This window comes from Pseudacidovorax sp. 1753, assembly GCF_040544975.1.
In the GTDB taxonomy this organism is placed as follows: Bacteria; Pseudomonadota; Gammaproteobacteria; order Burkholderiales; family Burkholderiaceae_C; genus Xenophilus.
In genome coordinates this window covers 1-55,082 of sequence record NZ_JBEPKY010000018.1, presented here as the reverse complement: position 1 = coordinate 55,082, position 55,082 = coordinate 1, and the positions used below count along the sequence as shown (strand labels likewise).

Here is a 55,082-nt window from a genome sequence, read left to right as displayed (position 1 = left end):
CTTCGCGGTGCGGCTCGGTCACGTTCCAACCCTTGAGGGCGGAGATCGGCACGATGGCTTCCACGCGCACGCCGGCGGCGGCCGCGAAGTCGTTCAGCGCGCCCGAGATGCGCTCGAAGGCCAGCGCCGCATCGTCGATCGCGTCCAGCTTGTTGATGGCGACGACGATGGACTGCACGCGCAGCAGGTGGGCCAGCAGCATGTGGCGGCGGGTCTGCGGCAGGAGCTCGCGCACCACCACCTCGCCGTCGCCCACCTCGGCCGCCCAGGGCAGCTTGGTGGCATCGACCAGCACCACGGCGGCATCGGCGCTGGAGGCCGCCGTCACCATGTTGCGGGTGTACTGCTCATGCCCCGGCGCGTCGCCGATGATGAACTTGCGCTTGGCGGTGGAGAAATAGCGGTAGGCGACGTCGATGGTGATGCCCTGCTCGCGCTCGGCCGAGAGGCCATCGGTCAGGAGCGCCAGGTCGGTCTCGCCGCCGCGCTGCACGCCGGCCAGCTGGTCGGCCAGCACGGCGCGGCTGTCCACCAGCAGGCGTCCGATGAGGGTGCTCTTGCCGTCATCCACCGAGCCGCAGGTGATGAAGCGCAGGGCGGTGCCGGTGTCGGCGCTGTCGGTGTGAAGAGCGTCTGTGGAAGTCATGACAGTCATTAAGAGGTTCAAGCGGGCGGCGCGGTTCAGGTCGGGAACACCCGCGGAACTGGCTTTGCCAGGCCGCAGGGTGTGCCCCCTTGAGGGGGGAGGCGGTTACACGAAGTGAGCAAGCAACGGGGGTGGGTTAGAAGTACCCGTCCTTCTTGCGCTTCTCCATGGAAGCGTCGGAGGTCTTGTCGTCCATGCGGGTGGCGCCGCGCTCGCTGACCTCGGCCGACAGCGTCTCGATCACCACGTCGGCCGGGCCGGCGGCCAGGCTGGCCACGGGGCAGGTGCAGGTGATGTCGCCCACGGTGCGGAAGCGCACGTCCCGCAGCTCGACCGTTTCGCCATCCCGGGCGGGGGTCAGCTCGGTCACGGGCACCAGCAGGCCACGGCGCTCGACGATCTCGCGCTTGTGGGTGTAGTAGAGCGACGGCAGCGCGATCTGCTCGCGCTCGATGTACTGCCACACGTCCAGCTCGGTCCAGTTGCTGATCGGGAAGACGCGGAAGTGCTCGCCCGGGGCCAGGCGGGTGTTGAACAGCGTCCACAGCTCGGGGCGCTGGTCCTTGGGTTGCCACTGGCCGAAGGCGTCGCGGTGCGAAAAGATGCGTTCCTTCGCACGGGCCTTCTCTTCATCGCGGCGGGCGCCGCCGATCAGCGCGTCGAAGCGGAACTCCTCGATGGCCTCCAGCAGCGTGACCGACTGGTGCACGTTGCGCGACTCGCCGGGATGGGCCAGGCGCACCGTGCCGCGGGCCATCGAATCCTCGACGCTGCGCACGATCAGCTCGGCGCCCAGCTCCTTGGCGCGCTCGTCGCGGAAGTCCGTGACTTCGGGGAAGTTGTGCCCGGTGTCGATCATCAGCAGCGGATAGGGCAGGTGGCCGGCGCCAAAGGCCTTCTCGGCGCACTTGAGCAGCACCAGCGAATCCTTGCCGCCGGAGAACAGCAGCGCTGGCCGCTCGAAGGCCGCGGCCACTTCGCGCAGGATGAAGATGGCTTCTTCCTCCAGCGCGTCGAGGTGGGCATTGGACAGGCGCGCGGTGGCGGAGGCAGCCAGGGCGTCGGGCAGCAGCAGGTCGGCGTCGGTGCGGGCGTTCATGGGTCTGTGGGGCAAGAGGGATTCGGGAGGTGGACGGGGTGGATCAGTGCGCGATGTGAAGACCGCACTCGCGGTTGTCCTCGCCCTTCGTCGGGTCCACGTAGTCGAAGTTGTTGGGCAGGCCGTGCTGCACGCAGTAGTCGTGCAGGTCCTTGGACGACCAGTGCAGCAGCGGCGCCACCTTGATCAGGCCGTCGGGATTCACGCTGACGGGCTCCATCTGCGCGCGCACGGCCGTGTCGGTGGCGCGCAGCGCGGTGAACCAGACCTGGGGTGCCGTCTCGCGCAGGGCGCGGGCGAAGGGCTCCAGCTTGACCTCTTCGGTGAAGGCCGCGTGGCGCGGGTCGTCCAGCGCCGGCGTGGGGCCTTCGACGGCCTCGCGATGCGCGCGCGAGCGCAGCGGCAGGTAGATCTTCAGGTTCAGCTTGAGCTGCCGGGTCACCTCGTCGGCGAAGCGGTAGGTGGCCTCGGTGTTGTAGCCGTTGTCCATCCACACCACCGGCACGTCGGGCTGGGCGCGCGTCACCATGTGCAGGATCACGGCCTCGAAGGGTCGGAAGTTGGTGGTGACGATGGCCGGGCGGTGCAGGCCGATGGCCCAGTCCACCAGGCCCTGCGCATTGCGGCCCAGGCGGGCATTGACCTCGGCCAGGTCGAAGGCGGTGGAGTTCTGGACTTGGGAAGGAATGGCGTTCATGGCTCGGGCTCTTTCGATCGGCACTGCGACGACGACGACAGCAATGCCCTGGGACCGAACTTTAGGGAGAGCCCTTATGAAACCAAACGATCTTTTTGTTCGCGCTTTATGCGGATAAGCATATTCACCGCTGTGGATGCGGGTTCTCGCGCGATGGGCGGCGAGACCTGGATAAGGCGCTGCCGGCTCGCTGGACGCCTGCATCGACCGACGCAGCCAAGAAAAAGCCGACCAGCGCCTGCAGGCGGTGGTCGGCTGTTCGGCGCGGTGAGGCTGAGGGGATCAGGCCTCGGCGCGCACGAAATGCGGCGCCGGCTGCACCGCGTCGCCCTGGTAGAAGTCGACGAAGCGCTCGAACTGGCGCTGCGCCTCGGCCACGTCCTTGCCTTCCTTGAGAACGGCGCTGGTGAAGCCGGTGCGCTGCATCTGCACCAGCTGGTCGATCAGCACGTCGCCGGTGGCGCGGATGTCGCCGGTGAAACCCAGGCGGCGGCGCAGCAGGAAGGCCTGGCTGTAGGCCCGGCCGTCGGTGAACTTGGGAAAGTGCAGCTCGATGCGGGTCACACCGGTCAGATCGGCTTCCCGCGGATCGGCGTCATTGGGCAACTGCAGCACACGGCCGGTGGCGGCGTCGGCCTCGTGCTGGCCGGCCGAGAGGATGTTCAGGGTCTTGTTCATGCGTCTGTTCTCCCTCGGACTCAGGCGACTTCCTCGACCTTGAAGCGGGCGCCGTTGGCCGCCGCCTTGAAAGGCTCGTGGCCGACGCGGCGCAGCGTGTCGATGAAGGTTTCGCCCGCGTTGCGGGTGTCGCGGTAGGTGCCGAGCACGGCCTCGATCACGCCCGGCACTTCGGCCGCCGAGAAGGAGGGGCCGACCACCTTGCCGGCCTGGGCCGGGCCGCTCAGGTCCGAGCCGTCCGAGCCGGCCAGCGTCACTTGGTACCACTCCTTGCCGTCCTTGTCGACGCCGAGGATGCCGATGTGGCCGCTGTGGTGGTGGCCGCAGCTGTTGATGCAGCCGCTGATGTGCAGATCGATCTCGCCCAGGTCGTCCAGCTCGTCCAGGTCCTGGTAGCGCTCGGTGATGGCCTCGGCGATGGGGATGGAGCGCGCATTGGCCAGCGCGCAGAAGTCGCCGCCGGGGCAGGCGATCATGTCCGTCAGCAGGTGCACGTTGGCGCTGGCGAAGCCGGCGGCGCGGGCGGCCTGCCAGAGTTCGAACAGGTCTTCGGCATGCACCCAGGGCAGCAGCACGTTCTGGTCGTGCGTCACGCGCAGTTCGCCGGCCGAGAAGCGATCGGCCAGTTCGGCCACGGTGTCGAGCTGGTCGGCCGAGGCATCGCCCGGCGCCTGGCCACGGCGCTTGAAGGAGAGGGTGACTGCGCGCAGCTGTGGGTTCTGGTGCGCGGCCACGTTGCGCTGCAGCCAGCGCGCGAACATCGGCTCGCGGTCCGCGGCCTGGCGCAGGGCGGCGTCGGCCTGCTCTGCCGGGACACCGGCACGGGCGGCCAGCGCGGGCGGCACGAAGGAGGCGGCCACGCGGTCGAACTCGGCCTGGCTGATGGTGTGGGGGGCGCCGTCGCGCTCCAGCACGTCGCGGTACTCGGCCTCCACGTCGTCGATGTAGGCCTGGCCCTCGGACTTGACCAGGATCTTGATGCGCGCCTTGTACAGGTTGTCGCGGCGGCCGTAGCGGTTGTAGACCCGGATCACCGCTTCGAGGTAATTCATGATCTGGTTCCAGGGCAGGAACTCGCGCAGCACCGTGCCCACGATGGGCGTGCGGCCCATGCCGCCGCCCACGCGCACCTGGAAGCCGATTTCGCCGGCCTCGTTCTTCACCAGCTTGAGGCCCACGTCATGCCAGCCGGTGGCGGCGCGGTCTTCGGCAGCGCCGGTGATGGCGATCTTGAACTTGCGCGGCAGGAAGGCGAACTCGGGGTGCAGCGTGCTCCACTGCCGCATGATCTCGGCGTAGGGCCGCGGGTCGGCCACCTCGTCTACGGCCACGCCGGCGCGCTCGTCGGTCGTGATGTTGCGGATGCAGTTGCCGCTGGTCTGGATGCCGTGCATGTCCACGGTGGCCAGCAGCTCCATCACCTCGGCGCTCTTCGCCAGCGGAATCCAGTTGTACTGGACGTTCTGGCGCGTGGTGAAGTGGGCGTAGTGCGTGGGCAGCGACGTGGTGCCCAGGGCGCCCTGCGTTTCCAGGGCATGCCGATAGACCTCGGCCTCGGGCTCGTCGTATTCGCGGGCGATGCGGGCCAGGACGCGCACCTGGCGGCTGGAGAGTTCGCCATAGGGCACGGCGACGCGCAGCATGGGCGCATAACGCTGCACGTACCAGCCGTTCTGCAGGCGCAGCGGACGGAACTCGTCCTCGCTGAGGCTGCCCGCCTGCCAGCGCTCGAGCTGGTCGCGGTACTGTGCGGCGCGCTGGCGCACGAACTGGCGGTCGAAGTCTGTGTATTGGTACATCGTGTGTGGGAGGCAGTCGGCCACGCGGCACGGAGACACCGCGCGCGAAGGCGGCACTTTAGGGGCCGTCCTTATGAATGCAAACGATTTTCTGGTTCGCGCCTTATGCGCATAAGCTTATGCAGCCGCTCTGGTGCGGCCTGCAGCGTGGAAAACCGCCATGGCCGGATAAGGCGCCTCGGGCGAAACAGCCGCCGATTCTAGGAGGGCCTGCGCAGCCACGCGGGCCGCGTGGCCGGGCCGGCTTAGGCCATCCTGCATATGGTCGGTCCACGCAGCGGGCGGCATCATCCCGCCCCTCATGGGGCTGCGCCGAACGTCGATCACCGTGCCGAAGCTGATGCGGGCGTTTGCCGCGGCCGTTCTTCTGGTTTTTTCTGCGATCCCTGCGCTGGCGGCGGGGCCGGTGGCCATCGCGACGCTGGTCGAGGGCGAGGCCCATCTGCTGCGGGAGAGCGGTCGTTTCGTGCTGACGCCCGGCGTGGCGCTGCAACCCGGCGATCTGGTGGAAACGGCCGCCAATGCCCGCCTGCTGCGGCTCGAATACGCGGACGGCCCGGTGGTCGACCTGGGGCCGGCCAGCCAGGCGATGGTTGAAGCACGGCTCGGCCCCGGCAACCGCGGACCGGCGGCGCGGCTCTATCTCCGGCAAGGCTGGGCCAAGCTGGGCCGGGCGCCAGCCGCCCGCGGTGCGGTCAGCCTGCTGACGCCCGATGCGATCCTGACGGGAGAGGGCGGCAGCCAGGTGGTCCAGGCCATGGACTCCCGCACCCAGGTCTTCGCCGAGTCGGGCAAGGCCAGGGTCGAGACGCGGGGCAAGCGCGATCAGGAGGCCATCGAGCTGGGGTCCGGACGGTTGTTCGACAGTGCGGACTGGACCGAGCGCCCGCGGCCGGCCGCCGCCTTCGTCCGCGCGGTACCGCCCAGCTTCCTCGACCCGCTGCCGTTGCGCGCTGCGCGGTTCAAGGACCGCCCGGTCGACGCCGAGCGCGTGGGCGACCTGCGCTACGAGGACGTGGCCAGCTGGCTGCAGGCCGAGCCGGCGCTGCGAGCACGCCTGGCCGAGCGCTGGCGTGGCCTGGCGAAGAAGCCGGAGTTCCGCGCCGCGCTGGCCGCCAACATCAGGCGCCATCCCGAGTGGGACCGGATCGTGTTTCCAGAGAAATATGTCAAGCCTCGTCCGCCGCCGGGGCCTTCCCCGCCGCCGGCCGCGCCTGCCCGTTCCGCCTACTGACCGGGCCCCTCCGGCCGGTCTCCAACGATGCCATCCCCATGAAACTGCTGCTCAAGTTCAACCTGGTCTTCCTGCTCGTGTTCGCGGTCGGGCTGGGAGCGTCGGCCTACCTGGCGCGCGACCTGCTCCAGCGCGGCGCGCACGACGAGGTGGTGGAACAGGCGCGCCTCATCATGGAGAGCGCGGCGGCCGTCAGCACCTACACGGCCACGCAGGTGCAGCCGCTGCTGCAGAACCAGATGAAGTACACCTTCCTGCCGCAGTCGGTGCCCGCCTATTCGGCCACCGAGATGGTCAACGCGCTGCGGGAGATGCATCCCGAGTACGGCTACAAGCCCGCCATGCTCAATCCCACCAATCCGCGCGACCGGGCGCAGGACTGGGAAGAGGACGTCATCGCCCGCTTTGCCAAGGACAAGCAGCTGACCGAGTTCATCGGCCAACGTGAGACGGCCTCTGGCCGGGCGCTTTTCGTGGCGCGGCCCATCCGCATCAGCAACCCGGCCTGCCTGAGCTGCCACAGCACGCCGGCAGCGGCGCCCGCCACCATGATCGAGAAGTACGGGCCGGCCAACGGCTTTGGCTGGACACTGGGCGAGACGCTGGGCGCGCAGGTGGTCTCGGTGCCGATGTCGGTGCCCTTCGAGCGCGCATCGCAGGCCTTTGCGGTCGTGATGGGATCGCTGGCGGCGGTGTTCCTGCTGATCGGCGGCGCGCTCAACCTGATGCTGTGGAAGCTGGTCATCCAGCCCGTGACCCGTCTGTCGGCCCTGGCCGACCGCGTGAGCATGGGCGAGCTGGAAGCGCCCGAGTTCGCCGTGCGCAGCCGCGACGAGATCGGCACGCTGGCCGAATCCTTCGCCCGCATGCGGGCGAGCCTGGTGCAGGCCATGAAGATGCTGGACGTCTAGTGGCGGTGGGTTGGCTTTCGCCGTTGTGCGCGTCCGCTTGCCGCGGACCGCTGCGTCTGCATCGAGGCTGAGCCATGCAGCATCCACGCCGCCTCGGCAAGTACGACATCGTGGGCGTCCTGGGGGAGGGCGCCATGGGCGTCGTCTACAAGGCCCACGACCCGTTCATCGACCGGCAGGTCGCCATCAAGACGGTGCGCAAGGCACTGCTCGACTCCAGCGTCGCCGAGGACATGGCCGCGCGCTTCCGCAATGAAGCGCGCGCGGCGGGCCGGCTGTCGCACCCGGGCATCGTGCCCATCTACGAATACGGCGAGGACGACACCACCGCCTTCATCGCGATGGAGTTCGTCGAGGGCCGCGACCTGGCGCAGATCCTCGGCGCCACGCCGACGCTGCCCGAGGGCATGGCGATCCGCTTCATGCAGCAGCTGCTCGATGCACTCGGCAGCGCGCACCGCGCCGGCGTCTGGCACCGAGACATCAAGCCGGCCAACCTGATCGTGACCACCGACGGGCTGCTGAAGGTGATGGACTTCGGCGTGGCCCGCATCGCCAGCGCCGCGCTCACCCAGGCGGCGTCCACCATCGGCACGCCCGGCTACATGGCGCCCGAGCAGTACATCGGCGAGACCATCGATCACCGGGTGGACCTGTTCGCTGCCGGCGTGCTGCTGTACCGCATGCTCAGCGGCCGCTCGCCCTTCGCCGCCGAGACGCCCGAGGCGGTCATGTACAAGGTGCTGCACCAGGACCCGGCGCCGCTGTCGACCCTGGAAGGCCTGAGCATCGCGCCCTCGCTGGACGCGGTGATCGCCCGCGCGCTGGCCAAGACGCCGCAGGCGCGCTTCTCCAGCGCGGCCGAGTTCCGTGACGCGCTGGCCGAGCGCAGCGCCGTCGCGGGGGGCACCACGGCCGACGACGCAACCGTCATCGCGGCCATGCCGCTGCGCGTGCGGCCGGCCAGCCCGGGTACCTCGCGGGGTCCCACTGGCTCGGCCATGCCTTCGCAGTGGGACGCGAGCAGCCTCGCGGCCGTGGAGGCAGCGCTGACCCGCTTCATGGGCCCCGTCGCCCGCGTGCTGGTGCGCGAGGCGGCCCGCACCAGCGCCGACCTCCGGCAACTGCAGGACAGCGTCAGCCAGCACCTCCGCGATCCGCGGGAGCGTCAGCGCTTCGAGGCCTTGCTGAGCACAGGCATGGCGGGGGGCACCTCGGCAGGGACGCGCGCCGGGTCGTCCGCATCCGCCACGGGTGCGGTGTCATCGGCGGGCGCGTCCACCGCGGGTACCACCGCCGGCATCTCGGCCGGACTGAGCGACTACGCGAGCCGCGCGCTGGCCCGGCAGCTCGGCCCCATCGCCAAGGTGGTGGTCCGCAAGGCTGCCGCCTCGGCAAGCTCGCGCCAGGTCTTCTTCGACGTGCTGTGCCGGTCGGTCGAAGATCCTGCGCGGCGGGCGCAGCTGCAGACCGAGCTGGGCCGGGCACCGGACGGACTCTGAGGCGCTTCGACGACGCGCCTACCTGACCTGCTGCTTGCCCAGCTTGCGCGCCAGGGTGCGGCGGTGCATGCCCAGGCGGCGCGCGGTCTCGGAGATGTTGAAGCCGGTCTCGGCCAGGGTCTCGTGGATGCGCTCCCATTCGAGCGTCTTGATCGAGCTGGCCCGCTGCGTGAGCTCGACCTCGGTGCTGCCTTCGGCGCGGCCGAAGGCCTCCTCGATGTCGTCGGTGTTCGACGGCTTGGCCAGGTAATGGCAGGCGCCCAGCTTGATCGCCTCCACAGCCGTCGCAATGCTGGCGAAGCCGGTGAGCACGACGATCAGCATTTCCGGATCATGCGCATGCAGGGCCTGCACACAGGCCAAGCCCGAGGCCTCGCCCTGCAGCTTGAGGTCGACCACCGCGTGCGTGGGCGACTCGGCCTCCAGCAGCGCATTCACCTCCTCGAGGCCGCCAGCGCGCAGCACCTCGTAGCCACGTCGCTCGAAGGACCGTGCGAGCGTGCGTGCAAAGGCATCGTCGTCTTCCACGATCAGCAGTTGCCGGGCGTCGGCGTCGGCATCGGACAGCAGCAGGTCGGTCATTCGGTCGGATCTCTGGTGGCAAGCGTGACGGCGGCCAGCGGCAGCGTGATGCGCACCAGCGCACCGCCCTCGGCACGGTTGGCGGCCTCCACCTGTCCGCCCAGGGTGCGCGCGACATTCACGACGAGGAAGAGGCCAAGGCCACTGCCTGGACGCCCCTTGGTCGACTGGTAGGGCGTGCCCAGGCGCGTGAGCATGTCGGCGCGAAAGCCCGGGCCTTCGTCGAAGACTTCGAGCACCAGCGTGTCGTCATCGCGGCCCACATGGAGATGGATACGTTGGGGCGAGGCCTCGCGGGCATTGTCCAGCACGTTGCAGATCATCTGCGCGATGGCGGAGTCCGAGACCATGGGCAGATCGTGCCCAAAGCGGTTGCTGTAGAGCAGCACCGTGCCCGAGCGTGTGGAGCGCCAGTCGGCCACCAGGTCGTCGAGGAAGCGGCAGACGGTGGTCATGGCCGAGGACTCGCCCCGCGTCTCGCCGGCCGACAGCAGGATGCCGCTCACGATGGACTTGCAGCGCAGCACCTGCGTCTGCATCTCCGTCACGTCCTGCAGCAGTTCGGGGTCGGAATTGAAGTGCGGCAGGTGCTGCCAGTCGCCCAGGATCACGGCCAGCGTGGCCAGGGGGGTACCCAGTTCATGCGCCGCGCCCGAGGCCAGCAGGCCCATGCGAACGATGTGTTCCTCTTCGGCCGCGCGCTGGCGCAGGGCGGCCAGGCGGGCGTCGCGCTCGCGCAGGTTCTGGCCGATGCGGGTGATGAACACCACCAGCAGTACGGCGTTGAGGGCGAAGCAGATCAGCAAGCCCGCCAGGTAGGGGCTGGCCAGGCCACGGTGCGCCTCCAGCGCCACCGGCAGCGGCCGGCTGAAGATCGCCAGGCCGGCGACGCAGCCGATGGCCACGGCCACCATGGTCCACACGGCCCAGGCCCGCAGCAGCACGGCACCCAGGGTGACCTGCAGGAGGTAGAGGTAGACGAAAGGGTTGCTGATGCCGCCGCTCAGGTGCAGCTGCGCCGTGAGCGTGCCCACGTCCACCATCAGGCCCAGGAACAGCTCGCCGTTGGTGACGCGGCGCCCGGTGCGCCAGCGCAGCAGGCTCAGCACGTTGAAGGCCAGCAGGCCCGCCAGCACGGCCAGCATGGGCTCCAGCGGAATGGGCAGCCGCAGGCCGTAGTGCGCGACCTCGATGGTCACAATCTGGCCAAAGGCGGCGATCCAGCGCAACTGGATCAGCTGGTGCAGGTTCTTGCGGCCAGTGGCCGAGTCGAGGCCGCGTGCGGCCTGGGCCCGCACCTGCGCGCGCGCGGCAAGCAGGGCAGGGGAGTCGGGAGGGCTGGCGCTCATCGCGCCGGATTGTCGTCGTCCGGCCCCAGGGCACCGCGGCGCCAGGCATAGGCCAGGCCCACCACCAGAAGCAGGGCCATCCCGTACCAGGTGATGGCGTACATCAGGTGGTTGTTGGGAAAGCGGATGACGGTCAGGCCGCCCACGGGCCAGGTGCCCTCCGCCTGCTGCGGGTCGCGGGCGGCATCGACGAAGTAGGGGGCAGTGTCGGCGGCCGGCAGCCCGCGGGCCACCGTGAGCGCGGTGATGTCGCGCGAATACCAGCGGTCGGCCGCGGGATCGTTGTGGCGCAGGAAGGCGCCCTTGGGCTCGGTGATGCGCAGCAGGCCCACCACGTCGACGGTGCCGGTCGGCTCGGCCCGGCCGCGGGCCGAGGGCTCACGCGCCTGTGGGGGCAGGAAGCCGCGGTTGACCCACACGAAGCTGCCGTCCGGCCGCGCGAGGGGCGTCAGCAGCCAGAAGCCTGCGCCCAGATCGGTGGTGGCCTGCACCAGTGCCGCCTTGTCCGTCAGGAAGCGGCCCTGCAGCGTCACGTGCTGGTATTCCGCGCTGTCGGCCGTGACGGACGGCCAAGCGGCGCGCGCCGGTGCGTCGATCGGCGTTGCCGTCACTCGGGCATCGACCCGTGCGATCAGCTCGCGCTTCCACGCCAGGCGCTGGACCTGCCAGGTGCCCAGGGCCAACAGGAGCACAAAAAAAAGTGCCGCGGCAGGCACGAGGACCCGACCGCGGCGCCGCTGCGTCATTGCGCGCGCTGGATGTGCTGCTGCATCTCGTGCGCCGGCATCATGTTCGTGTTCATGTGGAACATGACCCACAGCGTGCCCGCGATGGCAATGGCCACGAACACGACGGTGAAGATGGTGGACAGCAGGGTCCAGCCGCCTTCGACCTTGCCGTTCATGTGCAGGAAGAAGACCATGTGCACGAGGATCTGGACGACCGCGAAGGCGCCCAGCACGATGACGGCCGTGTTGCGGCTGCTGATCACGTCGTTCATCACCAGCCAGAAGGGGATGGCGGTGAGCACGATGGACAGCACGAAACCGATCATGTAGCCCGAGAAGGTGCTGTGCGGCCCCACGTCGCCGTGGTGGTCGTCATGATGGTGATCGTCGTGGGCATGGCCGGCGTGCGCGGCGTGGGTGGCATGGGTACTCATCACAGCACTCCCATCAGGTAGACGAAGGTGAAGACGCCGATCCACACGACGTCCAGAAAGTGCCAGAACATCGACAGGCACATCAGGCGGCGCTTGTTCTCGTGGATCAGGCCGTGCTTGGAGATCTGGATCATCAGCACCACCATCCAGATCGAGCCGAAGGTCACGTGCAGGCCGTGGGTGCCGACCAGCGCAAAGAAGGCCGACAGGAAGGCGCTGCTCTGCGGCGTGGCGCCTTCATGGATCAGGTGGTGGAACTCGTAGAGCTCCACGCCCAGGAAGCACAGGCCGAAGACGCCGGTGATGGCCAGCCAGCCCAGCGTGCCGCCCACCTTGTTCTGCTGCTTCTGCAGCATGGCAAAGCCGAAGGTGATCGACGACAGCAGCAGGAAGGCCGTGTTGATGGCCACCAGCTTCAGGTCGAACAGTTCGGCGCCGCTCGGGCCGCCCGCATAGCTGCGGCCGAGCACGCCATAGGTCGCGAAGAGCGCCGCGAAGATCAGGCAGTCGCTCATCAGGTAGAGCCAGAAGCCCAGCGAGGTGCCGTTCTCCGGATGCGGCTCGTCCGCCAGGTGATAGGCGCGGTCGGTGGTGTCGCCGGCGGTGCCGGTGGCGTAGGCGAGATCAGACATGACGGGCCAGCAGTTGGGTGCGCGCGTTCTCGGCGGCCGAGACTTCCTCGGCCGGGATGTGGTAGTCGCGCTTGTAGTTGAAGGTGTGGATGATCGACGCCAGGATCGTCGCCGCGAACGACGCGGCAGCCAGCGGCCACATGTGCCAGATGAGTGCGAAGCCGCAGATCACCGAGAACACCGAGATCACCACGCCGGCGCCGGTGTTGGCGGGCATGTGGATCGGCTTGAAGCCACCCAGCGGACGCTTGTAGCCATGCTGCTTCATGTCCCACCAGGCGTCGACCTCGTGCACCACGGGCGTGAAGGCGAAGTTGTACTGGGGCGGGGGTGAGGAGGTGGCCCACTCCAGCGTGCGGCCGTTCCACGGGTCGCCCGTGTGGTCACGCAGCTGCTCGCGGCGCAGGTAGCTCACTCCCAGCTGGATCAGGAAGCAGGCGATGCCGCAGGCGATCAGCACGGCGCCCAGAGCCGCGACCTGGAACCAGATCTGCAGCGACGGGTCCTCGAAATGGTTGACGCGTCGTGTCACGCCCATCAGGCCGAGCACGTACAGCGGCATGAACGCCACGTAGAAGCCTACCAGCCAGAACCAGAACGAGCACTTGCCCCAGAAGGCGTCGAGCTTGTAGCCGAAGGCCTTGGGGAACCAGTAGTTGATGCCGGCGAACATGGCGAACACCACGCCGCCGATGATCACGTTGTGGAAGTGGGCGATCAGGAACAGGCTGTTGTGCAGCACGAAGTCGGCCGGGGGCACGGCCAGCAGGACGCCGGTCATGCCACCAATGGCGAAGGTGCACATGAAGCCGACGGTCCACAGCATGGGCGGCTCGAAGCGGATGCGGCCGCGGTACATGGTGAAGAGCCAGTTGAAGATCTTCGCGCCGGTCGGAATCGAGATGATCATCGTCGTGATGCCGAAGAAGGCGTTCACGCTCGCGCCCGAGCCCATCGTGAAGAAGTGGTGCAGCCACACGATGTACGACAGGATGGTGATACAGACCGTGGCATAGACCATGGACGTGTAGCCGAATAGACGCTTGCCCGAGAAGGTGGCCACCACCTCGGAGAACACGCCGAAGGCCGGCAGCACCAGGATGTAGACCTCGGGGTGGCCCCAGATCCAGATCAGGTTAACGTACAGCATCGGGTTGCCGCCCGACACGTTGGTGAAGAAGTTCGTGCCGACATAACGGTCGAGCGACATCAGCACCAGGGCGGCCGTCAGCACCGGGAAGGAGGCCACGATCAGCGCGTTGGTGCACAGCGAGGTCCAGGTGAAGACGGGCATCTTCATCAGGCCCATGCCGGGGGCGCGCATCTTGACGATGGTCACCAGCAGGTTGATGCCCGAGAGCGTGGTGCCCACCCCCGCGATCTGCAGCGCCCAGATGTAGTAGTCCAGGCCCACCCCCGGGTTCTGGTTGCCCAGCGTCGACAGGGCCAGCCAGCCGGCGGTGGAGAACTCGCCCAGGAACAGCGACAGCATCACCAGCACGGCGCCGCCGGTGGTCATCCAGAAGCTGAAGTTGTTCAGGAAGGGGAAGGCCACGTCGCGCGCGCCGATCTGCAGCGGCACGAGGTAGTTCATCAGGCCCGTGACCAGCGGCATCGCCACGAAGAAGATCATGATGACGCCGTGCGCCGTGAAGATCTGGTCGTAATGGTGTGGCGGCAGATAGCCCATGTTGTCGCCGAAGGCCACGGCCTGCTGCAGACGCATCATCAGCGCATCGGCAAAGCCGCGCAGCAGCATCACGATGCCCAGGATCATGTACATGATCCCGATCTTCTTGTGGTCGATGCTGCAGAACCAGTCGCGCCACAGCGGACCCCAAAGCCGGAACTTGGTGAGCAGCGCGAGCACGCCGAGGCCGCCGAGCGCGACGGCGATGAAGGTCCACAGCACGATCGGCTCGTGCGCCATGGGAACGGATTCCCAGGTCAGCCGCCCCAGCAGCCAGTGGGGCGCGGCGGTAGAAGGTTCAGTCATAGGGCTTCGTTTCTTCGAATGGGTGCCGGGAGGCGGGCCGGGGAGGGCGGCGTCCTCAGTTGAGCAGGTCGACCGGTTGGTTGGGCGTGCAGATCTGCTGCGGCATGAGCGCAGCGACCGCGGCCTCGCCAGCCTTGGTGCGGCCACGCAGCGCATCCTGGGCCATCACCTGGTGCATGCAGCGCTGACCATCCACGGTGCACAGGTTGAGCACGCGCGAGTACAGGTCGGGGTCAACGGAAGCGAAGCGCTGCACGGGATTGCGCTCGCTGGGCTTGGCCAGGTCGTTGTAGACGGCGCGCGTCAGGCTCTGGCTGCCGGACTTGGCATCGGCCACCCACTTGGCGAAGTCCTCGTTGGAGACACCGTGGAACTTGAAGGTCATGCCCGAGAAGCCCGCGCCGCTGTAGTGCGAGGACAGGCCGTGGTAAACGCCGGGCTTGTTGATGACGGCATTGAGCTCGGTCTGCATGCCGGGCATGGTGTAGATCATGCCGGCCAGGTCGGGCACGTAGAAGGCGTTCATCGTCGTGCTGGAGGTCAGCTTGAAGAGGATGGGCCGGTCCACCGGCGCCGCCACCTCATTGACCGTGGCGATGCCCTGCTCGGGATAGATGAAGAGCCATTTCCAGTCCAGCGAAACGACCTGGATCTCCAGCGGCTCGACGTCCGCCGGCATCGGCTTGCCCGCCGCGATGCGGTCGAGCGGGCGGTACGGATCCAGCGTATGGGTGCTGATCCACGTCAACGCGCCCAGGGCGATGATGATCAACAGTGGAGCCGACCAGATGACCAGCTCCAGGCGGGTGGAGTGGTGCCAGTCGGGCTGGTAGTCGGCCTCCTTGTTCGCCGCACGGTAACGCCAGGCGAACAGCAGGGTGAGCACGATCACCGGGATGATGATCAGCAGCATCAGCCCGGTCGCGATCATCACGAGGCGGCCCTGCTGCGAGGCGATGTCCCCCGAGGGACTGAGCACCACCGTGTTGCAACCGGCCAGGAGCGCCGTGGCGGCCAGGAGGGCTGGCGCGCGGAAGGTCTTGAGTGAAGGCATACGCTGGAATCTGAAAGGAACGAGCAGGCCGGCACCTCGCGCACCGGCGGCAGGAGTCCGCACTTTAGAGGTGCACGCCCGCGTAGGCGATTGGACAATTTGTCCTATCGACACTGTCCGACGGCTCTGCGAATCTCGCGTGGTAATCTGGGCGCTCCTCGAATACAAGGGAGACTTCGATGAGCAGCCTGAGCCCGGCACACCCCGGAATCCACTCTGGAGATCTCGAGCGCGACGCTCGCCAGGTCAATGCGGACGATCACGATGTGGCCCCGGGCGACATCGCCGTCGGCGTGGTGATCGGGCGATCCTCCGAGTACTTCGACTTCTTCGTCTTCGGCATCGCCTGCGCGCTGGTGTTTCCCCAGCTGTTCTTTCCCTTCGTCGAGCGTCTCGAAGGCACGCTCTACGCGTTCGCCATTTTCTCGCTGGCCTTCATCGCGCGGCCCATTGGCACCGTCGTCTCGATGGGCATCCAGAAGCGCTACGGCCGCGCCACCAAGCTGACCATCGCGCTCTTCCTGCTCGGTACGTCCACGGCGGGCATTGCCTTCCTGCCGGGCTATGACGTCGTCGGCGGCTGGGCGATCCTGCTGCTGGCCTTGTTCCGGATCGGGCAGGGGCTGGGCACCGGCGGCTCCTGGGACGGCCTGCCGTCGCTGCTGTCGATGAACGCGCCGCCGCACCGCCGCGGCTGGTACGCCATGCTGGGACAGCTGGGCGCGCCGCTCGGCTTCGTGGTTGCCAGCGCGCTGTTCATGTACCTGTACGGCAGCCTGTCCCAGGAAGATTTCATGAACTGGGGCTGGCGCTATCCCTTCTATGTGGCCTTTGCCATCAACGTGGTGGCGCTGTTCGCCCGGCTGCGCCTGGTGGTCACGCATGAGTATGAGAGGGCGCTCGAACAGCGGGAACTCGAACCCACGCCCGCCGGCGAACTGCTTCGCACCCAGGGTTACAACATCTTCATCGGCGCCTTCGCCGCGCTGGCCAGCTATGCGCTGTTCCACCTGGTGACGGTGTTTCCGCTGTCGTGGATTCAGCTCTATTCGGACCAGTCCATTGCCGACTTCCTGGGCGTGCAGGTGATCGGCGGCCTGCTGTGTGCTGCGGCCGTTCTGGCTTCTGGCTGGATTGCCGACCGCTTTGGTCGTCGCAACACCCTGGGCACCCTGGCTGCCTTGATCGGCTTGTTCAGCCTCGTGGCACCGGTGCTGCTCAAGTCGAGCGAAGGACAGAACGTCTTCATCCTGATCGGCTTCGTGCTCCTGGGCCTGTCGTATGGCCAAGCCTCCGGGACGGTGACCTCGAACTTCAGTGCACGCTACCGCTACACCGGCGCCGCGCTGACCTCCGATTTCGCCTGGCTGGTGGGGGCCGCATTTGCGCCGCTGGTCGCGCTCGGACTGTCGGCCCATTTTGGGCTGGCGTTCCTGGGCGTCTATTTGGCCTCCGGCGCGATCTGCACGTTGGTGGCGCTGTACATCAACAAGACGCTGGAGTCGTCCCGCGACTGAGGGATCATGGCTGGCGCTTCGGCGCCCGGCTTGAATCGTCAGAGACCCAAAGCGCCTCACAGAGGCGCTTTTTTCTTGCGCCGCTCGGCTGGGCCGAGGGCAGCCGAAGATGAGGGTGAAGGTTGGCTAGGAGGGGAGCGAGGGCCAGCGCGCTGGGGCACGCAATCGCTGCCCATCAGGCATCAACGTTATTTGACATAACGCACATTGCATATCTAATGGACGGATAGACCGCCGAGTTCCCAGCCCTCGACCTGGGCCGGGCCGTCGCTGCGACCGCCTCGGCAACGGCTGGCTCTCGCACACAGATGCTGGGCCGCGCGCCTCATCCTTCCACCGGCGCGGCCCGCTGAAGCCGGTCCGCCAGCACTTCCAGGGCCCTGCGACCGCGCTCGAAATCGAAATTGGCAATGGCGCCGTTGGCATCCTCCAGCATTTCGGCAGGCAGCAAGGCAGAGAGCGCTCCAAATGGAACCTCCGGCCATTCCCCTGCACGCAGCAGCGTGATGGTGCGCGCGATCAGGTCCAGCACGCACGCCAGGTTCAGTTGCACATCGGTGCCGTTCGCGGCGTTGAGCCACACCGCGTCCGGCGATTGCAGGCGCTGGGCGCGCAGCGCCTGTTCCGCATGCAGCAGTTCGCCCGGCAGCGCCACGATGCACTGGCTGCACCCCGTGGGATCCTGGGCCAGGGCCGCAGTCTCCAGTCGACCCGCCAATCCTTGCAGGGTATTGAGACCGAAATGCCCCGCCGCCCCGACCAGCCGGTGCGCCAGCGCGGCCAGGCCCTTCCAGTCCTGGTCGTCCGCCAGCTGCATCAGCCTCCCCGGCGTCGCGCGCTGCTCGGCCAGGAAGCGTTCGAGCGCGTCGTGCAGCAGTCCCGGCCGGTGCCACAGCGACAGTGCGCGATGCCAGTCGATGGCCAGCGACTCGGGATGGCCGGCCTCGGGCAGATCCGGGGCCAGGACGAGTCCCAGCACGCGGGCCATCTCGCGCATGAGCTGCGCCGGCGCCAGGGGCTTGCCTGCAAAGCCCTCCATGCCTGCGGACTCGGCCGCGAGGCGGTCGGCCTCGAGCACGCTCGCAGACATGGCGATGATCGGCGTGTGCCGGTCGGCCGCCGCCTGCTCGGCACGGCGGATGGCACGCGCCGCCTCCAGGCCGTCCATGCCGGGCATCTGCAGGTCCATGAGGATGAGGTCGAAACGCTCGCGCGCGGCGATCTGCACCGCCTGTTCGCCGCCCCCGGCCAGTGCCACCTGGTGGCCCTCGCGGCCCAGCAGGATCTCCAGCAGCTCCAGGTTGCTCGGCGCGTCGTCCACGGCCAGCACGCGCAGCGCGGGCAGTTGCAGCGGCGTGTCTGCGCCTCCAGCCGCATCCGGCGATCCGGCGGGACTGCCCAGCGGCAATGGCAGCCGCACGGTGAACACACTGCCGCGCCCCGGCGTGCTGGCTACCCGGATGGTGCCGCCCATCAGGTGCGCCAGCTGTCGCGAGATGGTGGTGCCCAACCCCGTGCCACCGAAGCGCCGCGACGTCGAGGCGTCGGCCTGGGCAAAGGGTTCGAAGATGCGCTCCAGCATGTCCTGCTCGATGCCGATGCCGGTGTCCTCCACTTCGAGGCTGAGCTGGCCACCGTGATGGCGCACGCGCAGCACCACCCTGCCCTGTTCGGTGAACTTCACGGCATTGCCCAGCAGGTTGAGCAGCACCTGCTGCACCCGCAGCGCGTCGCCGCGGAAGTGCAGCGGAACGCTCGGGTGGTAGTCGAGGACCAGGTCAAGGCCCTTGCGGATCGCGCTGATGCGCATCGATGCGACCACCTGGTCGCACAGCGCGCGCAGGGAGAAGTCCTCCTCCATCAGCGTCATCGCGCCCTTCTCCAGCTTGGCCGTGTCGAGCACCTCGTTGAGCAGCCGCAGCATCGAATGCGAGGCCTGGTGGATGGTGCTCAGGTGGCGGCGCTGGCTGGCGTCGAGCGGCGAATCGAGCAGCACCTCCGAGAAGCCGATGATGGCGTTCATCGGCGTGCGGATCTCGTGGCTCATGTTGGCCAGGAAGCTGCTGCGCGCCGCCGCGGCGGATTCGGCGCGTTCCTTGGCGTCGCGCAGGGCCTGCTCCATCAGGCGCCGCTCGCTCAGGTCCGCCGCCAGCTTGAGGATCTTGAAGGGCCGCCCCTCGGCATCGAGGATCGGGTTGTAGAAGCTGTGCAGCCACACCTCCCGTCCGTCCCGGGTGATGCGGGCATATTCGCCGCTTTGCTGCTCGCCGGCGCGCAGCCGCCGCCAGCGCTCGGCATAGTCGGCGCTCTGGACCTCTTCGGGCCGGCACAGCACCGCATGGGGCTGGCCGCGCAGCTCTTCCATGGTGTAGCCGACCAGGCGCAGGAACAGGTCGTTGGCACGCAGGATGCGTCCATCCAGGTCCAGCTCGACCATGCCCTGGGCGCGCCCGATGGCGTTGACGATGCCCTCGTACTCGGCGTTGCGCGCGCGCAGCGCGGTGTTGTCGACCATCACCCCGTCGATCCACTGGATCTCACCATCATTGCCGCGCACGCCCCGGCCGGTTTCCGACACCCAGCGCAACCGGCCGCTGCGGTGCCGCAGGCGATATTCGACGTGGTAGGAGCGGTCATGGGCGAGCGCCTGGCCGACCTGCTGCCAGATGCGCTCGACATCGTCCGGGTGCATCAGGTCCGCATAGCTGATGCGCCCGGCCAGGAAGTCCTCCGCCGGGAAGCCGCACAGGCCCTCCACGGCGTCGCTGATGAACAGCATGCGCCAGTCGCGGGCAAAGCGGCAGCGGAAGGTCACGCCGGGAATGTTGGCGATGAGCGAGCGGAACTGTTCTTCGCTGCGGCGAAGCGACAGCTCCATGTCCCGCCGCTCGCGGATGTCGGTGAGAAAGCCGACGAACAGCGCCTCGTCCTGGAGCTCTGCCCGGCCCACGGCCAGGCGGACCGGCAGCAGCCGCCCTTGCTTGTCGCGCGCTTCCACCTCGCGGCCCACGCCGATGATGTTGGCCAGGCCCGTCTTCATGTAGCGGTCCAGGTAGCCGTCATGGCCCCCGCGATGCGGTTCGGGCATCAGCATCGCGATGTTGCGGCCGACCACCTCGTCGGCCCGCCAGCCCAGCAGGCGCTCGGCGGCGCCATTGAACGACTGGATGGTGCCGTGTGCATCGATCATCACGATGCCGTCCACCGCCGTGTCCACCAGGGCGCGCAGGCGCGACTCGCTGCGGCGCACCTGCTCCAGCAGATGACGCTGGCGCAACCCCACGTGCAGCGCCACCGCCAGCAGGCCGATCAGGGCCACGAACCCGGCAATGGCCACCACCAGCAGCGTGTGCCGCCCCTCAGGGACGCCGTCGATGGCGACGCCGTCGAAGTGCAGCGCCGCCATCGCCGTGTAATGCATGGCGAGGATGGCCAGGCCCAGCACCGACCCCGCGACGGCCGCCACCCGCCAGGGCCGGTCCTGCGCCTGCATGCGCAGGCGGGCATAGACCCACAGCGCCAGCGTGGCCAGCAGCACAGCCAGCACCAAGGAGAAGGCGGTCAAGCCGGGATCGTGGCGCATGCCCACCATGGCCGCCGAGGCGGCCATGCCGGCATGGTGCATGGCGCCGATGCCCGCGCCCACCGCCACCCCGCCCCAGGCAATGGCCGCCCGGCCCAGATGCGCGCGCGTAAGCAGCAGCATGGCCACCCAGCAGGCGCCCAGCGCCGGCAGCAGCGACAGCGCCGTCATGCCCAGCCCGATCGGGGCCGCGGCGCACAAGGCAAAGGCCAGCATGCCGATGAAATGCATCGCCCAGATGCCGCAGGCCATGGCCAGCGCGCCACCGGCCGCGCTCAGATGGCGGATGCCGGCATGTCGCGCGCGCCAGCCCAGCGATGCCATGTGCACCGCCAGGATGGAAGACAGGATGGCCAGGACCACCGACAGGCCGACCAGCCGCGCATCGTGAAGGCGCCAGAGCAGAGGCTCGGCAGCAAAGCCGGCAGAGGAGAACCACGACATGGCTTTTTCACTATATTGCAGAAAGTAACCCAAGCCTGTCCGCCCTCCTGCGTCTCGGCTATTTGGGGGAGGACGCGGCGCATGCCCTCTTTTCTTGCCAGCGGTCCGACCCCTCGCTACATTGACATTTTTGAGGGCCTGCAATGTCTGTAGACAGCACCACGTCTCCCCCTGCCACCTCACCCTCCTCCCGCCAGCACATCCGCCTGACCTCGCATGCCGGCGGCCTGGGCTCGCTGCCCATCCACTGGGACGCGGCCACCCCGGCCGAACGCGGACCGGTCGTGGGCACTACGACCAAGCGCGCCCACCGCAACGTGATCGGCACCCACAGCGGCAGCTACAGCGTCTACCGCGCGCTGGCCGTGGCCGCGGGGGCGCTCAAGCGCGAGCACCGTGCCGACCTCACCAACACGTCGCCGACCGACGCGATCGGGCCCTATCCGCAATGGAGCGAGCCGGGCAAGATCGTGTCGATGGACCCCTGGGGCGCCGTCGTCTCCGACGTGTTCGCGCAGGAGCTGGCTGCGGGCTACGACATCCGGCCCACCATCGCCGTGACCAAGGCACATGTGATCCTGCCCGAGGTGATCGACGCGCTGCAGAAAGGCCGCCTGAAGGCCGACGGCAAGTTCCTGACTGCCGGTGGCGCGGCCCTCGTCACCAAGGCGGCCATCGAGCCGGTCTGGTGGCTGCCGGGCGTGGCCCGACGATTCGGCTGCTCCGAGACCGACCTGCGGCGCGTGCTCTTCGAGGAGACGGGCGGCATGTATCCCGAGCTCGTCACGCGCTCCGACCTCGAAGTCTTCCTGCCACCCATCGGCGGGCAGACGATCTACATCTTCGGCAACCCGCGCGACCTGGCCAACCCCGAGGTCGAGCTCACCGCCCGCGTGCACGACGAATGCAATGGCTCGGACGTGTTCGGCTCCGACATCTGCACCTGCCGACCCTATCTCACGCACGCCATCGAGGAATGCATCCAAGGCGCGCAACGCGGCGGCGTGGGCCTGATCTCCTATGCGCGCAAGGAAGGCCGGGCGCTGGGCGAGGTCACCAAGTTCCTGGTCTACAACGCCCGCAAGCGCCAGGTGGGCGGCGACACCGCCGACCAGTACTTCGCCCGCACCGAATGCGTGGCCGGCGTGCAGGACATGCGCTTCCAGGAGCTGATGCCCGACGTGCTGCACTGGCTGGGCATCCGCAAGATCCACCGGCTGGTCTCCATGAGCAACATGAAATACGACGCCATCACCGGCTCGGGCATCGAAGTGGGCGAGCGCGTCAACATCCCCGACGACCTCATCCCGGCGGATGCCCGGGTCGAGATCGACGCCAAGATGGCGGCCGGCTATTTCACACCCGGCAAGGTGCCTGGTGCCGATGAACTCAAGGCCACCCGCGGGCGGGGGCTGGGCGAATGACGGACAGCCAACACGTGCTTCCCGCCACCGACCTCAACCAACCCGAGGCCGCCGTCGCCTGGCTGCGCACGACGGTCGCCGTGCGCGAGCGCGCGGCCGAACTGCTGGCCCGCGCGCGCCGCGGCGAATCGGCCTTCTTCACCATCGGCGACGAGACGAGCCTGGACGATGCGGCGCGTGAAGTGGCCCAGGTCACCCAGGCGCGCTACGCGTGGCGGCCGATCCCGTACCACAGCCGCTGGCGGCATTTCGAGGCGGGCGGCGTCGACCGGGCGGCCGAACTCGATCATCTGCTGGGCGAACATGCGACGCCCCGCGAGAAGGCCAAGGCGCGCATCGATCTCGCCGTGGTGAGCGTGCTGCTGGATGCGGGCGCCGGTGCCGACTGGGCCTACCACGAGTCGGCGTCCGACCAGCGCTTCACCCGTTCCGAGGGCCTGGGCGTGGCCAGCTTCCATGCCTTCAAGGCCGGACTGTTTTCTTCTGACCCGGATCGCCCTTTGCAGGCCGATGCCGCCGGCCTGCGTGCCCTGGTGACCGACCGTCTGGCGCAAGCCTTCCAGGTGCGCAGCGACAACCCGCTGGTCGGCCTGGACGGCCGGGTCACGCTGCTGCGCCGCCTGGGTGAGGTGCTGGCCGAGCAGCCGGCCGTCTTCGGCACCGAGGTGCAGCGGCCCGGCGGGTTGTTCGACATGCTCATCGCGCCCGAAGGCGTGGCGGTCCCGCCCACCGCGACGGTGCAGGTGCACGCCATCCTCACGCTGCTGCTGGATTCGCTCTCGGCCATCTGGCCCTCGGCCAACTACCTGCATCGCCACCCCACCGCCCTGCCCGGCCCGGGCGAGCCGGCGCTGGCCCTGGGCGACTGCTGGGCGCACAGCGCGGTCGGCGGCGAGGGCCGCACCCACGGCTGGGTACCCTTCCACAAGCTGTCGCAGTGGCTCACCTATTCGCTGATCGAGCCCTTCGAGTGGGCGGGCGTGAAGGTCGAAGGACTGGACGCCCTCACCGCCCTGCCCGAGTACCGCAATGGCGGCCTGCTGCTGGACACCGGCGTGATCGTGCCGCGCGATGCGGCCCTGCTCGAACGCGCCTGGCAGGTCGGCGACGAATTCATCGTCGAATGGCGCGCCCTGACCGTGGCACTGCTCGATGAGCTGGCACCCATCGTGCGTCGCCACGTCGGCCGCAGCGCCGAGGAGATGCCGCTGGCCTGCATCCTCGAAGGCGGCACCTGGGCGGCCGGCCGGGCCGTGGCCCAGCGCCTGCGCCATGGCCTGCCCCCGCTGCGCATCGAGAGCGACGGCACGGTGTTCTGAGCCCGCCTCCTCTACCATCGCACGCCTTCTGTTTTTGACAAGAACGATTCATGACGACGCCCAACGCTCACCTGATCACCCATCCGCTCGTCCAGCACAAGCTCACGCTCATGCGTCGCAAGGACGCCTCGACCAACAGCTTCCGCCGCCTGCTCAACGAACTGGCCTCGCTGATGGCCTATGAGGTGACGCGGGACATCCCGACGTCGGAGATCGAGATCGAGACGCCGCTCGAAGTGACACGCGGCCAGGTGATCGACGGCAAGAAGCTGGTGTTCGTGTCGATCCTGCGGGCCGGCACGGGCATCCTGGACGGCATGCTCAGCGTGGTGCCCGGGGCGCGCGTCGGCCACATCGGCCTGTACCGCGACCCCAAGACGCTCACGGCCGTCGAGTACTACTTCAAGATGCCCAGCGGCATGGACGAGCGCGACATCGTGGTGGTCGACCCGATGCTGGCCACCGGCAATTCGGCCGTGGCGGCGGTGGAGCGCCTGAAGGAGCTGTTGCCCAAGTCCATCAAGTTCGTCTGCCTGCTGACCTGCCCCGAAGGCCTGAAGACCATGTACGAGGCGCATCCGGATGTGCCGGTGTACACCGCGGCCATCGACCGGCAACTCAATGAGCATGGCTACATCCTGCCGGGTCTGGGCGACGCGGGCGACCGGATCTTCGGTACGAAGTAGAGCTCGCCCCCAGGCTGCGCGGGCTAGGGCCCGCTCCGCCAACCCCCTCCGGGGGCACACGCAGCGGCCCGGCAAAGCCGGTTCCGCGCGTGTTGCTGGCGTGGCCTGCTCCGCGGCCTTCTGTCTAAGTGCGGGGCGGCGTGTCGGGCGAAGCTGGTGTTCCTTGCCGCATGGGCGCCGGGTGGCCCGGTTGTCCTGGTCGTGCGAATCGCCCGCCGTGCCTGGCTGCAGCCCCGGCACCAATCCTGCTTGTCCAACACCCATCAACGAGGAGTGAGAAAGATGATCCAGCGCCGTCCCCTGATCCTGAGTGCCGCCGCCCTGGCGGGGCTTGTCGCGGTCGGGTTGCCGCAGTTCGCGTTCGCCCAGTCCAAGCTCAAGGTGGCCGCGGTCTACACCGTGCCCTTCGAGCAGCAATGGGTGGGCCGCATCCACAAGGCACTCAAGGCGGCCGAGGCCCGCGGCGAGATCGAGTACAAGGCCACCGAGAACGTGGCCAATGCCGACTATGAGCGCGTGATGCGCGAGTACGCCACGGCCGGCAACCAGCTGATCGTGGGCGAGGCCTTCGCGGTCGAGGCTGCGGCCCGCAAGGTGGCCAAGGACTTCCCCAAGACCATGTTCCTGATGGGCTCCTCCGGCAAGCCGCAGGCGCCCAACTTCAGCGTCTTCGACAACTACATCCAGGAGCCCGCCTACCTCACCGGCATGATCGCCGGCGGCATGACCAAGTCGAACAAGATCGGCATGGTCGGCGGCTTTCCGATTCCCGAGGTCAACCGGCTGATGAACGCCTTCATGGCCGGCGCGAAGGAAGTGAATCCCAAGGTGGAGTTCAGCGTGAGCTTCATCAACAGCTGGTTCGATCCGCCCAAGGCCAAGGAGGCCGCCTTCGCCATGATCGACAAGGGCGCGGACATCATGTACGCCGAGCGCTTCGGCGTGAGCGACGCGGCCAAGGAGCGCAAGGTGCTGGCCATCGGCAACGTGATCAACACGCAGCCCCAGTACCCCGACACGGTGGTGGTGTCGGCGCTGTGGAACATGGAGCCCTCCGTCGACCGCGCCATCAAGCTGGTCAAGGACGCCCAGTTCAAGGCCGAGGACTACGGCCCCTACTCGCAGATGCAATACAAGGGTTCCGAGCTCTCCCCGCTGGGCACCTTCGAAAAGAAGGTGCCGGCCGATCTGGTCGCCAAGGTCAAGGCGCGCGAGGCGGAGATCCTGTCGGGCAAGTACAGCGTCAAGATCGACGACCGCCAGCCCAAGTCGTCCAAGTGAGGCCCCTGGCCGCATGAACAGCTTCCGCCGATTCCTGCTGGCCCTGGCGGCCAGCGCCGCCCTCGCCGGCTGTGCCGGCATGGGGCCGCCCCCTGTTGCCGACACCCCGCGCATCGCGGTCATGTCGGCCTTCGAGCCTGAGCTGGTGCTGCTGCGCCAGAAGCTGCAGGACGCGCGCACCACGCGCATCAACGGTGTGGAGTTCCACACCGGCACGCTGCAAGGGCGGCCGGTGGTGCTGTTCCTGTCGGGCATCAGCATGACCAACGCCACCATGAACACCCAGCTGGCGCTGGACCGCTTCAAGGTCAGCCATGTGGTGTTCAGCGGCATCGCCGGGGGCGTCAATCCCAACCTGTCCATCGGGGACGTCACGGTGCCGGCCCAGTGGGGCCAGTACCTTGAAGTGCTGATGGCCAAGGAAGCCGCGCCCGGCCGCTACGAGAAGCCGCCCTTCATCCAGGACGCCACGCTGCCCAACTTCGGCATGATGTTTCCGCGGCCGGTGGAATTCCGCTCCGCGGCGCAGCCGCAGGTCACGCGGCGCTTCTGGTTCGAGGTGGACCCGGGCATGCTGGCCGCGGCGCGCACCATGAAGGTGGACCTGGCGGCCTGTGCGGCCGGCACCTGCCTCCGGCATGCGCCGCGCCTGGTGGTCGGCGGCAACGGCGTGTCGGGCCAGGCCTTCATGGACAACAAGGCCTTCCGCGAATACACCTTCGCCACCTTCCAGGCCAACGTGCTGGACATGGAGACGGCCGCGGTGGGCATGGTGGCCCATGCCAATGGCGTGCCCTACCTCGCCTTCCGCTCGCTCAGCGACCTGGCCGGCGGGGGCGGGGGTGCCAACGAGATGGGCACCTTCATGCGCCTGGCCGCCGACAACTCGGCCCAGGTGCTGCTGGCCTTCCTGGCGCAATGGAAGCCCTGAGCCCGGCGGGCGACGCGGCCGGCGGCGTGCCGGTGCTGCGGCTGGCGGGCATCACCAAGCGCTTCGGCCCGCTGGTGGCCAACGACGCCATTTCGCTCACCCTGCACGCCGGCGAGGTGCTGGCGCTGCTGGGCGAGAACGGTGCCGGCAAGTCCACGCTGATGTCCATCCTGTTCGGCCATTACGTGGCCGACGAGGGGCGGATCGAGGCCTTCGGCCAGCCCCTGCCGCCCGGCCATCCGCAGGCGGCGCTGGCGGCGGGCATCGGCATGGTGCACCAGCACTTCACGCTGGCCGACAACCTCAGCGTGCTCGACAACATCGTGATGGGCAGCGAGCCGCTGTGGCAGCCTTTCACCCGCCGCGTGGCGGCGCGCGAGCGGCTGGAGGCGGTGGCACGGCGATTCGGCCTGCCGGTGTCGCCCGATGCGCGCGTGGCCACGCTGTCGGTCGGCGAACGCCAGCGGGTGGAGATCCTCAAGGCGCTGTACCGCGGCGCCCGCATCCTGATCCTGGACGAGCCCACCGCCGTGCTCACGCCGCAGGAGAGCGAGGCGCTGTTCGACACGCTGGGCCAGATGGTGGCGCAGGGGCTGTCGATCATCTTCATCAGCCACAAGCTGGGCGAGGTGCTGCGCGTCTCGCGCCGCGTCGCCGTGCTGCGCCAGGGCCGCCTGGTGGCCGAGGCCCGCGCAGCCGACACCACGCAGGCGCAGCTCGCGCAATGGATGGTGGGCCATGCGGTGGAAGCGCCGGTGCGGCAGCCCGCCTCCGGCGCTGGCGCCGAGGTGTGCGTGCTCGACGGCGTGAGCACCGAAGGTGGCGCCGGCGCGCTGCACGAGGTGTCTCTGACACTGCGCGCGGGGCAGATCACGGCGATTGCCGGCGTCTCCGGCAACGGACAGGTCGCGCTGGCCGAGTTGCTGTGCGGCACGCGCAAGGCGCGATCCGGATGGCTGAAGCTCCTCGGTGCGCCGCTCTCTGCACAGCCTGCGTGGCTGGTGGCGCAGGGGGTGGCGCGCATCCCCGAAGACCGCCATGCCGTGGGCATGGTGGGCGACCTGCCGGTGTGGGAGAACGCCGTGGCCGAACGCCTGCGCACCCCCGCCTTCTCGCGCCGGCTGCTGCCCGGCCTTCGCTGGGTGCGCCGCGCGGCGGCACGCGCCCATGCGGCGCGCATCCAGCAGGCCTTCGACGTGCGCGGCGGCGGGCTGGACGTGCCGGCCCGCTCGCTCTCGGGCGGCAACATGCAGAAGCTCATCCTCGGCCGGGCGCTGACGGCGCCCGATGCCTCGTCGACCGAAGTCCCGCGCCTGATCGTCGCGCACCAGCCGACCTGGGGCCTGGACATCGGCGCCGTGGCCTATGTGCAGCGGCAGCTGATCGCGGCGCGCGACGCGGGCGCGGCGGTGCTGCTGATCTCGGACGATCTCGACGAGGTGCTGGCCCTGGGTGATCAGGTCGCCGTGATGCACGGCGGCCACCTCACGCCGACGCGACCGGCCGAGGCCTGGACGCGCGAGGCCATCGGCCTGGCGATGGCCGGCGAAACGGAAAGGACGCCCGCATGACGATGCGGCTCGAACGACGCACGCAACCCTCACGCACGGCGCTGGTGCTCGCGCCCGTGGGCGCGGTCGCTTTCACGCTGCTGGTCAGCGCCCTGCTGGTGCTGTGGGCCGGGGCACCGGTGGGCCGCACCTACGGGCTGCTGCTCTCGGGCGGCTTCGGCTCGGTCTTCGCGCTGAGCGAGACGCTGACGCGGGCCATCCCGCTGATCCTCACCGGCCTGTCGGCGGCGGTGGCCTTCCGGGCGCGGCTGTTCAACATCGGCGCCGAAGGCCAACTCTATGCCGGCGCCTTGGCCGCCGTCGCCATCGGTGGGATGCATGACGGCACGGGCCTGGAATGGCCGGTGGCCGTGCTGCTGCCTCTGATGTTCCTGGCGGCCGCGCTGGCGGGCGCGCTGCTGCTCCTGGGCCCGGCGCTGATGAAGAGCCGACTGGGCGTGGACGAGGTGGTGACCACGCTGCTGCTCAACTTCATCGTGCTGCTGGCCGTTGGCGCGCTGCTCGACGGCCCGATGAAGGACCCGACGGCCATGGGCTGGCCGCAGAGCGTGGCGTTGCAGTCGGACCTGGAGCTGTCCAAGCTGATCCCGCAGACGCGGGTGCACAGCGGCCTGCTCGGCGCGCTGGTGCTGGCGGTGGGCGTATGGCTGCTGTTCAAGCACACGGTGCTGGGCTTCGATATCCGCGCCCTGGGCGCCAATCCGCGTGCCGCCGCCTTCGCCGGCGTGCCGGTCACGCGCACCGTGGTGCTCACCGCCCTGCTCTCGGGTGCACTGGCCGGCTTGGCCGGTGCGGTCGAAGTGGCGGGCCGCACCAGCTATGTCACGCTCGACATGTCGCCCGGCTATGGCTACACCGGCATCGTGATCGCCATGCTCGCGGGCCTGCATCCGCTGGGCGTGGTGGCGGCTGCCGTGTTCGTGGCCGGCGTGCTGGTCGGCGCCGATTCGATGAGCCGCGCCGTGGGCGTGCCGACCTACATCGCCGATGTGATCGTGGCCGCCTCGCTGCTGTCGGTGCTGGTGGCGGCGCTGTTCACGCAGTTCCGGCTGAGGTGGTCGCGATGAGCGAGGTGTTCGACATCGTGGCGCAGGCTTCCTTCTGGGTGGCCCTGCTGCGCATCGCGACGCCACTCATCCTGGGCACGCTGGGCGTGCTGCTGTGCGAGCGGGCCGGCGTGCTCAACCTGGGGATCGAAGGGATCATGGTGGCCGGCGCCTTTGGGGGCTGGCTGGCGGTGTACGCCGGCGCGCCGCTGTGGATGGGCGTCGTGGTCGCCGCTCTGGTGGGCGCTGCCTTCGGCCTGCTGCATGCCTGGCTCACCGTGGGCCTGGCGCTGTCGCAGCATGTGTGCGGGCTGGGCATCACGCTGCTGGCGACCTCGCTGTCCTACTACGGCTACCGGGTGAGTTTTCCCAAGGTGAGCACGCCGCCGACCGTCACGCCCTTCGCGCCCATGGACTGGCTGCCGATCCCGGTGCTGAATGCGCAGACGCCGATGACGCTGCTGGCCCTGCTGCTCGTGCCGCTGGTCGGCTGGCTGCTCTACCGCACGCCGGCAGGCCTCGCGCTGCGCATGGTGGGCGAGAACCCGCAGGCTGCAGAAAGCCAGGGCGTGTCGGTGGCGGCCACGCGCACCGCCGCCATCGTGGCCGGTTCTGCCCTGATGGGTGTGGCGGGCAGCTTCCTCACGCTGTCGGCCTTCAACGCCTTCTTCTTCAACATGGTCAACGGCCGCGGCTGGATCTGCGTGGCGCTGGTGGTCTTCGCCTCGTGGCGGCCGGGCAAGGCGCTGCTGGGTGCGTTGCTCTTCGCCTTCTTCGATGCCCTGCAACTGCGGCTGCAGCAGGCCGGCGATGCCGCCCTGCCCTATCAGGTCTATCTGATGCTGCCCTATGTGCTGTCGATCCTGGCGCTGGTGCTCGTGGCGCGAAAGGCCAGCTACCCGCAGGCCCTGATGAAGCCCTATCGCAAGGGCGAGCGTTGATGAGTCCTTCGCCGCATGGGCGAGCGGCGGCGCGCCGTATGCTCGCTCCATGACCACGGCTGACGCACGGCGCACCGCCATCGACCCTGCCAGGCTCCAGGGCCCCCGCGTGCGCCTGCGGCCCTGGCGGCCCGACGACCTGGCGCCCTTCGCCACGATGAGCGCCGACGCGCAGACGATGGCCTGGTTCCTCTCGGCCATGGACCGCGCCGCGAGCGATGCCATGGCGCAGCGCTGCCAGGCCCTGATCGATGCCCAGGGCTGGGGCTTCTGGGCCGTGGAGCTGGCGAGTGCCGGCGCCGACGGCCCCTTCATCGGCCTGTGCGGCCTGAACCGGCCGGCATGGCCCCTGCCCTTCGCGCCCTGCGTCGAGATCGGCTGGCGGCTCGCACGGCCGTGGTGGGGCCGTGGCCTGGCCGCCGAGGCCGCTGCCCTGGCACTGCAGGTCGGCTTCGACGAACTGGGCCTGGACGAGATCGTCGCCTTCACGGCGGTCGCCAACCAGCGCAGCCGTACGCTGATGGCACGCCTGGGCATGACGCACGACGAGGCGGACGACTTCGACCATCCGGCCGTTCCGGCTGGCCATCCGCTGCAGCGGCACGTGCTCTACCGGCTCGCGCGGGACGACAGGCCAGGGCAGCGGACGTGAGCCGGCTCGCCCAGCCGGAGGTGGTCCTGGAGGCGTGGTCTTCCCAGGGTGCGCTGCCCGGGCGCTTCCTGATCCTGCCCGACGGCTGCCGCGACCTGGTGTTGCACCTGGGCGAAGGGCCCGCGGCCGCGAACTGGCAGGTGTCGCCGCTCGACGACTGCGCACGCCGCGTGGACAGCCCCGGTGGCGGCCGCTGGTTCGGCTGGCGGCTGCGCCCCGGGACGCAGGTGAGGCAGTCCCTGCTGCTGCAGGCGGTGGCCCGTCTGAACGTCGACCCCCACATCGACGCCGAAACGCTGGCCCGGCAGGTCGCGCCGAAACTTGCCGACTTCTGTCTCAACAATCCACGCGTCGACGAGGCCCTGGCCGTGATCGCCGAGGCGACGAGTACGGCCGCCGCCGTCCGGGCACTGGGCGTCGGCGAACGCAGCCTGCAGCGCTTGCTGGCGCATGCCACTGGACGTCCTCCGGCATTCTGGCGTTCGCTGGCGCGCATCCGCCAGGCCATGCGCTCGCTGGAAGGCCCGACCCCTCTGGCGGAAGTGGCCGCCGATCACGGCTTCACCGACCAAGCGCACCTGAGCCGCGAATGCCGGCGATGGATGGGAGTGCCGCCGGCGCAGTTGCGGCACGAGGCCCAGATGCTGCGCACCGCCACCGCGTCCGGCTACGGCTGATCCGGCGACGGCGGCGCCACGGGCGTGCACAACTCCACCAACACACCGTCGGCGTCGTGCACATAGGCGATGGTCTGGCCCCAGGGCATGGTCTGCGGCGCACGCACCAGCGACGCGCCAGCGGCCACGGCGCGCTCGACGGCCGCCGGAACGTCCGTCGTCGTGAAGGCGATTTCTCCACTCGGTGCGGAAGGCTCGGCTGGCCGCGGCGACTTGCCCAGGCTGCGCATCAGCCCGAGCGAGGCGAAGGCCAGGGCCGTGCCGCCGGTGTCGAGCTCGCCGTAGTCGCCCTGGGGGCTGAGGAAGCGGCGGCGCTGAGCGAAAGCCCGCTCGTAGAAGTCGAGCGTGGCGGCCACGTCCTGGACGTAGAAGATGGCGTAGGCAAACTGCATGGTCGAATGCTCCGGGTGAATGAGGGCAGGAAAGCCCGGCCAGAATAGGCAGCCCGCGCCGCGCTGTCTTGCATGAATCCGACAGCCGGGCCCACGCTGGCAAGTCGCTTGCGTCGCTTGTCCCGCCCCGTCTTCCGATCGTCCCATGCTCGACCTGCTCATCACCCACGCCACCCTGCCCGACGGCCGCACCGGCCAGTCCATCGCCGTCCAGGACGGCCGCATCGTCGAGGTGGCAACCGGCCTCGCTTCGCCGGCCCACGAGACGCTGGACGCCGGCGGCCTGCTGGTGGCGCCGCCCTTCTGCGATCCGCACTTCCACATGGACGCCACGCTCAGCTACGGCCTGCCGCGTGTCAACCAGAGCGGCACGCTGCTCGAAGGCATCGCGCTGTGGGGCGAGCTCAAGCCGCTGCTGACGGCCGAGGCGCTGATCGAACGCGCCCTCGCCTACTGCGACTGGGCCGTGGCCCGGGGCCTGCTGGCCATCCGCAGCCATGTGGACACCAGCGACCCCAGCCTGCTCGCCGTCGATGCGCTGCTGGAGGTCAGGCGCCGCGTGGCGCCCTACATCGACCTGCAGCTGGTGGCCTTTCCGCAGGACGGCGTGCTGCGCACCGCCGGCGGCGTCGACAGCCTGCGCCGCGCGCTGCGCAAGGGCGTGGACATCGTGGGCGGCATTCCGCATTTCGAGCGCACCATGGCCGACGGTGCGGAGAGCGTGCGCCTGCTGTGCGAGATCGCCGCCGAAGAAGGCAAGCTGGTCGACATGCACTGCGACGAGTCCGACGACCCGCTGTCGCGCCACATCGAGACGCTGGCCTTCCACGCGCACCGCCTGGGGCTGCAGGGCCGCGTGACGGGCTCGCACTGCACCTCCCTGCACAGCATGGACAACTACTACGTGAGCAAGCTGCTGCCACTGATCGCCGAGGCGGGCGTCAGCGTCATCGCCAACCCGCTGATCAACATCACGCTGCAGGGCCGGCACGACAGCTACCCCAAGCGCCGCGGCATGACCCGCGTGCCCGAGCTGATGGCGGCTGGCGTGAACGTCGCCTTCGGCCACGACTGCGTGATGGACCCGTGGTACGGCATGGGCTCGGGCGACATGCTGGAGGTGGCCCACATGGGCCTGCATGTGGCGCAGATGACCAGTCAAGCCGGCATCCAGCAGTGCTTCGAGGCCGTGACCGCGAATGCGGCGCGCCTCATGCACCTGCCGGGCTACGGCATCGCGGCAGGCTGCGATGCCAGCTTCGTGCTGCTGCAGGCGCGCGATCCGGTGGAGGCGATCCGGCTGCGCGCCACGCGGCTGGCGGTCTACCGCAAGGGCCGGCTGCTGGCGAAGTCGGCAGCGGCGACGTCCCAGCTGTTCGTCGAAGGACGCCCGGACACCACGGCCTTCATGCCCGCGCGAAGCTGAGCCGCGGCGCCGGGCCGGTACCGCGCGCGCGACGCCAGCGCCTCAGCGCTGGCCGTCGTTCACAGCCACGTTCTCCTTGAGCAACCCGCCCAGGCGCGAATGCACGCGCCCGCCGGTGCCCATCACCAGTGCGAACAGGATCTCTCGCGGGCGCGGGGCGTCCTGCATGCCGACCTCGATGCTGTTGAAGTGGCTGCGGACGTAGGAGGCGTGGATGTAGTGCACCGGCACCATCAGGCGGTAGCCCGCCACGGCCACCGCCTTGTTGGCCGGCACCATGGCCTTGGGCTGGCCCAGCACTTCGCGCATCGCCCAGCCGCCGGCCTCGTGCCAGACGGCGCCATGCTCCATCTCGCCGTCGATGCCGACGATGGCGGCCTTGCTGTAGACCTCGACCTTGTCCTTGCCGCCCAGGGCATCCACAAGCTCCGTGGCCAGCTCGGTGCCCAGGGCGCGCAGCTCGGCCATGAAGGGCATCAGGTCGGCTTCGTAGCGGCCGGCATAGGGGTTCTGGATCACCGCGCAGGCGGCCGCCAGCTTCAGCGGCTGCGCGGGCGCCGGGCCGCCCTCGTGGTAGGTGGTCTCGATGGTGAGGCCGCGCTTGCGGATCTGGATGAGGGACATGGGAGTGCGCCCGAAGGCGAGGGAAAGACGTGACGCGGGCGCGGAGACGCCCCGCAGGAAGCTCGCCATGCTGCCACGGCGTGTGCCGCCACGCCACAGCTGTGCCATTGCGGCACACCGGGCGAACAGGGGCACGGCTGCGCGCCGGCGGGCGCCTTGCAGCCAAGTGACTGTCTTTGAAGGGGTTTTTCCAGAAACGCCCGCGCCGTCCGCGCTGGCACATGGCTTGCCCCACAAGCACACCGCCCACCCCGGCGCGGCAACCCAACCGGAGACAAGCACCATGGACATGGCAGACATCGCCCACCTCGGCGTGGCCAACCCCTTCAAGAAGCAGTACGGCAACTACATCGGCGGCCGCTGGGCGGCGCCGGTGGACGGGCAGTACTTCGAGAACGTCTCGCCCATCGACGGCCAGGTGTTCTGCGCCATCCCGCGCTCCAACGACAAGGACATCGAGGCCGCCCTGGACGCCGCCCATGCCGCCAAGAAGGCCTGGGGCCGCACCTCGGCCACCGATCGCGCCAACGTGCTGCTCAGGATCGCCGACCGCATGGAGGCCAACCTGCTGACCCTGGCCGTGGCCGAGACCATCGACAACGGCAAGCCGCTGCGCGAGACGTTGGCGGCCGACCTGCCGCTGGCCGTGGACCATTTCCGCTACTTCGCCAGCTGCGTGCGCGCCCAGGAAGGCAGCATCGCCGAGGTGGACCACGACACGATGGCCTACCACTTCCACGAGCCGCTGGGCGTCGTCGGCCAGATCATTCCGTGGAACTTCCCGCTGCTGATGGCCGCCTGGAAGCTGGCCCCGGCGCTGGCCGCCGGCAACTGCATCGTGCTCAAGCCCGCCGAGCAGACGCCCGCCTCGATCCTGGTGCTGATGGAACTCGTTGGCGACCTGCTGCCGCCGGGCGTGCTGAACGTGGTCAACGGCTTCGGCACCGAGGCCGGCAAGGCCCTGGCCACCAGCAAGCGCATCGCCAAGATCGCCTTCACCGGTTCGACGCCGGTGGGCAAGCTGATCATGCAGTACGCCAGCCAGAACCTGATCCCGGTCACGCTGGAGCTGGGCGGCAAGAGCCCCAACATCTTCTTCGAGGACGTGATGTCGGCCGACGACGGCTACTTCGACAAGGCGCTCGAAGGCTTTGCGATGTTCGCCCTCAACCAGGGCGAGGTCTGCACCTGCCCCAGCCGTGCGCTCATCCAGGAGTCGATCTACGACGCCTTCATGGAGCGAGCCCTCCAACGCGTCAAGGCCATCAAGCAGGGCAACCCGCTGGACAAGGCCACCATGATCGGCGCCCAGGCCTCGCAGGAGCAGCTGGACAAGATCCTGTCGTACATCGAGATCGGCCTGCAGGAAGGCGCGCAATGCCTGACCGGCGGCACGCGCAAGGCCTTCGATGGGGGCCTTGCCGGCGGGTACTACGTAGAGCCCACGGTCTTCAAGGGCCACAACAAGATGCGCATCTTCCAGGAGGAGATCTTCGGCCCGGTGCTGTCGGTCACCACCTTCAAGACCGAGGAAGAGGCGCTGGAGATCGCCAACGACACGCTCTTCGGCCTGGGCGCCGGTGTGTGGACGCGCGATGGCGCACGCGCCTTCCGCATGGGCCGCGGCATCGAGGCCGGCCGCGTGTGGACCAACTGCTACCACGCCTATCCCGCGCACGCGGCCTTCGGCGGCTACAAGCAGTCGGGCATCGGCCGCGAGACGCACAAGATGATGCTGGACCACTACCAGCAGACCAAGAACCTGCTGGTCAGCTACAGCCAGCAGCCCTTGGGCTTCTTTTGACATGGGTCATCCTGCCCCGCCCGGGGCAGGCCTAAGGTGACACCTGTCCACGCGGACGCCCCGTCCGCGTTCCCGGCCGCCCGTCGCCCGTCTACCGGGCCGATGCGGGCGGCTTCTTCTCTTCTTGTTGTGGAAGGAATCGAGCATGTCCCAGAAGACCATGAAAGCCGCGGTGGTCCGCGCCTTCGGCCAGCCGCTGACCATCGAGGAAGTCCCAATCCCCACGCCCGCCGACGATCAGATCCTGGTCAAGATCGAGGCTTCCGGCGTGTGCCACACCGACCTGCATGCCGCCGAGGGCGACTGGCCGGTCAAACCCAATCCGCCCTTCATCCCGGGGCATGAAGGCGTGGGCTTCGTCGCCGCCATCGGCCGCAACGTCAAGCATGTGAAGGAAGGCGACCGCGTGGGCGTGCCCTGGCTGCATTCGGCCTGCGGCTGCTGCACCCACTGCCTGGGTGGCTGGGAGACGCTGTGCGAATCGCAGAGCAACACCGGCTATTCGGTCAACGGCGGCTTTGCCGACTACGCGCTGGCCGATCCCAACTACGTCGGCCACCTGCCGAAGGAGGTCGGCTTCGTGGAGATCGCGCCCGTGCTCTGCGCGGGCGTGACCGTCTACAAGGGCCTGAAGGTGACCGACACGCGCCCGGGCGACTGGGTGGTCATCTCCGGCATCGGCGGCCTGGGCCACATGGCGGTGCAGTACGCCCGCGCGATGGGCCTGAACGTGGCGGCCGTGGACGTGGACGACGACAAGCTGGCCCTGGCCCGCACGCTGGGCGCCACGGTCACCGTCAATGCCTTGACCACCGACCCGGCAGCCTACCTGCAGAAGGAGATCGGCGGCGCACACGGGGCACTGGTGACGGCCGTCTCGCCCAAGGCCTTCGAGCAGGCCCTCGGCATGGTGCGGCGCGGCGGCACCGTTTCGCTAAACGGCCTGCCGCCGGGCGACTTTCCGCTGCCCATCTTCGACATGGTGCTGCGCGGCGTGACGGTGCGCGGCTCCATCGTCGGCACGCGGCTGGACCTGCAGGAGGCGCTGGACTTTGCCGCGCGCGGCCAGGTGCATGCCACCGTGGCCACCGACAAGCTGGAGAACATCAATGACGTGTTCGCGCGCATGCACAAGGGCCAGATCCAGGGTCGCATCGTGCTCGACATGAACGCGTGATCCCCGCAGGCGCGCGGCGCCCCGACGCCGTGCGACTGCGGCCGATTCTTGATCAATCAATATTCGTAAATAAACACAAATTAATTGCTCGCGGAATTTGACCAAATTTCTGGCAGAAAATAATCTCTTATCCATTCGCACCGATGGATGACGAATATCCCGCTGATATCCTGTTGAGCGCCGCTCCAAGAATCAGAAGCGGAATTTCAAAGGGAGTTGATCTGTCATGGATATTCGTCATTCGCGCCCACGCTCGCAGGGCTTCACCCTCATCGAGCTGATGATCGTCATTGCCGTCCTGGGCATCCTCGCGTCGATCGCCATTCCCCAATACACCGACTATTCCTCGCGCGCCCGCGCCGCGGCGGCATTGTCGGAATTGACGCCATTGAAAGGTTCGGTGGTCGCTTGTGCCACCGACCTGGGGACATTCACCGGCTGCAATGCCGGAACCAACGGAATTCCGTCGACTTTCACCGCCACCAAGAATGTCACCAGCAACTTCGGCGTTACCAATGGCGTCATCACCGCCACGACCGGCGCCACCACCAAGGGGGGCGTGGCGCTCACGGTCACGCTGACGCCGAGCCAGGCCGACGGCGCTGCGAACCTGGTCTGGACCACCTCGGGCACCATCTGCAATGACACGCGCGGGCTGCGCGCGGGCCAAGGCGGCTGTGCCGACGCGGCCGCGACGCCTCCGGCATCGGGCGGCTGACGCCGGCGGTACCTCGGACCTTCGGTGGGCGCCTCTGGCGCCCTTTTCTTTTTGACCCGTGCCTACGCCACTGGCGTCGTGGGGGCAGCCGCCTCACCGACCGTGGCCGGCTGGCTCACGCGAGCCCGGAACTCCCGCGGCGAGCAGCCGCAGGTGCGCGCGAAGACGCGGCTGAAATGCGCCGGATCGTCGAAGCCCAAGGCCTCTCCCACGGCGGTCACGCTGGCCGTGGTGTAGGCCAGGTGGCGCCGGGCTTCGCGCATGCGCCGGGCGTCGACCAGACGGGAGATGGGCAGGCCCGTGGCAGCGCGGGCCACGCGGCTCAGATGGGTCGGCGTGACGGCCAGCGCGGCCGCGTAGTCACTCACCCGCCAACCAGAGGCGAAATGCCGTTCGAGCAAGGATTCGAAGCGCCGCAGCAGGCGCGATCCAGCCAAGTCCACCGCCTCGGCCTGCGCCACGCCCAGCGCCTGGGCCGCCAGACCGAGCACGGCGGTACCCAGGCCCCGCAGCACCAGGGCGCGCGCGGGATGCATGGGCGCCACGAAGGCCTCGGTGAGCGCGGCCAGCAGCGTGCCGAGCGTGGCTGTGCTGGCCTCGTCCACGGTCTGGGCCGAGGCGCGCGAGAGCAACGAACGCGCCTCGGGAATCGCAGCCAGTTGGGCGTCCACCAGTTCGTCCGGCAGGCTCACAACCCAGCCCTGCGTGCCTGGAGAGAAGGCAAAGGCGTGGACCTCGCCGGTCGGCACGTTCACCAGCGTGTGGCGGCCCAGCGGCGCCGGGCCGGCTTCCAGCCAGGCCGTGCCCTGCCCTTCCTGCAACCACAGCAGCTGGTGCAGCCGATGGTGGCGATGGCGGGCCAGTTCCCAGTCGTGCAGGACGGAGCGGGCGGCGATGGTCTCGCAGTGCAGCACGTCGGGCAGGTCGCCCGCCTCGCCGAAGAGCGCATAGGAACGGATGGCGGGAGCCTTGGCGCCGGGGGCATGCATGATGTTCGAATCGTACAAGTCCGGACGCGTTCGATCCATTCCGGCGGGGGCGATGCAGCGCCAAGATTCGGACCAGCCGGCGAGGGCTGGCGACCGTTCCAACCAGGAGACTGCATCCATGAAAACCCAGGTCTGCATCATTGGCGGTGGCCCTTCCGGCCTGCTGCTGTCCCAACTGCTCGATCTCAAGGGCATCCGCAACGTGGTGCTCGAAAAGCACAGCCGCGACTACGTGCTGGCGCGCATCCGCGCTGGCGTGCTGGAGCATGGCTTTGCCGAGTTGATGCGCGAAGCCCAGTGCGGCGAACGCATGGACCGCGAGGGCGAGATCCACCACGGCTTCTTCATCTCCCACGACGGCCAGCTGGATCGCATCGACCTGCACAAGTATTCGGGCGGTCAGTCGGTGGTGGTCTATGGCCAGACCGAACTGACACGCGACCTGTACGAAGCGCGCGACCGCGCGAAGGGCCAGGTGGTGCATGACGCGCAGGACGTCCAGCCGCACGATCTGGACACCGACGCCCCCTGGGTCAGCTACCGCAAGGGCGACGAGGTGACCCGCATCGACTGCGACTTCGTCATCGGCGCGGACGGTTTCCACGGCGTCAGCCGCAAGTCGATCCCGGCGGATGTGCTGCGCGAGTACGAGAAGGTCTACCCCTTCGGCTGGCTGGGCGTGCTCTCGCGCACCAAGCCCGTTTCGCCGGAGCTGATCTATGCGCGGCACGAGCGCGGCTTCGCGCTGTGCTCCATGCGCTCGCAGGTGCTGAGCCGCTACTACATCCAGGTGCCGCTGACCGACACGGTCGAGACCTGGAGCGACGAACTCTTCTGGGCGGAGCTGCAGCGCCGCCTGCCGGCCGAGGTGGCGGGGCGCCTGCAGACCGGGCCCTCCATCGAGAAGTCCATCGCCCCGCTGCGCTCCTTCGTGGCCGAGCCGATGCGCTGGGGCCGGCTCTTCCTGGCCGGCGACGCCGCCCACATCGTGCCGCCCACGGGCGCACGCGGCCTGAACACCGCCGCGTCCGACATCCACTACCTCTATCACGCGATGGTGGACCACTACCTCAAGGGCGACTCCAGCGGCCTCGACCAGTATTCGGCCAAGGCCCTGGCGCGCGTGTGGAAGGCGCAGCGCTTCTCGTGGTGGATGACGACGATGCTTCACACCTTCCCGCAGAACAGCGGCTACGACATCGCGCTGCAGCGCACGGAGCTGGACTACCTGCTCTCCTCGGAGCGCGCCAAGGGCGTGCTGGCGGAGAACTACGTCGGCCTGCCTTTCTAGCGCGCAGCTTCGACGTCCGGCTTCACCCAGCTTGGTGCGCCGCGCGACCCACGGCGGGGCATCCAAGCCCGCCGCAAGCGCCAAGCCCCCGTCATCGGGGGCTTTTTCTTTGGCACGGAGCTTGCGTGAACTGAGCCGGAGCCCCGGCAATGCCGCCGTTGCGGCTCCAGCGCCCCCGCCAATGTCGGCGGAACCCCGCGCAAGCGGTGCCACTGTCGGCGCCTGCTGCACGGTTGTTCCCACACGATCTGCACCTCGCTCTGGCGGCGGCGCCTCGTCCGGCACTTCGGTGGCTGGCCAGGGCGATCCTCCCGCCCCCGCAGGGTGCGCGCAGGACCCCCTCATGAAAATCATCGTTGTTGGCCACGGCATGGTCGGCCACAAGTTCCTCGAAGAGCTCGCCAGCTCACCCCTCGCCGAGGCCGAAGTCACCGTGCTGTGCGAAGAGCCGCGACCGGCCTACGACCGCGTGCACCTGTCCGAGTTCTTCAGCGGCAAGACGGCTGAGCAGCTGTCACTGGTCGAAGCCGGCTTCTTCGAGCGCAGCGGCTTCTCGTTGCGCCTGGGCACCCGCGCGGTGGCCATCGAGCGGCGCAACAACACGGTCACCACCGCCGATGGCGAAGTGCTGCCCTACGACAAGCTGGTGCTGGCCACCGGCTCGGTGCCCTTCGTGCCGCCGGTGCCGGGCCGCGAACGGCCACACTGCCATGTCTACCGCACCATCGAGGACCTGGAGGGCATGAAGGCCTCCGGCGCCAAGTCGAAGACCGGCGTGGTGGTGGGCGGCGGCCTGCTGGGCCTGGAATGCGCCAAGGCGCTGCGCGACCTCGGCCTGGAAACCCATGTCGTCGAGTTCGCCCCGCGACTGATGGCGGTGCAGGTGGACGAAGGCGGGGGCCGCGTGCTGCGCAGCAAGATCGAGGCGTTGGGCGTGCAGGTGCACACCGGCCGCAACACGGTGGAGATCACCGACGGCGCTACCGCCCGGCACCGCATGGTCTTTTCGGATGGCACCTGGCTGGAGACCGACATGATCGTGTTCTCTGCCGGCATCCGGCCACAGGACGCCCTCGCCCGCCAAAGCGCGCTGGCCGTCGGGCCGCGCGGCGGCGTCGCCGTGGACGCCCACTGCCGCAGCGCCGACCGAAACATCTACGCCATCGGCGAATGCGCCTCCTGGAACGAGCAGCTCTATGGCCTGGTCGCGCCCGGCTACGAGATGGCCCGCGTCGCCGCGCGCCATCTGGCCGGCGAGGCCGAGGCCGCCTTCGCTGGTGCCGACATGAGCACCAAGCTCAAGCTGATGGGCGTGGACGTGGCCAGCATCGGCGATGCCCACGGTCGCACGCCGGGCGCGCGCAGCTTCCAGTACGTGGACGAGATCAAGCAGGTCTACAAGAAGATCGTGGTGAGCGCCGACGGCACCAAGCTGCTGGGCGCCGTGCTCGTGGGCAATGCCGACGAGTACGGCACGCTGCTGCAGATGGCGCTCAATGGCATCGCCCTGCCCGAATCGCCCGAGTTCCTGATCCTGCCCTCCAGCGACGGCCAGGCCAAGCCGGGGCTGGGCGTAGACGCACTGCCGGACACGGCGCAGATCTGCTCCTGCAACAACGTGAGCAAGGGCCAGATCTGCGCCGCGGTGGGCGAAGGCGCCTGCACCATCGGCCAGCTCAAGGCCTGCACCAAGGCCGGCGCCACCTGCGGCGGCTGCGTGCCGCTGGTCACGCAGGTGATGAAGGCCGAGATGAGCCGCCGCGGCCTGGCCGTCAACAATCACCTGTGCGAGCACTTCCCGCATTCGCGGCAGGAGCTGTACCACCTGGTGCGCGTGGGCGGCATCAAGACCTTCGACGAACTGCTGGCCAAGCACGGCAACGGCCTGGGCTGCGACATCTGCAAGCCGACCGCGGCCAGCATCCTGGCCTCGTGCTGGAACGACTTCGTGCTCAAGCCCGAGCTCGCCAAGCTGCAGGACAGCAACGACTACTTCCTGGGCAACATCCAGAAGGACGGCACCTATTCCGTCGTGCCCCGCATGCCCGGTGGCGAGGTCACGCCCGACGGCCTGATCGCCGTCGGCCAGGTGGCCAAGAAGTACGGGCTGTACACCAAGGTCACGGGCGGCGCGCGCGTCGACATGTTCGGCGCCCGGCTGGAGCAGTTGCCGCTGATCTGGGAAGAGCTGATCGCCGCCGGCTTCGAGAGCGGCCATGCCTACGGCAAGTCCCTGCGCACCGTGAAGAGCTGCGTGGGCAGCACCTGGTGTCGCTACGGCGTGCAGGATTCGGTGGGCCTGGCCGTCGAGTTGGAGAACCGCTACAAGGGCCTGCGCGCGCCACACAAGATCAAGTTCGGCGTCTCCGGCTGCACCCGCGAATGCGCCGAGGCGCAGGGCAAGGACGTGGGCGTGATCGCCACCGACAAGGGCTGGAACCTCTACGTCTGCGGCAACGGCGGCATGAAGCCGCGCCATGCCGAACTGATCGCCAGCGACCTCTCCAAGCCGCAGCTCATCGCGCTCATCGACCGCTTCCTGATGTTCTACGTGCGCACGGCCGACCGGCTGCAGCGCACCAGCACCTGGCGCGACAACCTCGAAGGCGGGCTCGACTACCTGAAGAAGGTGCTGATCGAGGACAGCCTGAGCCTGGCCGCCGAGCTGGAGACGCAGATGCAGGCCGTGGTCGACACCTACCAGTGCGAGTGGAAGACCGCAGTGACCGACCCCGCCGTGCGCAGCCGCTTCCGCAGCTTCGTCAACAGCGAGCTGCCGGACGAGCGCATCGTCTTCGTGAAGGAGCGCGGGCAGATCCGCCCGGCCCGCGCCGAGGAGCGCACGGCCGATGCTGCGCCCGCCGCCCGGGAAGCGGACGCCACCGCCACCGAAGCCACGCCCGCCTGAGGAACCCCGCCATGACCACGACCCTCACGCCCGCATGGACGGCCGTCTGCGCCGTCTCCGACATCCTGCCCGACACGGGCGTCTGCGCCCGCATCGACGACCGGCATGTCGCCATCTTCCGCATCGGCGACGACCGCTTCCATGCCATCGACAACATCGACCCGCAGTCGGGCGCCAGCGTGCTCTCGCGCGGCCTCACCGGCACCCTGGGCGGCCGCACCGTCGTCGCATCGCCGCTCTACAAGAACCACTTCGACCTGGCGACCGGCGAGTGCCTGGAAGCCCCCCAGCACTCGGTGCGCGCCCATGCGGTGCGCGTGGAGGGCGGCCGCGTGCTCGTCGCCCTCGCCTGACTCCCTTTCCCCTTCAAGATCCCCAAAGGAATCCCATGGCCTACCTTGCCCCTGCCGAGTTCGTCACCAAGATGGTCGACGCTGGTGAATCCAAGCTGTTGATGTCCACGCGCGACACGCTGATCCGCTCCTACATGGCCGGCGCCATCCTGGCGCTGGCGGCCGCCTTCGCCGTCACCATCACCGTCAACACCGGCAACGCCCTCGTCGGCGCCATGCTCTTCCCGGTCGGCTTCATCATGCTGTACCTGATGGGCTTCGACCTGCTGACCGGCGTGTTCACGCTGGCACCGCTGGCCGTCTTCGACAAGCGCCCCGGCGCCACCTGGGGCGGCGTGATGCGCAACTGGTCGCTGGTCTTCGTGGGCAACTTCGCCGGGGCGCTCACGGTGGCCGTGTTCATGGCCATCATCTTCACCTTCGGCTGGTCCGAAGCGCCCAACGCCATCGGGCAGCGCATCGGCCACATCGGCGAGGGCCGCACGGTGGGCTACGCGGCCCATGGCGCCGCCGGCATGCTGACGCTGTTCATCCGCGGCGTGATGTGCAACTGGATGGTCTCGACCGGCGTGGTGGCGGCCATGATGTCCACCTCGGTGTCGGGCAAGGCCATCGGCATGTGGATGCCGATCACGGTGTTCTTCTACATGGGCTTCGAACACAGCGTGGTCAACATGTTCCTGTTCCCGTCGGGCCTGCTGCTGGGCGGCCACTTCACGCTGATGGACTACCTCATCTGGAACGAGATCCCCACCGTGCTGGGCAACCTGGTCGGCGGTCTGACCTTCGTCGGTGCCACGCTCTACTCCACGCACTACAAGACGGCGCCCAAGCGCGCCCAGGCTTGAGCGCGATGGCAGCCCGGAAGGACGCTTGGCCGTCGTGACGGGACCTTCGGAAGCGCTGCCGCGCATCACCCTCGGCCAGCATTCGCTGGCCGCGCCCGGCGGGCACAACCAGGACTTCCATGGCGCAATGCTGCCCACCGGCCACCTGCTGGCCGGAAAGGGCATCGCACTGGCCATTGCCGACGGCATCAGCAGCAGCCCGGTGAGCCGGGAGGCGGCGCAGACCGCCGTCGGTGCCTTCCTGTCCGACTACTACGCCACCAGCGAAGCCTGGTCGGTGCGGCGCGCGGGTCAGCGCGTCATCGCCGCCACCAATGCGTGGCTGCATGCCCAGACGATGCGCAGCGACGCCCGCTTCGACAAGGACCGCGGGCATGTCTGCACCTTCACGGCGCTGGTGCTCAAGGGGCGCGAACTGCACCTGCTGCACGTGGGCGACGCACGGCTGTGCCGGCTGCATGCGACGACGCTGGAGCCGCTCTCCGAGGACCATCGCGTGCAGGTGTCCTCCGCCGAGTCCTACCTGGCGCGTGCCCTCGGGGCCGGCGCCCAGGTCGAGATCGACTACCGCCGCTGGGAAGCCGAGCCCGGCGAGGTCTACCTGCTGGCCACCGATGGCGCGCATGCCCATCTCACGGCGGCGGACGTGCACGAGGCGCTGCGCCTGCATGCCGACGACTTCGACGCCGCTGCCGCCACGCTGACCCGGCGTGCCCGCGAGCGCGGCAGCGAGGACGACGCGACCGTGCTGCTGCTGCGCATCGACGCCCTGCCCGCGCCCGGCCAGCCCCTGCCCCAGCTCAGCCGCGAAGGACTGGCCCTGCCGCCGCCGCTTGCGCCGGGCATGGCCTTCGAAGGATTCACGCTCGTGCGCGAACTCAAGGTCGGCCCGCGCAGCCATGTCTGGCTGGCGACCGACGACGAAAGCGGCGCGCAGGTGGCGCTGAAGGTGCCCGCGCTGGACCTGCGCGAGAACGCCGAGGCGCTCGACCGCTTCGTGCTGGAGGAATGGGTGGCCCGGCGCATCGACCATCCGCACGTGCTCAAGGCCTGGCCGGGCCGGCGCGCGCGGCGCCACCTCTTCGTGGCGATGGCGTACGTGGAAGGCCAGACCCTGGCCCAGTGGATGATCGACCATCCGCGCCCCTCGCTCGACGAGGTGCGTGCCCTGCTCGACCAGATCGGCCGCGGCCTGCAGGCCCTGCACGGCCGCGAGATGCTGCACCAGGACCTGCGGCCCGAGAACGTGATGATCGACCGCGCCGGCACCGCGCGGCTGATCGACCTGGCCTCGGCCCATGTGGCCGGCCTGGCGGAGGGCCGGGGCCCGCTCGCGGCGGATGTGCAGGGCACGCTGCAGTACATCGCACCGGAATACCTGCTCGGCCAGGGCGGCAGCGCCCGCTCCGATCTCTTCTCGCTGGCGGCGCTGGGCTATCAGATGCTCACCGGCCAGTTGCCCTACGGGCTGGACGCGGCACGCGTGCGGCAGCCCCAGGACCTGCGGCGGCTGCGCTACGTGCCGCTGCGCCATCACCGCCCCGAGCTGCCGGCCTGGCTGGACGCCGTGCTCCAGAAGGCGCTGAGCCCCCAGCCGGCCCGGCGGCAGGAGGCGGTGTCGGAGCTGCTGCACGAACTGCGCGCGCCCACACCCGCTCAGCGACGCGCCCGCCCGCTGCCGCTGGCCGAGCGCGATCCGGTGCGCTTCTGGCAGGCGCTGTCGCTGGTGCTGGCCGTGCTGATGCTGGTGCTGGCCGGCCTGCTGGTCCATCGCGGCCCTTTTTCTTGATCCATATCTAAGGATCGCGCTGCGGCGCAGCATGGTGCGGCCGATTCGCCGCATGATGCCTCCATCGGCGCCATGTTCCCCGGCTCCTTCGAGGGCATGGCCGAACTGAATCGCGCCGCCCATGAACGATCGCCTGCTTCACGACACCGAGCCTTCCGGGCGCTGGGCGCAGGTCCTGGCCGTGCGTGGCCCAGTGGTCGATCTGCACTGCGACGATGGCCTGCCCGGCATCCATGAGGCGCTGGTCGTCGATCCGGAGGGTGCCGGCGTGGTGTGCGAGGTGCAGTCGCACCTGGACGCCCGGCGCTTTCGCGCCATCGCCCTGCAACCGACCCAGGGCCTTTCGCGACTGATGCGGGCACGGCTCACGGGCGCGCCGCTGACGGTGCCGGTCGGGCCGGCCATCCTGGGGCGACTGCTCGACGTGCTCGGCCAGCCGGGGGACGGCGGCCTGGCGTTGCCCGCCGATACCCCCCGACGCGCCATCCACCAACCGGCGCCGCCGCTGGCGGGCCAGCGGCCGGACGTTCAGCTCTTTGCCACCGGCATCAAGGTGCTGGACCTGCTGGCGCCGCTGGCCCAGGGCGGCAAGGCGGCCATGTTCGGCGGGGCAGGCGTGGGCAAGACGGTGCTGGTCACTGAGCTCATCCATGCCATGGTGGCCGGCTACGACGGCGTCTCGGTCTTCGCCGGCGTGGGCGAGCGCTCGCGGGAGGGCCACGAGATGCTGCACGACATGCGCAACTACGGCGTGCTCGACCGCACGGTGCTGGTCTACGGCCAGATGAACGAGCCGCCGGGCGCACGCTGGCGGGTGCCGCTGGCGGCTCTGACCATGGCCGAGCATGTGCGCGATGAAGAGGGCCGCAACGTGCTGCTGCTCATGGACAACGTGTTCCGCTTCGTCCAGGCCGGGGCCGAGGTGTCGGGCCTGCTGGGCCGCATGCCCTCGCGCGTGGGCTACCAGCCCACCCTGGCCACCGAGATCGCGGCCCTGCAGGAGCGCATCGCCTCCGGTCCGCGGGCCGCCGTCACCGCCATCGAAGCCGTGTACGTGCCCGCCGACGACTTCACCGACCCCGCCGTGGCGGCCCTGAGCGCGCACATGGATTCGACCGTCGTGCTCTCGCGCGAGCTGGCCGCCCAGGGCATCTACCCGGCCATCGACCCGCTGCGCACCACGTCCGTGCTGCTGGACCCGGCCATCGTGGGTACCGCCCATGCACAGACCGCGGCCGCGGTGCGCGAACTCATCGAGCACTACGACGAAATGCGCGACGTGATCGCCCTGCTCGGCGTGGAAGAGCTGGGCCAGGAGGAGCAGCGCCTCGTCGGCCGCGCGCGGCGCCTGCAGCGCTTCCTGACGCAGCCCTTCTTCGTGGCCGCCGCCTTCACCGGCATGGCCGGCCGCAGCGTCACCGTGGCCGAGACCATTGCAGGCTGCCAGGCCATCCTGGCCGGCGACTGCGACGACTGGGACGAGCGCTCGCTCTACATGATCGGCACGCTGGACGAGGCCCGCGCCCGCGAGGACGAGCGCAGGCGCGGCACGGCGCCCACCGCCGCCTCGACCGGCGCGAAGGAAGCGGCATGAACAGACGCACCGCTTCGCGGCCGGATGCACCCGACGCAGGTGCCACCGGCACGCCCTCGGCGACTGCGGCCCTGCACCTGACCATCACCACGCCGCTGGCCATCGTGCTGGACGAGCCCGAGGTCGCCTCGCTGCGCGCCGAGGACGCCAGCGGCGACTTCGGCATCCGGCCCGGCCATGCCGACTTCCTGACGGTGATCGAGGCCGGCGTGCTGCGCTGGCGCGCTGCCGAGGGCCCGTGGCGGTACTGCGCGCTGCGCGGCGGCGTGTTCAGCGTGGAAGGCGGACGCAGCGTGCGCGTGGCCTGCCGGGAGGCGACGGTGGGCGATGACCTGGGCGCCTTGCAGGCCCGCATCGCGCACGAACGCGCCGAGGCGCGCGAGGCGCTGCTGCGTGCGCGCAGCCAGGACACGCGCCTGCACGCCCGCGCCATCCGGCAACTCATGCGCGAGCTGCGTGCTGGCGGCGACACGCTGGGCCTGTCGACGGAGGCCGAAGGATGAGCGAAGGTCCTGTCCACGCGAATGACCGCGCCTCTCCCCTCACGGGAGAGGCCTCGGGAAGCGGAGCTGCGCGCGACACCTCACCATCGCGTGCTGCCTGGGGCGTTGCCCCCTCTCCCCGGCCCTCTCCCGCGAGGGGAGAGGGTGTTCATGCACAGCCGACGCCCGAGGACCCCCAGCAGGCCGCGGCCCGACGTGCCCAGGCCCGCGAGCAGGCGGGGCAGCGCGACCCGGAGCCCTCGCTGGCCCGGCGCTTCGGCCAGATCGGCGTGCTGGGCTGGCTGATCGTGCTGCCCACCCTGGCCGGCCTGTGGCTGGGTCACCGGCTGGACCGCTGGCTGGGCTCCGGCATCACGCTGGCGGCCGCGCTGCTGATGGCGGGGGCCGGCCTCGGCCTGTGGCTGGCACTGCGTTGGATGCACGAGCAATGACCCTCTTCCCCTTCGATCCGTCCGCCGGCATGGGCTGGCTGCTTGCCGCAACGGCTGGCATGGCCCTGGGCTGGCTTCACTTCCGCAGTCTTGCGCAGGTGACGCGGCTGGTGCTCGCTGGCCGGGCCGTCGGCATCGCGCTGCACGTGGGGCGATGGCTGATCCTGGTCACCCTGCTGGTGCTGTGCGCGCGGGCTGGCGCGGCGGCGTTGCTCGCTGCCGCGGCCGGAGTGATGGGCGGACGCGCCATTGCGCTGAGGTGCACCGCATGAACATCGACAACCCGCTCACCGCCGCCGCGGCCCTTCGTGTCGGGCCGGTGGAGATCACCTGGCCGGTGATCGCCACCTGGGGCGTCATGGCCGTGCTGGGCGTGGGTGCCTTCCTCGCCACCCGGCGCCTGTCCCTGCGGCCCGGCCGCGTGCAGGCGGCATTGGAGATGCTGGTGGAGGTGCTCGATGGCGAGATCGCCGCCGCCATCCCGGGCGACCCGGGTCGCTTCCGCGGGCTCATCGGTACGCTGCTGCTGTTCATCGCCTGCGCGAACGCGTCCTCGCTGCTGCCGGGCGTGGAGCCGCCCACCGCCCACCTGGAAACCGACGCTGCCCTGGCGGCCGTGGTGCTGGTGGCCGGCCTGGTGTGGGGCATCCGCATCCTGGGCCTGCGCGGGTGGCTCGCCACCTTCACCCATCCCACATGGGTGATGCTGCCGCTGAACCTCGTCGAGCAGGTCACGCGGCACTTCTCGCTCATGGTCCGCCTGTTCGGCAATGTGATGAGCGGCGTCTTCGTCGTCGGCATCGTCAGTGCGCTGGCCGGGCTGCTGGTGCCGATTCCGCTGATCGCGCTCGACCTGCTGACCGGCGCCGTGCAGGCCTACATCTTTGCCACGCTGGCGCTGGTCTTCATCGGCTCGGCCGTCAACGAAGCCGGCGCCCCAACCCCCAAGGACACTCCGGAGACTCCCCATGGATAACCTCGTCCAGATCGTCAGCATCGTCGCCGCCGCCTTCGCGGTCGGCCTGGGCGCCATCGGCCCTGCCCTCGCCGAAGGCCAGGCCGTGGCCGCCGCGCTCGACGCCATCGCCCGCCAGCCAGAGTCGGCCGGCGCCATCTCGCGCACGCTGTTCGTGGGCCTGGCCATGATCGAGACCATGGCCATCTACTGCCTGGTCGTGGCGCTGCTGCTGCTGTTCGCCAACCCCTTCGTGCGATGAACTTCCACTGGACCACCTTCGCGTTCCAGCTGGTGAACGTGGTGGTGCTGCTGGCGATCCTTCAGCGCTTCCTGTTCCGGCCGCTGGCCGACGTGATCGCGCGCCGCCAGGCGCAGACCGCCGCCGCCGTGCAGGCCACCGGCGAGGCAAAGGCGCAGGCCGAAACCGCGGCACTGCAGGCCCGGGCCGAGACGCAGGCCACGCTCGACGCGCGGCAGCAGCTGCTGGCCACGGCGCAGGCCGAGGCCCAGGCGCGGCGCACGGAACTGCTGACGCAGGCCCGGGCCGAGGCGGCCCGCGTCGTGGCCGAAGGCCGTGCCCTGGCCGGGCAGGAGGCCGCCGGCCGCGAGCGTCACAGCTGGGAGCACGCGCGCACCCTGGCCGTGGGCATCGCCACGCGTGCCCTGGTCGCGCAGCCGGCATCGGCCGAGGGCTACGCGCGGCGGCTGGCCGAGGCGCTGCAGTCCCTGCCCGGTGCCGAGCGGCAGGCCCTGCTGGCTGGCGGGCACCTGCACCTGGTGGCGCCGCGGCCCTTGGCCGACGCCGAATGGCAGGCAGCCAGACAGGCGCTCGCGCCCTGGCTCGGCGAGGCGCTGCCAGCCCCGGCCATGGACCCGACGCTCATCGCGGGCCTGGAGCTGTACTCAGACACCGGCGCCGTGCGCAACTCGCTGGCCCATGACCTGGAACGGATCGCCGAGGCGATGCGCGATGACTCCGTCACCGATTGACCCGCAACTGGCCGCGCTGCAGTCGCGCATCGACGCCGCCGTGCTCGGCCCCGGCGTGGAAGAGCACGGCACCGTCAGCACCATCGCCGATGGCCTGGCCACGGTGACCGGCCTGCCCGGCGCGCAGCTCAACGAGGTGGTGCTGTTCGACAACGGCGCCCGCGGCTTCGTGCTCACGCTCGAAGAAGACCAGCTGCACGTCGCCTTCATGGATCCGACGGACGGCATCGCGGCCGGCGCGCGCGTGACCCGCAGCGGCCAGCTCGCGTCGGTGCCGGTCGGCCCCGCGCTGCTGAGCCGGGTGCTCGACCCGCTGGGGCGCCCGCTCGATGGCCTGCCGGCCCCGCAGTGCGACGAGCACCTGCCCGCCGAGCGGCCGGCGCCGGCCATCATCGACCGTGATTTCGTCAGCGAGCCCGTCGCCACCGGCCTGCTGGTGGTCGATGCGCTCTTCGCCATCGGCCGGGGCCAGCGCGAGCTGATCATCGGCGAGCGGCAGACGGGCAAGACCTCCATCGCCGTCGACGCCCTGATCGCACAGGCGGGCGGCGACGTCATCTCGGTCTACGTGGCCATCGGCCAACGTATGTCCTCGGTGCGGCGGGTGATCGAGGCGGTGCGGGCGCGCGGCGCGCTGGCGCGCACGCTTTTCGTCGTCGCCGAAGCCACGGCCCAGCCCGGGCTGCAGTGGCTGGCGCCCTTCGCTGCGACGTCCATGGCCGAGTGGTTCCGTGACCGCGGGCAGCATGTGCTCATCGTCTACGACGACCTCACGCGCCATGCCGCCACCCACCGCGAGCTCGCCCTGCTCTCGCACCAGCCGCCGGGCCGCGAGGCCTACCCGGGCGATATCTTCTACCTGCATGCGCGCCTGCTGGAGCGCTCGGCCAAGCTCTCGGCAGCGCGCGGCGGCGGCTCGCTCACGGCGTTGCCGATCGCAGAGATCGAGTCGGGCAACCTCTCCGCCTACATCCCCACCAACCTGATCTCCATCGCCGATGGGCAGATCGTGACCTCGGAAGTGCTCTTCGCCGCCAACCAGCGGCCGGCCGTGGACATCGGGCTGTCGGTCAGCCGCGTCGGCGGCAAGGCGCAATGGGGCGCGCTCAAGGCCGTGGCGGGACGGCTGCGCCTGGACTATGCCCAGTACCTGGAGATGAAGATGTTCGCCCGCTTCGGCGGCTTCGGCGACGATGCGATGAAGGCCCGCATGATGCGCGGCGAGCGCATCGCAGCGCTGCTCGCGCAGGACCGCTTCGCGCCTCTGCCGGTGGTCGCGCAGATCGCCCTGCTGGCGGCCCTGGACGCTGGCGTGCTGGACGCCGTGGAGCCGGGACGATTGCAGACCCTCAAGGCCGCACTCCCGGCCCGCGTGGACGCGGAACCCCGGCTGCAGGCGCTGCGCGCCCAACCCGACGCGTTGGATACCACCACGCGTACGCTGCTCGTCGAACTGGTGCACCAGGCCTTGCGATGACCGCTCGCCCCGAGGAACTGCGGCGGCGACTGGCCGGCCTGGACCAGATCGACGACGTGGTGGGCGCCCTGCGCGCCATCGCCTCGGGACAGTCGGCCGCCGCTCGCAGTGCGCTGCCCGCCATCGAGGCCCATGCGCTCACGACACGCCGCGCCATGGCGCGCCTGGCGGCGCCACAAGTGGCGGCCACGACGCCGGCTGGGCCAGGCCTGCTGCTGGTGATCGGCGCGTCGCAGGGCTTTGCGGGCGCGTATCCGCAGCGTGTGGCCGCGGCGACGCTGCAGGCGCTGGCACCGGACACGGGTCTGCTGGTGGTGGGCCGCCGGACCGTGCAGGCACTCCTTGACCGTGGACGACGGCCGCTGTGGTCCACGGACCTGCCCGCACATCCGGCGGCAATTCCCGCCCTGGCCAGCGAGGTGACCGCTGCCCTGATCTCGCAGGCCGTCAACCATCCAGGGCCCATCCATGCCATCGCCGGCCTGCCCGCAGCCGGCCACGCGCCAGCGGCTGTGCGGCTCTTCCCGCCCGAACCCGTGCCCCCGGCGCAAGGCATGGAACCACCTCTGATGACCCTGGCCCCGGCCGTGCTGATGGCCTCGCTGCTGCAGGAGGCGCTCTTCGCCGCCGTGGCGCGTGCCCTGATGCGCGGCCTGGAGGCCGAGGCCGCCGCGCGCATGCAGGCCATGGCCCAGGCCCGCAGCAACCTGCAGCGCCGCAGGAACGAGGTCGAGGCCGCCTATCGGCAAGCGCGGCAGGAGCAGATGACGACGGAGATGATCGAGTTGGCGGCGGGGCGGTAGGGGCTGGATCTGCGCTGTGGCGGTCGGGCCGGGTGCTTCCTACCGCGCTCTACGCCATCGCCGACGTGCAGATACAGGTGGGCCTGTAGAAACGGTGGCCGTCAAGGAATTCACCGAGCCCTGCGGCCGACGCCGGCTCGACGTGCGCCATGTGCCCGAGCCATACCACCCCGCCCCCTACGCGACGGGCGATTACGCCCTGTACCTGGGCGAGCAGATCGGCGCCGAGTGGCACGTGGCCGAGGAGATCCGCTGATGGCCGCCCACCCGCTCGACGCCCTGGCCGGCTGGGCCGGGCCGCTGCTGGCCCGCCTGACGCCGCAGCGGCGCCGCCAGCTGATGGCGGAGATCAGCACCACGCTGCGCCAGAGCCAGGCCGCGCGCATCGCCGCCCAGCGCAACCCGGACGGCAGCGCCTACGAGGCGCGCAAGCCCCGCACCATCCGCCGCGGCATGTTCGAGCGGCTGCGCACCGCCCGTTTCCTCAAGAAGGCCGCCACCGCGGAGCGTGCCACCGTCGCCATCGACCCGCGGGCCGCGCGCATCGCCCGCGTCCACCAGTACGGCCTGCGCGACAGCGTGGACTGGCGCCGGGCCGGCAGCCCCACCGTGCGCTACGCGCGGCGGGAGTTGCTGGGCCTGAGCGATGCGGACGTGCAGGCCATCGAGGCCCAGTTGGCGGAAGGCCTAACCGCGTAGCATCGATGCCGCAGAAGGCGGGAGAATCCGTTGGCGTGCAAGGCAGGGGAGAAACATGGCATCGAAGTACAGCAAGGAGCAGAAGGAAGGCTTGGCCCGCTTTCTCGACACCATCGCGGCGTCCGCTTTCATCGGCGGCGTCGTGGGCCTGACAGGTCATAGCCCGCTCAGCCCCTTGGAGATCGGCATGCTCTTTGTCGTCTGCCCTATAATTTTGGTATTGTCATGGACATTGAGGAAGCCAGCATGATCATCACCGCGCTTGTCGTCTTCGTGCTCACTGCCGCCGCTGTCACGTGGTACGTCACTACGCACTGACCGACGCTGCACGTCCACAACCTGACCAACAAGGGCGCCTCTCGGTGCCCTTTTGCTTTTGAGCCCCGCCGCGTTGCGCCGGGGCTTTTTGTCAGGCTCCACGCTCCGCCTCGATGGGCGCAAGCCAGCGCGAGGCGGCAACGCCAGGAGCCAGTGCGCGCAGCTGCGTGTCGTGCGCAATCTCGCGTGCCGTTGCCTCCAGCTCGATGGGATCGACCGTGCGCCAGTGCAGCTGGAGGCGGTGCGCGCAGGCCGCAATCCAGGTGTCGTCGTCTTGGGTGTTCATGCGGCCAGCCCAGCCAAACACTGTACATTTATACAGTATTCGCAAGACGAGATCGTGTTGCCGCTCCCGCCCGAAGAGTACGACATCGAGCCCGGCGAGGGCATCAATGGGCGATGGGTGGTGACCAGTTCCAGTGGCGCGGTGGTCTACAACGGGATTGGGCCGGTGGAGGTGGTGCGTTCACCGGCGCCGTTTTGAACATCCGAAAGAATTTGAGCGGCCCGTAGCCCAATTGGACGTTGCGGTAACTGCCCAGGGATGCTAAATGAGAGCTTCCATGCGGCAATTGAGTCCTTAAGGCCCGTCGGTCTCCGCCAAGAAGTCTCAACGCCATGCCGACCGCCAATCTGGCAAACTCTTCATCCAGAGTGAAGGAGTAAACATGGAGAACGCATTGTCAAAAGCAGCTGACGAGAAATTCTGTTCCGAATGCGGATCGATCATCAAGCTGAAGGCCGAAATTTGTCCCAAGTGCGGCGTGCGGCAATTGCCCGCGCCTCACGCAAGCGCACTTGGCAACACAACAGCGTCGGGTCGCAACAAGAATGTTGCGGGCTTGATCGCCTTGTTCCTTGGCGGTCTAGGTATTCACAAGTTCTACCTGGGGCGGACCGGCCAAGGGATTCTCTACATCTTGTTCTTCTGGACCTTCATTCCAGCGATCATCGCGTTCGTCGAGGCAATCCGGTACTTTTTGATGTCGGAGCAAGCTTTCGAAGCCCAGTACGGCGGCGCCTAAAGAGCGTAAAGGCGGGTCTAGGCGAGGGCTGCCCACCAACTGGCGCTTGGCGCCATTGCTTTGTCGCGTTACTTGAGCGTGAATCAGATAGGTTCTCGCAGAGACGTTCAAGATGTCGATAGGGGTGCAGGGCACTGCACTCCCCCCTTGGAGAACATCTCTACCGGCCTCTGGCATTTCATGCGCTGCTCGCGCATAGCCTACTCCCCCGGCAAATTGGTCGCATGGACATCGACCTGTTGCTGCCGGACGTGCTGCGCAAACTGGAGAACCTCGTGCGCACCGGCACCATAGCCGAGGTGCGCCACGAGCTGCCCGGCGCTCTGGTGCGCGTGCAGATTGGGAAGAACCTCACCGACTGGCGCCCCTACCACGATCTGCGCGCCGGCAACACTCGCACCTGGAACCCGCCCACGGTCGGCGAGCAGGTCACGCTGCTCTCCCCCGACGGTGACCTTGACCTGCAACCCGTCGCCCGTACCACGGCAATAGAGAAGAATCCGCGCAACCGAGAGGACGCGCGATGCGCAAAAGCAGATTCACAGACGAGCA

At 69.1% G+C, this 55,082-nt stretch carries 55 protein-coding genes (1 of these 55 running past the window's edge); 38 read left to right on the top strand and 17 right to left on the bottom strand.

Annotated features, from left to right (window positions below; all coding sequences use genetic code 11):
- The 5 genes from ABIC63_RS21530 to ABIC63_RS21510 form a co-directional block, all read right to left on the bottom strand.
- Positions 1-646, bottom strand: partial view of a sulfate adenylyltransferase subunit 1 gene (locus ABIC63_RS21530; RefSeq protein WP_502935900.1) — the 5' portion only. 677 nt of this gene lie to the left of the window's left edge; the window shows 646 of its 1,323 coding nt (coding positions 1-646); its start codon is at positions 644-646; the stop codon falls past the left edge of the window.
- A 136-nt stretch (positions 647-782) separates the two neighbouring features.
- Positions 783-1,745 (bottom strand): sulfate adenylyltransferase subunit CysD, encoded by a 963-nt coding sequence (cysD, locus tag ABIC63_RS21525; protein WP_354321308.1) that lies wholly within the window; start codon positions 1,743-1,745, stop codon positions 783-785.
- Between the two features lie 43 nt (positions 1,746-1,788).
- On the bottom strand, positions 1,789-2,442 hold the full coding sequence (locus ABIC63_RS21520; RefSeq protein ID WP_294365724.1) for a phosphoadenosine phosphosulfate reductase domain-containing protein: 654 nt from the start codon (positions 2,440-2,442) through the stop codon (positions 1,789-1,791).
- Between the two features lie 282 nt (positions 2,443-2,724).
- A complete protein-coding gene (locus tag ABIC63_RS21515) occupies positions 2,725-3,120 on the bottom strand; it encodes a DUF934 domain-containing protein (RefSeq protein ID WP_354321307.1) in 396 nt (131 codons plus the stop codon).
- A gap of 20 nt (positions 3,121-3,140) precedes the next feature.
- The gene (locus tag ABIC63_RS21510; protein WP_354321306.1) at positions 3,141-4,919 is read right to left on the bottom strand and encodes a nitrite/sulfite reductase; all 1,779 of its coding nucleotides are present in this window, start codon (positions 4,917-4,919) and stop codon (positions 3,141-3,143) included.
- Between the two features lie 301 nt (positions 4,920-5,220).
- Here ABIC63_RS21510 and ABIC63_RS21505 point away from each other — a divergent pair, with 301 nt between their 5' ends.
- The 3 genes from ABIC63_RS21505 (at position 5,221) to ABIC63_RS21495 (ending at position 8,566) form a co-directional block, all read left to right on the top strand.
- On the top strand, positions 5,221-6,153 hold the full coding sequence (locus tag ABIC63_RS21505; protein WP_354321305.1) for a FecR family protein: 933 nt from the start codon (positions 5,221-5,223) through the stop codon (positions 6,151-6,153).
- A 38-nt stretch (positions 6,154-6,191) separates the two neighbouring features.
- Positions 6,192-7,064, top strand: a complete 873-nt coding sequence (locus tag ABIC63_RS21500) for a Tll0287-like and HAMP domain-containing protein (protein WP_354321304.1) — start codon at positions 6,192-6,194, stop codon at positions 7,062-7,064.
- 74 nt (positions 7,065-7,138) lie between these two features.
- Complete coding sequence (locus tag ABIC63_RS21495; protein WP_354321303.1) at positions 7,139-8,566, top strand: serine/threonine-protein kinase; 1,428 nt, start codon at positions 7,139-7,141, stop codon at positions 8,564-8,566.
- An 18-nt stretch (positions 8,567-8,584) separates the two neighbouring features.
- Here the strand turns inward: ABIC63_RS21495 and ABIC63_RS21490 are convergent, their stop codons facing one another.
- Genes ABIC63_RS21490 through cyoA form a run of 7 tightly spaced genes read right to left on the bottom strand, consistent with a single transcriptional unit; the run spans position 8,585 to position 15,341 of the window.
- Entirely contained in the window at positions 8,585-9,148 is a 564-nt protein-coding gene (locus tag ABIC63_RS21490) for a response regulator transcription factor (RefSeq protein WP_354321302.1), read from the bottom strand.
- On the bottom strand, positions 9,145-10,497 hold the full coding sequence (locus ABIC63_RS21485; RefSeq protein ID WP_234191909.1) for an ATP-binding protein: 1,353 nt from the start codon (positions 10,495-10,497) through the stop codon (positions 9,145-9,147). The genes ABIC63_RS21490 and ABIC63_RS21485 overlap by 4 nt, the downstream gene beginning before the upstream one ends.
- Entirely contained in the window at positions 10,494-11,189 is a 696-nt protein-coding gene (locus ABIC63_RS21480; RefSeq protein WP_354321301.1) for an SURF1 family protein, read from the bottom strand. Before ABIC63_RS21480 ends, ABIC63_RS21485 begins: the two co-directional genes overlap by 4 nt.
- Before the next feature lie 50 nt (positions 11,190-11,239).
- Positions 11,240-11,659 (bottom strand): cytochrome o ubiquinol oxidase subunit IV, encoded by a 420-nt coding sequence (cyoD, locus tag ABIC63_RS21475; protein WP_017757638.1) that lies wholly within the window; start codon positions 11,657-11,659, stop codon positions 11,240-11,242.
- Entirely contained in the window at positions 11,659-12,291 is a 633-nt protein-coding gene (gene cyoC, locus ABIC63_RS21470; protein WP_354321300.1) for a cytochrome o ubiquinol oxidase subunit III, read from the bottom strand. The genes cyoD and cyoC overlap by 1 nt, the downstream gene beginning before the upstream one ends.
- Positions 12,284-14,287, bottom strand: a complete 2,004-nt coding sequence (cyoB, locus tag ABIC63_RS21465) for a cytochrome o ubiquinol oxidase subunit I (protein ID WP_234191907.1) — start codon at positions 14,285-14,287, stop codon at positions 12,284-12,286. The genes cyoC and cyoB overlap by 8 nt, the downstream gene beginning before the upstream one ends.
- Before the next feature lie 55 nt (positions 14,288-14,342).
- Positions 14,343-15,341, bottom strand: coding sequence for a ubiquinol oxidase subunit II (cyoA, locus tag ABIC63_RS21460; RefSeq protein ID WP_354321299.1), 999 nt, complete (start codon positions 15,339-15,341; stop codon positions 14,343-14,345).
- Positions 15,342-15,520: 179 nt separating this feature from the next.
- Here cyoA and ABIC63_RS21455 point away from each other — a divergent pair, with 179 nt between their 5' ends.
- Entirely contained in the window at positions 15,521-16,858 is a 1,338-nt protein-coding gene (locus ABIC63_RS21455; protein WP_294365693.1) for an MFS transporter, read from the top strand.
- 325 nt (positions 16,859-17,183) lie between these two features.
- On the opposite strand, the gene ABIC63_RS21450 is transcribed toward ABIC63_RS21455, so the two are convergent.
- Positions 17,184-20,885 (bottom strand): PAS domain S-box protein, encoded by a 3,702-nt coding sequence (locus tag ABIC63_RS21450; RefSeq protein WP_354321298.1) that lies wholly within the window; start codon positions 20,883-20,885, stop codon positions 17,184-17,186.
- A 143-nt stretch (positions 20,886-21,028) separates the two neighbouring features.
- Here ABIC63_RS21450 and ABIC63_RS21445 point away from each other — a divergent pair, with 143 nt between their 5' ends.
- The 10 genes from ABIC63_RS21445 to ABIC63_RS21400 all read left to right on the top strand — a co-directional run bounded on the left by ABIC63_RS21445 (position 21,029) and on the right by ABIC63_RS21400 (position 31,413).
- Positions 21,029-22,309, top strand: a complete 1,281-nt coding sequence (locus ABIC63_RS21445) for a GTP cyclohydrolase II (RefSeq protein ID WP_354321297.1) — start codon at positions 21,029-21,031, stop codon at positions 22,307-22,309.
- The gene (locus ABIC63_RS21440) at positions 22,306-23,628 is read left to right on the top strand and encodes a URC4/urg3 family protein (protein WP_354321296.1); all 1,323 of its coding nucleotides are present in this window, start codon (positions 22,306-22,308) and stop codon (positions 23,626-23,628) included. Before ABIC63_RS21445 ends, ABIC63_RS21440 begins: the two co-directional genes overlap by 4 nt.
- Positions 23,629-23,678: 50 nt before the next feature.
- Positions 23,679-24,314, top strand: coding sequence for a uracil phosphoribosyltransferase (gene upp, locus ABIC63_RS21435; protein ID WP_354321295.1), 636 nt, complete (start codon positions 23,679-23,681; stop codon positions 24,312-24,314).
- 282 nt (positions 24,315-24,596) lie between these two features.
- Entirely contained in the window at positions 24,597-25,595 is a 999-nt protein-coding gene (locus ABIC63_RS21430) for a BMP family protein (protein ID WP_354321294.1), read from the top strand.
- A gap of 13 nt (positions 25,596-25,608) precedes the next feature.
- Complete coding sequence (locus ABIC63_RS21425; protein ID WP_354321293.1) at positions 25,609-26,526, top strand: 5'-methylthioadenosine/S-adenosylhomocysteine nucleosidase; 918 nt, start codon at positions 25,609-25,611, stop codon at positions 26,524-26,526.
- Positions 26,514-28,097, top strand: a complete 1,584-nt coding sequence (locus ABIC63_RS21420) for an ABC transporter ATP-binding protein (RefSeq protein WP_354321292.1) — start codon at positions 26,514-26,516, stop codon at positions 28,095-28,097. Before ABIC63_RS21425 ends, ABIC63_RS21420 begins: the two co-directional genes overlap by 13 nt.
- A 2-nt stretch (positions 28,098-28,099) precedes the next feature.
- Positions 28,100-29,164, top strand: coding sequence for an ABC transporter permease (locus tag ABIC63_RS21415; RefSeq protein WP_354321366.1), 1,065 nt, complete (start codon positions 28,100-28,102; stop codon positions 29,162-29,164).
- Complete coding sequence (locus ABIC63_RS21410) at positions 29,161-30,084, top strand: ABC transporter permease (RefSeq protein WP_354321291.1); 924 nt, start codon at positions 29,161-29,163, stop codon at positions 30,082-30,084. The genes ABIC63_RS21415 and ABIC63_RS21410 overlap by 4 nt, the downstream gene beginning before the upstream one ends.
- Positions 30,085-30,133: 49 nt before the next feature.
- Entirely contained in the window at positions 30,134-30,736 is a 603-nt protein-coding gene (locus tag ABIC63_RS21405) for a GNAT family N-acetyltransferase (protein WP_354321290.1), read from the top strand.
- A complete protein-coding gene (locus ABIC63_RS21400) occupies positions 30,733-31,413 on the top strand; it encodes a helix-turn-helix domain-containing protein (RefSeq protein ID WP_354321289.1) in 681 nt (226 codons plus the stop codon). The genes ABIC63_RS21405 and ABIC63_RS21400 overlap by 4 nt, the downstream gene beginning before the upstream one ends.
- Here ABIC63_RS21400 and ABIC63_RS21395 read toward each other — a convergent pair.
- Entirely contained in the window at positions 31,404-31,805 is a 402-nt protein-coding gene (locus tag ABIC63_RS21395) for a VOC family protein (RefSeq protein ID WP_354321288.1), read from the bottom strand. The genes ABIC63_RS21400 and ABIC63_RS21395 overlap by 10 nt on opposite strands.
- Positions 31,806-31,950: 145 nt before the next feature.
- Between ABIC63_RS21395 and ABIC63_RS21390 the strand changes: the two genes are divergently transcribed.
- Positions 31,951-33,231, top strand: coding sequence for an amidohydrolase family protein (locus ABIC63_RS21390; protein WP_354321287.1), 1,281 nt, complete (start codon positions 31,951-31,953; stop codon positions 33,229-33,231).
- 42 nt (positions 33,232-33,273) lie between these two features.
- Here the strand turns inward: ABIC63_RS21390 and ABIC63_RS21385 are convergent, their stop codons facing one another.
- A complete protein-coding gene (locus ABIC63_RS21385) occupies positions 33,274-33,855 on the bottom strand; it encodes an amino acid synthesis family protein (protein ID WP_294365674.1) in 582 nt (193 codons plus the stop codon).
- A 283-nt stretch (positions 33,856-34,138) separates the two neighbouring features.
- On the opposite strand from ABIC63_RS21385, the gene adh reads away from it, so the two are divergent.
- The 3 genes from adh to ABIC63_RS21370 all read left to right on the top strand — a co-directional run bounded on the left by adh (position 34,139) and on the right by ABIC63_RS21370 (position 37,554).
- Entirely contained in the window at positions 34,139-35,659 is a 1,521-nt protein-coding gene (adh, locus tag ABIC63_RS21380; protein ID WP_294365672.1) for an aldehyde dehydrogenase, read from the top strand.
- Between the two features lie 145 nt (positions 35,660-35,804).
- Complete coding sequence (gene adhP / locus ABIC63_RS21375; RefSeq protein WP_294365670.1) at positions 35,805-36,836, top strand: alcohol dehydrogenase AdhP; 1,032 nt, start codon at positions 35,805-35,807, stop codon at positions 36,834-36,836.
- A 226-nt stretch (positions 36,837-37,062) separates the two neighbouring features.
- Positions 37,063-37,554 (top strand): pilin, encoded by a 492-nt coding sequence (locus ABIC63_RS21370; RefSeq protein WP_354321286.1) that lies wholly within the window; start codon positions 37,063-37,065, stop codon positions 37,552-37,554.
- 62 nt (positions 37,555-37,616) lie between these two features.
- Here ABIC63_RS21370 and ABIC63_RS21365 read toward each other — a convergent pair whose 3' ends face one another.
- Complete coding sequence (locus ABIC63_RS21365; protein WP_354321285.1) at positions 37,617-38,543, bottom strand: helix-turn-helix domain-containing protein; 927 nt, start codon at positions 38,541-38,543, stop codon at positions 37,617-37,619.
- 118 nt (positions 38,544-38,661) lie between these two features.
- Here ABIC63_RS21365 and pobA point away from each other — a divergent pair, with 118 nt between their 5' ends.
- From pobA to ABIC63_RS21280, 17 genes are all read left to right on the top strand, one after another.
- Positions 38,662-39,834: a 4-hydroxybenzoate 3-monooxygenase gene (gene pobA, locus ABIC63_RS21360; RefSeq protein ID WP_354321284.1), complete on the top strand. Its 1,173-nt coding sequence runs from the start codon at positions 38,662-38,664 to the stop codon at positions 39,832-39,834.
- 343 nt (positions 39,835-40,177) lie between these two features.
- Positions 40,178-42,742 carry a nitrite reductase large subunit NirB gene (gene nirB / locus ABIC63_RS21355; RefSeq protein ID WP_354321283.1) on the top strand — a complete coding sequence of 855 codons (2,565 nt, stop codon included), beginning with the start codon at positions 40,178-40,180 and terminating at the stop codon, positions 42,740-42,742.
- Between the two features lie 11 nt (positions 42,743-42,753).
- On the top strand, positions 42,754-43,095 hold the full coding sequence (nirD, locus tag ABIC63_RS21350) for a nitrite reductase small subunit NirD (RefSeq protein WP_354321282.1): 342 nt from the start codon (positions 42,754-42,756) through the stop codon (positions 43,093-43,095).
- 35 nt (positions 43,096-43,130) lie between these two features.
- Positions 43,131-43,943, top strand: coding sequence for a formate/nitrite transporter family protein (locus ABIC63_RS21345; RefSeq protein ID WP_294365659.1), 813 nt, complete (start codon positions 43,131-43,133; stop codon positions 43,941-43,943).
- 34 nt (positions 43,944-43,977) lie between these two features.
- The gene (locus ABIC63_RS21340; RefSeq protein ID WP_354321281.1) at positions 43,978-45,732 is read left to right on the top strand and encodes a bifunctional protein-serine/threonine kinase/phosphatase; all 1,755 of its coding nucleotides are present in this window, start codon (positions 43,978-43,980) and stop codon (positions 45,730-45,732) included.
- Positions 45,733-45,853: 121 nt separating this feature from the next.
- Positions 45,854-47,326 carry a F0F1 ATP synthase subunit beta gene (gene atpD, locus ABIC63_RS21335; RefSeq protein ID WP_354321280.1) on the top strand — a complete coding sequence of 491 codons (1,473 nt, stop codon included), beginning with the start codon at positions 45,854-45,856 and terminating at the stop codon, positions 47,324-47,326.
- Positions 47,323-47,829, top strand: coding sequence for a F0F1 ATP synthase subunit epsilon (locus ABIC63_RS21330; RefSeq protein WP_354321279.1), 507 nt, complete (start codon positions 47,323-47,325; stop codon positions 47,827-47,829). The genes atpD and ABIC63_RS21330 overlap by 4 nt, the downstream gene beginning before the upstream one ends.
- Positions 47,826-48,260: an AtpZ/AtpI family protein gene (locus ABIC63_RS21325; RefSeq protein WP_294365651.1), complete on the top strand. Its 435-nt coding sequence runs from the start codon at positions 47,826-47,828 to the stop codon at positions 48,258-48,260. Before ABIC63_RS21330 ends, ABIC63_RS21325 begins: the two co-directional genes overlap by 4 nt.
- The gene (locus ABIC63_RS21320) at positions 48,257-48,532 is read left to right on the top strand and encodes an N-ATPase subunit AtpR (RefSeq protein ID WP_354321278.1); all 276 of its coding nucleotides are present in this window, start codon (positions 48,257-48,259) and stop codon (positions 48,530-48,532) included. The genes ABIC63_RS21325 and ABIC63_RS21320 overlap by 4 nt, the downstream gene beginning before the upstream one ends.
- Entirely contained in the window at positions 48,529-49,236 is a 708-nt protein-coding gene (locus tag ABIC63_RS21315; RefSeq protein WP_354321277.1) for a F0F1 ATP synthase subunit A, read from the top strand. Before ABIC63_RS21320 ends, ABIC63_RS21315 begins: the two co-directional genes overlap by 4 nt.
- The gene (locus ABIC63_RS21310; protein ID WP_354321276.1) at positions 49,229-49,477 is read left to right on the top strand and encodes a F0F1 ATP synthase subunit C; all 249 of its coding nucleotides are present in this window, start codon (positions 49,229-49,231) and stop codon (positions 49,475-49,477) included. The genes ABIC63_RS21315 and ABIC63_RS21310 overlap by 8 nt, the downstream gene beginning before the upstream one ends.
- The gene (locus ABIC63_RS21305) at positions 49,474-50,208 is read left to right on the top strand and encodes a F0F1 ATP synthase subunit B family protein (RefSeq protein WP_354321275.1); all 735 of its coding nucleotides are present in this window, start codon (positions 49,474-49,476) and stop codon (positions 50,206-50,208) included. Before ABIC63_RS21310 ends, ABIC63_RS21305 begins: the two co-directional genes overlap by 4 nt.
- Positions 50,189-51,685, top strand: coding sequence for a F0F1 ATP synthase subunit alpha (locus tag ABIC63_RS21300; RefSeq protein ID WP_502935899.1), 1,497 nt, complete (start codon positions 50,189-50,191; stop codon positions 51,683-51,685). Before ABIC63_RS21305 ends, ABIC63_RS21300 begins: the two co-directional genes overlap by 20 nt.
- Entirely contained in the window at positions 51,682-52,488 is an 807-nt protein-coding gene (locus ABIC63_RS21295; protein ID WP_354321273.1) for a F0F1 ATP synthase subunit gamma, read from the top strand. Before ABIC63_RS21300 ends, ABIC63_RS21295 begins: the two co-directional genes overlap by 4 nt.
- 94 nt (positions 52,489-52,582) lie before the next feature.
- Positions 52,583-52,744 carry a hypothetical protein gene (locus ABIC63_RS21290; RefSeq protein ID WP_354321272.1) on the top strand — a complete coding sequence of 54 codons (162 nt, stop codon included), beginning with the start codon at positions 52,583-52,585 and terminating at the stop codon, positions 52,742-52,744.
- Positions 52,744-53,187, top strand: a complete 444-nt coding sequence (locus tag ABIC63_RS21285; RefSeq protein ID WP_354321271.1) for a phage virion morphogenesis protein — start codon at positions 52,744-52,746, stop codon at positions 53,185-53,187. Before ABIC63_RS21290 ends, ABIC63_RS21285 begins: the two co-directional genes overlap by 1 nt.
- A 55-nt stretch (positions 53,188-53,242) precedes the next feature.
- Positions 53,243-53,437 (top strand): hypothetical protein, encoded by a 195-nt coding sequence (locus ABIC63_RS21280; RefSeq protein ID WP_354321270.1) that lies wholly within the window; start codon positions 53,243-53,245, stop codon positions 53,435-53,437.
- 159 nt (positions 53,438-53,596) lie between these two features.
- Here ABIC63_RS21280 and ABIC63_RS21275 read toward each other — a convergent pair whose 3' ends face one another.
- Complete coding sequence (locus ABIC63_RS21275) at positions 53,597-53,791, bottom strand: hypothetical protein (protein ID WP_354321269.1); 195 nt, start codon at positions 53,789-53,791, stop codon at positions 53,597-53,599.
- Positions 53,792-53,845: 54 nt separating this feature from the next.
- On the opposite strand from ABIC63_RS21275, the gene ABIC63_RS21270 reads away from it, so the two are divergent.
- The 3 genes from ABIC63_RS21270 to ABIC63_RS21260 all read left to right on the top strand — a co-directional run.
- The gene (locus ABIC63_RS21270) at positions 53,846-53,989 is read left to right on the top strand and encodes a hypothetical protein (protein ID WP_354321268.1); all 144 of its coding nucleotides are present in this window, start codon (positions 53,846-53,848) and stop codon (positions 53,987-53,989) included.
- Positions 53,990-54,173: 184 nt separating this feature from the next.
- On the top strand, positions 54,174-54,530 hold the full coding sequence (locus ABIC63_RS21265) for an NINE protein (protein ID WP_354321267.1): 357 nt from the start codon (positions 54,174-54,176) through the stop codon (positions 54,528-54,530).
- 224 nt (positions 54,531-54,754) lie between these two features.
- On the top strand, positions 54,755-55,082 hold a 328-nt coding region (locus ABIC63_RS21260), incomplete at its 3' end, for a phage baseplate assembly protein V (protein WP_354321266.1).

Bases quoted from the DNA above. Each gene is read 5' to 3' on its own strand.
- cysD (WP_354321308.1), bottom strand. From the start codon at position 1,745: ATGAACGCCCGCACCGACGCCGACCTGCTGCTGCCCGACGCCCTGGCT.
- ABIC63_RS21520 (WP_294365724.1), bottom strand. From the start codon at position 2,442: ATGAACGCCATTCCTTCCCAAGTCCAGAACTCCACCGCCTTCGACCTG.
- ABIC63_RS21515 (WP_354321307.1), bottom strand. From the start codon at position 3,120: ATGAACAAGACCCTGAACATCCTCTCGGCCGGCCAGCACGAGGCCGAC.
- ABIC63_RS21510 (WP_354321306.1), bottom strand. From the start codon at position 4,919: ATGTACCAATACACAGACTTCGACCGCCAGTTCGTGCGCCAGCGCGCC.
- ABIC63_RS21505 (WP_354321305.1), top strand. From the start codon at position 5,221: ATGGGGCTGCGCCGAACGTCGATCACCGTGCCGAAGCTGATGCGGGCG.
- ABIC63_RS21500 (WP_354321304.1), top strand. From the start codon at position 6,192: ATGAAACTGCTGCTCAAGTTCAACCTGGTCTTCCTGCTCGTGTTCGCG.
- ABIC63_RS21495 (WP_354321303.1), top strand. From the start codon at position 7,139: ATGCAGCATCCACGCCGCCTCGGCAAGTACGACATCGTGGGCGTCCTG.
- ABIC63_RS21490 (WP_354321302.1), bottom strand. From the start codon at position 9,148: ATGACCGACCTGCTGCTGTCCGATGCCGACGCCGACGCCCGGCAACTG.
- ABIC63_RS21485 (WP_234191909.1), bottom strand. From the start codon at position 10,497: ATGAGCGCCAGCCCTCCCGACTCCCCTGCCCTGCTTGCCGCGCGCGCG.
- cyoD (WP_017757638.1), bottom strand. From the start codon at position 11,659: ATGAGTACCCATGCCACCCACGCCGCGCACGCCGGCCATGCCCACGAC.
- cyoC (WP_354321300.1), bottom strand. From the start codon at position 12,291: ATGTCTGATCTCGCCTACGCCACCGGCACCGCCGGCGACACCACCGAC.
- cyoB (WP_234191907.1), bottom strand. From the start codon at position 14,287: ATGACTGAACCTTCTACCGCCGCGCCCCACTGGCTGCTGGGGCGGCTG.
- cyoA (WP_354321299.1), bottom strand. From the start codon at position 15,341: ATGCCTTCACTCAAGACCTTCCGCGCGCCAGCCCTCCTGGCCGCCACG.
- ABIC63_RS21455 (WP_294365693.1), top strand. From the start codon at position 15,521: ATGAGCAGCCTGAGCCCGGCACACCCCGGAATCCACTCTGGAGATCTC.
- ABIC63_RS21450 (WP_354321298.1), bottom strand. From the start codon at position 20,885: ATGTCGTGGTTCTCCTCTGCCGGCTTTGCTGCCGAGCCTCTGCTCTGG.
- ABIC63_RS21445 (WP_354321297.1), top strand. From the start codon at position 21,029: ATGTCTGTAGACAGCACCACGTCTCCCCCTGCCACCTCACCCTCCTCC.
- ABIC63_RS21440 (WP_354321296.1), top strand. From the start codon at position 22,306: ATGACGGACAGCCAACACGTGCTTCCCGCCACCGACCTCAACCAACCC.
- upp (WP_354321295.1), top strand. From the start codon at position 23,679: ATGACGACGCCCAACGCTCACCTGATCACCCATCCGCTCGTCCAGCAC.
- ABIC63_RS21430 (WP_354321294.1), top strand. From the start codon at position 24,597: ATGATCCAGCGCCGTCCCCTGATCCTGAGTGCCGCCGCCCTGGCGGGG.
- ABIC63_RS21425 (WP_354321293.1), top strand. From the start codon at position 25,609: ATGAACAGCTTCCGCCGATTCCTGCTGGCCCTGGCGGCCAGCGCCGCC.
- ABIC63_RS21420 (WP_354321292.1), top strand. From the start codon at position 26,514: ATGGAAGCCCTGAGCCCGGCGGGCGACGCGGCCGGCGGCGTGCCGGTG.
- ABIC63_RS21415 (WP_354321366.1), top strand. From the start codon at position 28,100: ATGCGGCTCGAACGACGCACGCAACCCTCACGCACGGCGCTGGTGCTC.
- ABIC63_RS21410 (WP_354321291.1), top strand. From the start codon at position 29,161: ATGAGCGAGGTGTTCGACATCGTGGCGCAGGCTTCCTTCTGGGTGGCC.
- ABIC63_RS21405 (WP_354321290.1), top strand. From the start codon at position 30,134: ATGACCACGGCTGACGCACGGCGCACCGCCATCGACCCTGCCAGGCTC.
- ABIC63_RS21395 (WP_354321288.1), bottom strand. From the start codon at position 31,805: ATGCAGTTTGCCTACGCCATCTTCTACGTCCAGGACGTGGCCGCCACG.
- ABIC63_RS21390 (WP_354321287.1), top strand. From the start codon at position 31,951: ATGCTCGACCTGCTCATCACCCACGCCACCCTGCCCGACGGCCGCACC.
- ABIC63_RS21385 (WP_294365674.1), bottom strand. From the start codon at position 33,855: ATGTCCCTCATCCAGATCCGCAAGCGCGGCCTCACCATCGAGACCACC.
- adh (WP_294365672.1), top strand. From the start codon at position 34,139: ATGGACATGGCAGACATCGCCCACCTCGGCGTGGCCAACCCCTTCAAG.
- adhP (WP_294365670.1), top strand. From the start codon at position 35,805: ATGTCCCAGAAGACCATGAAAGCCGCGGTGGTCCGCGCCTTCGGCCAG.
- ABIC63_RS21370 (WP_354321286.1), top strand. From the start codon at position 37,063: ATGGATATTCGTCATTCGCGCCCACGCTCGCAGGGCTTCACCCTCATC.
- ABIC63_RS21365 (WP_354321285.1), bottom strand. From the start codon at position 38,543: ATGCATGCCCCCGGCGCCAAGGCTCCCGCCATCCGTTCCTATGCGCTC.
- pobA (WP_354321284.1), top strand. From the start codon at position 38,662: ATGAAAACCCAGGTCTGCATCATTGGCGGTGGCCCTTCCGGCCTGCTG.
- nirB (WP_354321283.1), top strand. From the start codon at position 40,178: ATGAAAATCATCGTTGTTGGCCACGGCATGGTCGGCCACAAGTTCCTC.
- nirD (WP_354321282.1), top strand. From the start codon at position 42,754: ATGACCACGACCCTCACGCCCGCATGGACGGCCGTCTGCGCCGTCTCC.
- ABIC63_RS21345 (WP_294365659.1), top strand. From the start codon at position 43,131: ATGGCCTACCTTGCCCCTGCCGAGTTCGTCACCAAGATGGTCGACGCT.
- atpD (WP_354321280.1), top strand. From the start codon at position 45,854: ATGAACGATCGCCTGCTTCACGACACCGAGCCTTCCGGGCGCTGGGCG.
- ABIC63_RS21330 (WP_354321279.1), top strand. From the start codon at position 47,323: ATGAACAGACGCACCGCTTCGCGGCCGGATGCACCCGACGCAGGTGCC.
- ABIC63_RS21325 (WP_294365651.1), top strand. From the start codon at position 47,826: ATGAGCGAAGGTCCTGTCCACGCGAATGACCGCGCCTCTCCCCTCACG.
- ABIC63_RS21320 (WP_354321278.1), top strand. From the start codon at position 48,257: ATGACCCTCTTCCCCTTCGATCCGTCCGCCGGCATGGGCTGGCTGCTT.
- ABIC63_RS21315 (WP_354321277.1), top strand. From the start codon at position 48,529: ATGAACATCGACAACCCGCTCACCGCCGCCGCGGCCCTTCGTGTCGGG.
- ABIC63_RS21310 (WP_354321276.1), top strand. From the start codon at position 49,229: ATGGATAACCTCGTCCAGATCGTCAGCATCGTCGCCGCCGCCTTCGCG.
- ABIC63_RS21305 (WP_354321275.1), top strand. From the start codon at position 49,474: ATGAACTTCCACTGGACCACCTTCGCGTTCCAGCTGGTGAACGTGGTG.
- ABIC63_RS21300 (WP_502935899.1), top strand. From the start codon at position 50,189: ATGACTCCGTCACCGATTGACCCGCAACTGGCCGCGCTGCAGTCGCGC.
- ABIC63_RS21295 (WP_354321273.1), top strand. From the start codon at position 51,682: ATGACCGCTCGCCCCGAGGAACTGCGGCGGCGACTGGCCGGCCTGGAC.
- ABIC63_RS21285 (WP_354321271.1), top strand. From the start codon at position 52,744: ATGGCCGCCCACCCGCTCGACGCCCTGGCCGGCTGGGCCGGGCCGCTG.
- ABIC63_RS21280 (WP_354321270.1), top strand. From the start codon at position 53,243: ATGGCATCGAAGTACAGCAAGGAGCAGAAGGAAGGCTTGGCCCGCTTT.
- ABIC63_RS21275 (WP_354321269.1), bottom strand. From the start codon at position 53,791: ATGAACACCCAAGACGACGACACCTGGATTGCGGCCTGCGCGCACCGC.
- ABIC63_RS21265 (WP_354321267.1), top strand. From the start codon at position 54,174: ATGGAGAACGCATTGTCAAAAGCAGCTGACGAGAAATTCTGTTCCGAA.